Origin of the sequence: Rheinheimera baltica (assembly GCF_030731985.1) — a bacterium.
GTDB classification, from domain to species: Bacteria; Pseudomonadota; Gammaproteobacteria; order Enterobacterales; family Alteromonadaceae; genus Alishewanella; species Alishewanella baltica.
The window spans coordinates 115,058-172,728 of sequence record NZ_JAPJDY010000010.1; the positions used below are offsets into that span (position 1 = coordinate 115,058).

54 protein-coding genes (2 of these 54 running past the window's edge) are annotated in these 57,671 nt (G+C 45.7%); 30 read left to right on the forward strand and 24 right to left on the reverse strand.

All coding sequences use genetic code 11. The annotated features are described in order from the left end of the window. A protein-coding gene (gene rraA / locus ORJ00_RS16510; protein WP_027670290.1) for a ribonuclease E activity regulator RraA crosses the window boundary here: on the reverse strand, positions 1-8 show its 5' end (the start). It extends 478 nt beyond the left edge of the window; the window shows 8 of its 486 coding nt (coding positions 1-8); its start codon is at positions 6-8; its stop codon lies off the left edge, out of view. Positions 9-180: 172 nt separating this feature from the next. Between rraA and ORJ00_RS16515 the strand changes: the two genes are divergently transcribed. The 3 genes from ORJ00_RS16515 (at position 181) to ORJ00_RS16525 (ending at position 4,702) form a co-directional block, all read left to right on the forward strand. Then, positions 181-2,181 (forward strand): putative bifunctional diguanylate cyclase/phosphodiesterase, encoded by a 2,001-nt coding sequence (locus tag ORJ00_RS16515; protein ID WP_306136602.1) that lies wholly within the window; start codon positions 181-183, stop codon positions 2,179-2,181. 55 nt (positions 2,182-2,236) lie between these two features. Then, entirely contained in the window at positions 2,237-2,761 is a 525-nt protein-coding gene (locus ORJ00_RS16520; RefSeq protein ID WP_305975156.1) for a phosphatase PAP2 family protein, read from the forward strand. 81 nt (positions 2,762-2,842) lie between these two features. Further along, positions 2,843-4,702: a methyl-accepting chemotaxis protein gene (locus tag ORJ00_RS16525; RefSeq protein ID WP_306140375.1), complete on the forward strand. Its 1,860-nt coding sequence runs from the start codon at positions 2,843-2,845 to the stop codon at positions 4,700-4,702. A gap of 18 nt (positions 4,703-4,720) precedes the next feature. Here the strand turns inward: ORJ00_RS16525 and ORJ00_RS16530 are convergent, their stop codons facing one another. The 5 genes from ORJ00_RS16530 to priA form a co-directional block, all read right to left on the reverse strand. After that, a complete protein-coding gene (locus ORJ00_RS16530; protein ID WP_051219743.1) occupies positions 4,721-5,122 on the reverse strand; it encodes a gamma-butyrobetaine hydroxylase family protein in 402 nt (133 codons plus the stop codon). 2 nt (positions 5,123-5,124) lie between these two features. Then, entirely contained in the window at positions 5,125-6,459 is a 1,335-nt protein-coding gene (hslU, locus tag ORJ00_RS16535; protein ID WP_027670295.1) for an ATP-dependent protease ATPase subunit HslU, read from the reverse strand. Between the two features lie 11 nt (positions 6,460-6,470). Continuing rightward, positions 6,471-6,989: an ATP-dependent protease subunit HslV gene (gene hslV / locus ORJ00_RS16540; RefSeq protein ID WP_027670296.1), complete on the reverse strand. Its 519-nt coding sequence runs from the start codon at positions 6,987-6,989 to the stop codon at positions 6,471-6,473. 60 nt (positions 6,990-7,049) lie between these two features. Then, a complete protein-coding gene (locus ORJ00_RS16545; RefSeq protein ID WP_027670297.1) occupies positions 7,050-7,616 on the reverse strand; it encodes an SPOR domain-containing protein in 567 nt (188 codons plus the stop codon). An 88-nt stretch (positions 7,617-7,704) separates the two neighbouring features. Further along, positions 7,705-9,879: a primosomal protein N' gene (gene priA / locus ORJ00_RS16550; RefSeq protein WP_027670298.1), complete on the reverse strand. Its 2,175-nt coding sequence runs from the start codon at positions 9,877-9,879 to the stop codon at positions 7,705-7,707. Positions 9,880-10,084: 205 nt separating this feature from the next. On the opposite strand from priA, the gene rpmE reads away from it, so the two are divergent. Together rpmE and ORJ00_RS16560 are read left to right on the forward strand one after the other, a co-directional pair. Beyond that, entirely contained in the window at positions 10,085-10,297 is a 213-nt protein-coding gene (gene rpmE, locus ORJ00_RS16555; protein WP_027670299.1) for a 50S ribosomal protein L31, read from the forward strand. A 533-nt stretch (positions 10,298-10,830) separates the two neighbouring features. Further along, positions 10,831-12,069 (forward strand): malic enzyme-like NAD(P)-binding protein, encoded by a 1,239-nt coding sequence (locus ORJ00_RS16560; protein WP_027670300.1) that lies wholly within the window; start codon positions 10,831-10,833, stop codon positions 12,067-12,069. Between the two features lie 61 nt (positions 12,070-12,130). Here ORJ00_RS16560 and ORJ00_RS16565 read toward each other — a convergent pair whose 3' ends face one another. The 3 genes from ORJ00_RS16565 to ORJ00_RS16575 all read right to left on the reverse strand — a co-directional run bounded on the left by ORJ00_RS16565 (position 12,131) and on the right by ORJ00_RS16575 (position 15,487). After that, the gene (locus tag ORJ00_RS16565) at positions 12,131-13,750 is read right to left on the reverse strand and encodes a methyl-accepting chemotaxis protein (protein ID WP_027670301.1); all 1,620 of its coding nucleotides are present in this window, start codon (positions 13,748-13,750) and stop codon (positions 12,131-12,133) included. Positions 13,751-13,903: 153 nt separating this feature from the next. Then, positions 13,904-14,431 carry an inorganic diphosphatase gene (ppa, locus tag ORJ00_RS16570; protein ID WP_027670302.1) on the reverse strand — a complete coding sequence of 176 codons (528 nt, stop codon included), beginning with the start codon at positions 14,429-14,431 and terminating at the stop codon, positions 13,904-13,906. Positions 14,432-14,518: 87 nt separating this feature from the next. Beyond that, positions 14,519-15,487, reverse strand: coding sequence for a class 1 fructose-bisphosphatase (locus ORJ00_RS16575; RefSeq protein WP_305975163.1), 969 nt, complete (start codon positions 15,485-15,487; stop codon positions 14,519-14,521). 142 nt (positions 15,488-15,629) lie between these two features. Here ORJ00_RS16575 and mpl point away from each other — a divergent pair, with 142 nt between their 5' ends. The 9 genes from mpl (at position 15,630) to ORJ00_RS16620 (ending at position 24,834) form a co-directional block, all read left to right on the forward strand. Then, the gene (gene mpl, locus ORJ00_RS16580) at positions 15,630-16,988 is read left to right on the forward strand and encodes a UDP-N-acetylmuramate:L-alanyl-gamma-D-glutamyl-meso-diaminopimelate ligase (protein WP_306140377.1); all 1,359 of its coding nucleotides are present in this window, start codon (positions 15,630-15,632) and stop codon (positions 16,986-16,988) included. Further along, complete coding sequence (locus tag ORJ00_RS16585) at positions 16,988-17,629, forward strand: flavin prenyltransferase UbiX (protein WP_027670305.1); 642 nt, start codon at positions 16,988-16,990, stop codon at positions 17,627-17,629. The genes mpl and ORJ00_RS16585 overlap by 1 nt, the downstream gene beginning before the upstream one ends. Beyond that, positions 17,626-18,552: an ABC transporter ATP-binding protein gene (locus ORJ00_RS16590; protein ID WP_306127016.1), complete on the forward strand. Its 927-nt coding sequence runs from the start codon at positions 17,626-17,628 to the stop codon at positions 18,550-18,552. The genes ORJ00_RS16585 and ORJ00_RS16590 overlap by 4 nt, the downstream gene beginning before the upstream one ends. Then, a complete protein-coding gene (locus ORJ00_RS16595; protein ID WP_306127015.1) occupies positions 18,549-19,322 on the forward strand; it encodes an ABC transporter permease in 774 nt (257 codons plus the stop codon). Before ORJ00_RS16590 ends, ORJ00_RS16595 begins: the two co-directional genes overlap by 4 nt. A gap of 139 nt (positions 19,323-19,461) precedes the next feature. Continuing rightward, positions 19,462-21,108 carry a pyridoxal-dependent aspartate 1-decarboxylase PanP gene (gene panP, locus ORJ00_RS16600; RefSeq protein WP_305975170.1) on the forward strand — a complete coding sequence of 549 codons (1,647 nt, stop codon included), beginning with the start codon at positions 19,462-19,464 and terminating at the stop codon, positions 21,106-21,108. Between the two features lie 72 nt (positions 21,109-21,180). Beyond that, complete coding sequence (locus tag ORJ00_RS16605) at positions 21,181-21,819, forward strand: DUF2959 domain-containing protein (protein WP_306127014.1); 639 nt, start codon at positions 21,181-21,183, stop codon at positions 21,817-21,819. A 52-nt stretch (positions 21,820-21,871) separates the two neighbouring features. After that, a complete protein-coding gene (locus ORJ00_RS16610) occupies positions 21,872-22,090 on the forward strand; it encodes a hypothetical protein (protein WP_027670310.1) in 219 nt (72 codons plus the stop codon). A 428-nt stretch (positions 22,091-22,518) separates the two neighbouring features. Continuing rightward, positions 22,519-24,399 (forward strand): SLC13 family permease, encoded by a 1,881-nt coding sequence (locus ORJ00_RS16615; protein ID WP_306127013.1) that lies wholly within the window; start codon positions 22,519-22,521, stop codon positions 24,397-24,399. Positions 24,400-24,471: 72 nt separating this feature from the next. Next, complete coding sequence (locus ORJ00_RS16620) at positions 24,472-24,834, forward strand: hypothetical protein (protein WP_306140378.1); 363 nt, start codon at positions 24,472-24,474, stop codon at positions 24,832-24,834. Positions 24,835-24,861: 27 nt separating this feature from the next. Here the strand turns inward: ORJ00_RS16620 and panC are convergent, their stop codons facing one another. The 6 genes from panC to dksA all read right to left on the reverse strand — a co-directional run bounded on the left by panC (position 24,862) and on the right by dksA (position 29,984). After that, complete coding sequence (gene panC / locus ORJ00_RS16625) at positions 24,862-25,704, reverse strand: pantoate--beta-alanine ligase (protein ID WP_306127011.1); 843 nt, start codon at positions 25,702-25,704, stop codon at positions 24,862-24,864. A gap of 5 nt (positions 25,705-25,709) precedes the next feature. After that, positions 25,710-26,501, reverse strand: a complete 792-nt coding sequence (gene panB, locus ORJ00_RS16630) for a 3-methyl-2-oxobutanoate hydroxymethyltransferase (RefSeq protein WP_027670314.1) — start codon at positions 26,499-26,501, stop codon at positions 25,710-25,712. A gap of 53 nt (positions 26,502-26,554) precedes the next feature. After that, positions 26,555-27,055 carry a 2-amino-4-hydroxy-6-hydroxymethyldihydropteridine diphosphokinase gene (gene folK, locus ORJ00_RS16635; protein ID WP_306140379.1) on the reverse strand — a complete coding sequence of 167 codons (501 nt, stop codon included), beginning with the start codon at positions 27,053-27,055 and terminating at the stop codon, positions 26,555-26,557. Further along, positions 27,055-28,530 (reverse strand): polynucleotide adenylyltransferase PcnB, encoded by a 1,476-nt coding sequence (gene pcnB, locus ORJ00_RS16640; RefSeq protein ID WP_306140380.1) that lies wholly within the window; start codon positions 28,528-28,530, stop codon positions 27,055-27,057. The genes folK and pcnB overlap by 1 nt, the downstream gene beginning before the upstream one ends. A 109-nt stretch (positions 28,531-28,639) precedes the next feature. After that, positions 28,640-29,533, reverse strand: coding sequence for a tRNA glutamyl-Q(34) synthetase GluQRS (gene gluQRS / locus ORJ00_RS16645; RefSeq protein ID WP_306140381.1), 894 nt, complete (start codon positions 29,531-29,533; stop codon positions 28,640-28,642). A 1-nt stretch (position 29,534) separates the two neighbouring features. Further along, positions 29,535-29,984, reverse strand: coding sequence for an RNA polymerase-binding protein DksA (gene dksA / locus ORJ00_RS16650; RefSeq protein WP_027670318.1), 450 nt, complete (start codon positions 29,982-29,984; stop codon positions 29,535-29,537). Positions 29,985-30,240: 256 nt separating this feature from the next. Here dksA and pepB point away from each other — a divergent pair, with 256 nt between their 5' ends. From pepB to ORJ00_RS16680, 6 genes are all read left to right on the forward strand, one after another. Next, on the forward strand, positions 30,241-31,533 hold the full coding sequence (gene pepB / locus ORJ00_RS16655; protein ID WP_306140382.1) for an aminopeptidase PepB: 1,293 nt from the start codon (positions 30,241-30,243) through the stop codon (positions 31,531-31,533). 106 nt (positions 31,534-31,639) lie between these two features. Beyond that, positions 31,640-34,084: an ATP-dependent helicase HrpB gene (hrpB, locus tag ORJ00_RS16660; protein ID WP_306140383.1), complete on the forward strand. Its 2,445-nt coding sequence runs from the start codon at positions 31,640-31,642 to the stop codon at positions 34,082-34,084. Continuing rightward, complete coding sequence (gene mrcB, locus ORJ00_RS16665; protein WP_306140384.1) at positions 34,081-36,360, forward strand: penicillin-binding protein 1B; 2,280 nt, start codon at positions 34,081-34,083, stop codon at positions 36,358-36,360. Before hrpB ends, mrcB begins: the two co-directional genes overlap by 4 nt. Before the next feature lie 18 nt (positions 36,361-36,378). After that, complete coding sequence (locus tag ORJ00_RS16670) at positions 36,379-38,535, forward strand: winged helix-turn-helix domain-containing protein (RefSeq protein WP_084153478.1); 2,157 nt, start codon at positions 36,379-36,381, stop codon at positions 38,533-38,535. 93 nt (positions 38,536-38,628) lie between these two features. After that, on the forward strand, positions 38,629-38,853 hold the full coding sequence (locus tag ORJ00_RS16675) for a hypothetical protein (RefSeq protein WP_027670323.1): 225 nt from the start codon (positions 38,629-38,631) through the stop codon (positions 38,851-38,853). 86 nt (positions 38,854-38,939) lie between these two features. Continuing rightward, positions 38,940-41,027, forward strand: coding sequence for a winged helix-turn-helix domain-containing protein (locus ORJ00_RS16680; RefSeq protein WP_306140385.1), 2,088 nt, complete (start codon positions 38,940-38,942; stop codon positions 41,025-41,027). On the opposite strand, the gene hemL is transcribed toward ORJ00_RS16680, so the two are convergent. From hemL to ORJ00_RS16700, 4 genes are all read right to left on the reverse strand, one after another. Beyond that, positions 41,024-42,304, reverse strand: a complete 1,281-nt coding sequence (gene hemL, locus ORJ00_RS16685; RefSeq protein ID WP_306140386.1) for a glutamate-1-semialdehyde 2,1-aminomutase — start codon at positions 42,302-42,304, stop codon at positions 41,024-41,026. The two genes, ORJ00_RS16680 and hemL, sit on opposite strands and share 4 nt — an antisense overlap. Before the next feature lie 47 nt (positions 42,305-42,351). Further along, positions 42,352-43,365 (reverse strand): aspartate carbamoyltransferase, encoded by a 1,014-nt coding sequence (locus ORJ00_RS16690; protein ID WP_306140387.1) that lies wholly within the window; start codon positions 43,363-43,365, stop codon positions 42,352-42,354. A 96-nt stretch (positions 43,366-43,461) separates the two neighbouring features. Next, on the reverse strand, positions 43,462-43,893 hold the full coding sequence (locus tag ORJ00_RS16695) for a CopD family protein (protein WP_027670327.1): 432 nt from the start codon (positions 43,891-43,893) through the stop codon (positions 43,462-43,464). Further along, positions 43,890-45,596 (reverse strand): chloride channel protein, encoded by a 1,707-nt coding sequence (locus ORJ00_RS16700; protein WP_084153480.1) that lies wholly within the window; start codon positions 45,594-45,596, stop codon positions 43,890-43,892. The genes ORJ00_RS16695 and ORJ00_RS16700 overlap by 4 nt, the downstream gene beginning before the upstream one ends. Positions 45,597-45,761: 165 nt before the next feature. On the opposite strand from ORJ00_RS16700, the gene erpA reads away from it, so the two are divergent. Then, positions 45,762-46,103, forward strand: a complete 342-nt coding sequence (gene erpA, locus ORJ00_RS16705) for an iron-sulfur cluster insertion protein ErpA (protein WP_027670329.1) — start codon at positions 45,762-45,764, stop codon at positions 46,101-46,103. Between the two features lie 52 nt (positions 46,104-46,155). Here the strand turns inward: erpA and ORJ00_RS16710 are convergent, their stop codons facing one another. Continuing rightward, on the reverse strand, positions 46,156-46,329 hold the full coding sequence (locus tag ORJ00_RS16710; protein ID WP_306140388.1) for a hypothetical protein: 174 nt from the start codon (positions 46,327-46,329) through the stop codon (positions 46,156-46,158). A gap of 235 nt (positions 46,330-46,564) precedes the next feature. Between ORJ00_RS16710 and ORJ00_RS16715 the strand changes: the two genes are divergently transcribed. Next, a complete protein-coding gene (locus tag ORJ00_RS16715; protein ID WP_027670331.1) occupies positions 46,565-46,807 on the forward strand; it encodes a helix-turn-helix domain-containing protein in 243 nt (80 codons plus the stop codon). A gap of 15 nt (positions 46,808-46,822) precedes the next feature. Here ORJ00_RS16715 and ORJ00_RS16720 read toward each other — a convergent pair whose 3' ends face one another. From ORJ00_RS16720 to ORJ00_RS16735, 4 genes are all read right to left on the reverse strand, one after another. After that, positions 46,823-48,157, reverse strand: coding sequence for an AmpG family muropeptide MFS transporter (locus ORJ00_RS16720; RefSeq protein ID WP_306140389.1), 1,335 nt, complete (start codon positions 48,155-48,157; stop codon positions 46,823-46,825). 439 nt (positions 48,158-48,596) lie between these two features. Further along, positions 48,597-49,187, reverse strand: a complete 591-nt coding sequence (locus ORJ00_RS16725) for a peptidylprolyl isomerase (RefSeq protein WP_027670334.1) — start codon at positions 49,185-49,187, stop codon at positions 48,597-48,599. A gap of 1 nt (position 49,188) precedes the next feature. After that, a complete protein-coding gene (locus ORJ00_RS16730; RefSeq protein WP_305975819.1) occupies positions 49,189-49,740 on the reverse strand; it encodes a YajG family lipoprotein in 552 nt (183 codons plus the stop codon). Between the two features lie 2 nt (positions 49,741-49,742). Then, the gene (locus tag ORJ00_RS16735) at positions 49,743-50,906 is read right to left on the reverse strand and encodes a methyltransferase (RefSeq protein WP_306140390.1); all 1,164 of its coding nucleotides are present in this window, start codon (positions 50,904-50,906) and stop codon (positions 49,743-49,745) included. A gap of 23 nt (positions 50,907-50,929) precedes the next feature. Here ORJ00_RS16735 and ORJ00_RS16740 point away from each other — a divergent pair, with 23 nt between their 5' ends. From ORJ00_RS16740 to nqrE, 8 genes are all read left to right on the forward strand, one after another. Then, positions 50,930-51,562: an alpha-ketoglutarate-dependent dioxygenase AlkB family protein gene (locus ORJ00_RS16740; RefSeq protein ID WP_205623172.1), complete on the forward strand. Its 633-nt coding sequence runs from the start codon at positions 50,930-50,932 to the stop codon at positions 51,560-51,562. Between the two features lie 127 nt (positions 51,563-51,689). After that, positions 51,690-52,031 carry a BolA family protein gene (locus ORJ00_RS16745; protein ID WP_027670338.1) on the forward strand — a complete coding sequence of 114 codons (342 nt, stop codon included), beginning with the start codon at positions 51,690-51,692 and terminating at the stop codon, positions 52,029-52,031. A 118-nt stretch (positions 52,032-52,149) separates the two neighbouring features. Further along, positions 52,150-53,343 (forward strand): enoyl-ACP reductase FabV, encoded by a 1,194-nt coding sequence (gene fabV, locus ORJ00_RS16750; RefSeq protein WP_027670339.1) that lies wholly within the window; start codon positions 52,150-52,152, stop codon positions 53,341-53,343. Between the two features lie 320 nt (positions 53,344-53,663). Further along, positions 53,664-55,001, forward strand: coding sequence for a Na(+)-translocating NADH-quinone reductase subunit A (locus ORJ00_RS16755; protein WP_306138233.1), 1,338 nt, complete (start codon positions 53,664-53,666; stop codon positions 54,999-55,001). A gap of 2 nt (positions 55,002-55,003) precedes the next feature. Next, positions 55,004-56,209 (forward strand): NADH:ubiquinone reductase (Na(+)-transporting) subunit B, encoded by a 1,206-nt coding sequence (locus ORJ00_RS16760; protein ID WP_027670341.1) that lies wholly within the window; start codon positions 55,004-55,006, stop codon positions 56,207-56,209. After that, complete coding sequence (locus ORJ00_RS16765) at positions 56,202-56,987, forward strand: Na(+)-translocating NADH-quinone reductase subunit C (RefSeq protein ID WP_306140391.1); 786 nt, start codon at positions 56,202-56,204, stop codon at positions 56,985-56,987. The genes ORJ00_RS16760 and ORJ00_RS16765 overlap by 8 nt, the downstream gene beginning before the upstream one ends. Next, a complete protein-coding gene (locus ORJ00_RS16770; RefSeq protein ID WP_305975827.1) occupies positions 56,980-57,609 on the forward strand; it encodes an NADH:ubiquinone reductase (Na(+)-transporting) subunit D in 630 nt (209 codons plus the stop codon). Before ORJ00_RS16765 ends, ORJ00_RS16770 begins: the two co-directional genes overlap by 8 nt. A gap of 10 nt (positions 57,610-57,619) precedes the next feature. Then, on the forward strand, positions 57,620-57,671 hold the start of the coding sequence (gene nqrE, locus ORJ00_RS16775; protein WP_027670344.1) for an NADH:ubiquinone reductase (Na(+)-transporting) subunit E. It continues 557 nt past the right edge of the window; only the first 52 of its 609 coding nucleotides appear in the window; it begins with the start codon at positions 57,620-57,622; its stop codon lies beyond the right edge, outside the window.

Sequence of the window (57,671 nt, forward strand, 5' to 3'; positions counted from 1 at the left end):
TATTCCATCATTTGCTCCGATAAAGACGTGCTGAATTGGCCTATAGTATAGCGCTGACTGAATTAAGCTCAAACTATTATTATTATTGGCTTTTAGACCAATTCAGGCTGTCGGCGTATTGTCTGTGTACTGATTTATTTGTTAAGGTGTGGAGATAACTATTACTAGCCGGTGATCTGCGTGGCAGCTGAAATCTTTGCCCGATTGACAATTTTTCTCACCGAATTGGGTGTTGCCATACTGGTTAGCTACCTGCTTTGGAATTTAAGTCGAATTTATCAACAAGATTTTATTCGCTCATGGTTTTTAGCATTTGTTGCTTTTGTTTTTTATCAAAGCATGATTTTGATGCAATTGGTGTTTAGTTTTCATCCCGCGCTTCGGGATATATTTCAATTCTTCATCATCGTGAGCAGTTACAGTTTTGCTAGTTTTTTAGTTCGCGGCATGTTGCAAACCCGTAGTGGTGAAGCGCATATACTGACCGATTGGACAGCACGCAAGTTGTTGTGTTTTATCTGCGGCGTGGCGGCCTTGAGCGTTTTACCCTTTAGCATCGTAGCGGCTTTGGAAAGCTGGCAGCAATACTTCCAATGGCAGTTCCGGCTCCTGTTAATGGGCATACTCTTACTAACCGCTGCTGTAAGTTTATTGCAGCGTTTGGATAAAAGTCTTGGACAACGACTTGCTGCAGTAGCTATATCGCTTTGGGGTTTATTATACGTTGGTTACGCGATTCTACAGTTGGTTAATGCTCAGCAGATGCAAGATATCCAAGTCGCCTTGGTTTATAAAAGTGTCGAGCTAGTATTGCTCTGCAGCGTAGGACTTGCACTGCTAATTTGGTTACATGAACATGAGCGGACTGCAAACTTACAGCTAACTGAAAAAACACGTTATTTAAATCGATATGATCAGTTAACCGGCGCGTTGAATCGTGATGCGTTTTTAGTGCAGCTGCAAGAACGTTTGCAAATTGCATCAGAAAAACCATTGCATGTACTTATGCTTGGTTTGGACAAGTTTAAAACTATCAATGAGTCTGTCGGGTTAAAGCAGGGGGATATCTTGCTACGGCAGCTCAACAAAAGATTTGAAGGCAGTATTTTAAAGCCCGCACTTATCGCTCGAACAGGGGGGGATATTTTTGCACTGGCATTGAACGACATAAACAGTGAAACACAGCTTCAGTTTGCCTTACGTCATTTACAACAACTGGTACAGAAAAGTTTTGAATTAGCAGGTGAGCAACTCCAGCTAAGCTGCACTATTGGCATATCCAGTGCGCCTGAGGACGCTGTCAGTGCGGAAAGCTTATTACAAAAAGCCAATATCGCCTTTCATCAGGCAAAACGTCTGCAAAGTCAAAACCTGGCATATCGTGCCGGTATGGAAGATGAAACTGCGCGTTTAATCAGTTGGGAAAGTGAACTGTTAGCCGCTATGCAAAAAAATGAGTTTGTGTTGTATTTTCAGCCACAGATTAATTTGCGATCAAATCAGCTGGATGCGTTTGAAGTATTGGTAAGGTGGCAGCATCCACAAAAAGGATTTCTGATGCCGGGGCAGTTCTTGTCTTTTGTTGAGCAACTGGGATTTAGTCGTCAACTTGACTTTTGGATCTTGCAGCGGGCAATACAAACTATCAGCGAATGGCGGCAGCTTGGATTGCACGTGCCCCTTGCGGTGAATATGTCGCCGCTACATTTTCAACAAGATGGCTTAAAGCAGAAAATACAAGAACTTTTGATGCAGTATAAAGTGTCGCCAGAGTTGTTAGAGCTGGAAATTACTGAAAATACCGCCATGCATGATATGGAAAAAGGCTCCAACCATGTAATGGAGCTCCAGCAGATGGGGATCCGGGTGTCGATAGATGATTTTGGTACCGGTTATTCTTCTCTAGCTTATTTACGCCGCATGCCGATAGACAAAATCAAAATTGATCGCAGTTTTGTTATGGACATGGCAGGAAATGATTCCGACATGATGATCGTAAAAACCATGATCAAACTAGCGCATGGTTTGGGCAAGCGCATACTTGCAGAGGGTGTCGAAACGAGTATTCAATTAGATCTTTTGAAATCAATGTCATGCGATGCTGTGCAAGGTTATCATTTCTCAAAACCACTAACTGAGTCAGATGCTATCATATATTGCAAGCGGCAGTTGTCATCATAGTTTCATAAAGCCAAGCTAGCCTCTATCTAGAGAATGCAGCTTGCGAGGCTGACTTGTGTTGCTAAAACGAATTGAACAATGGGATCATGCATATTTTTGCCGACTGTTTAATCGCAGTTCTTCCCAAGCGGTTTTGAGCGCTAGCTATTGGCTGTCAAAAACTGCCGACGGGCCACTGTATTTGCTACTTGCAGTGACCTTAGTCTATCTTGAAGTGACAGGCTGCCATCAGTTTGTTCAGTTGTTGCTCTGCGGTTTTGCTATAGAACTTCCACTTTATATTTTACTGAAAAACGGTATAAAACGGGCGCGGCCAGCTGATGTTTTAACCACAACCGTTGATGCCTACATTGTGCCATCAGATCAATTTAGCCTGCCCTCGGGGCACACCGCTGGTGCTTTTGTATTTGCAACAGCTGTCGTATTGTATTTTCCGGCACTACTGCCTTTAGTTCTTGGTTGGGCATTGTGTATTGGTTTGTCTCGTATTTTTCTCGGTGTGCATTTTCCGCTTGATATTGTTGCTGGAGCCATTTTGGGTGCAGTAAGTTGCATTACGGCCTATTTTTTACAAGGATGATCCTAAGTGCATAACTTTCGTATGCTTTATTATTCAGCTGGTCTATCATTTGAGTAGTTGTTCATAAAAGTGGTGGTATTGATGAGTGTATTGAGGCAATTCTCGATTAAGCAGCGTTTATTTGTTAATGGTGGTGCCCTTGTGGTTGCCATGGGTATCATGCTTTGGATCTTGTTCTATCAAAGCGCGCAGTTGACCAGTTTAGCCCGAACACAGCAACTTGTAGAGCAAATTAGTACCGATGTGTTGATGTTTCGACGACACGAGAAAGATTTTATGGCGCGCACCGAACTTAAGTATCAGCAGCGCCTTAATGATCATTTTGACACCATGCAACAGCATGTTTCTGAATTGAATGAATTGCTGCAACGCCATGCAATCGAGCAACAGCCCCTTAATACGTTTTCTGAACTTACCGCGACTTATAAACAACGGTTTAACCAACTGGTGACGCTACAGCAGACTATTGGACTTGACCCTCAGTCTGGTGTTCTTGGCACGCTTCGCAATACCGTACAACAATTGGAAGATAGATTGGACGTACTTCAGCAAGACAGTCTAACGATATCATTATTACAACTAAGACGAGCAGAGAAAGACTTTTTATTACGCAAAGATATGGTTTATGTTGAACGGTTTGACAATATTTATGCGCAGTTTTCTCAGCAAATAGGCACAGATAGTACGAGTAAAAACTTGGCTGAAAGCTACGAGCAGAGTTTCCGGACTTTAGTAAAGGCAATGCAACAAATTGGTTTGAGCGAATCTGAGGCGGCAACGGGTGAGATGCGTGTGGCAATTCAAAGTACGGAGAGCAGTCTTAAAGTGTTGCAGCAAAAAACCGGCGAGGCGATTAGCGCTTCTGTTAGTGCAACACAACGGCTTGCTTTAATTATTTTTTCCGTAGTGTTATTTAGTGTATTGCTATTGGTAGCGCTAACCAGCCGTAGTATTTTAGCCCCGTTGACGGATGTATGTCGCGCTATTGGTCTTATTCGCAATAATAATGATTTTCGCCTGCGCGTTGCAGTTGCAGGCAATGATGAAATGACAGCTTTAGCAACAGATTTCAATGCGATGCTAACAGATTTTCAGGATCTGATTAAAACGGTGAACCAGGCTCTTGAAATGTTGGATGTGGCAACGAATGAGTTAGCGCGTTCTACAGCCGACACCAGCAGAGGGATGCAAGAGCAACAGAATGAGACCGACATGGTTGCTACTGCCGTGACCGAGATGGGCGCGACAATTAATGAGATTGCCGGCAACACAGAGATGACGGCAGCAAAAGCAGATTCAACCAACCAAAATGCGCAATCTGGCCGAGGCGAGGTTCAACAAACGGTGCAACGCATTAATGCGTTATCAGAACGCTTGCAGGATGCGACCAATGTAGTAGCAGAATTGGAGCAAGACAGTAAAACTATTGGCTCAGTGCTTGATGTTATACGTGGCATTGCAGAGCAAACCAATTTACTGGCATTGAATGCGGCTATTGAAGCTGCGCGCGCTGGAGAGCAAGGGCGAGGTTTTGCCGTCGTTGCCGATGAAGTGCGAAACTTAGCGATGCGCACCCAGGAGTCAACACGGCAAATAGAAGCGATAGTTAACGGCTTACAAGGACGAACCAGTAATATTGTGCAGGTTATACAAGGATGTCGTCAGGATGGGAAAGACAGCGCAACGCAGGCGAATGTGGCAATGCAGTTGCTAACTGAAATTACTCAGGACGTCAGTAATATTATGGATATGACCACACAAATAGCCGCGGCAATTGAAGAGCAAAGTCATGTTGCGGCCGAGGTGAATAGAAACGTGGTGAAAATTCGTGATTTGTCAGATGAGTCCTACGGACATGCTAAGCACAATGCGTCGATTAGTGAAGAAGTGGCGCAGCAAGCCGCATTACTGCATCAGTCTGTTGATCGGTTTCAAGCCTAGATATTTTAACACCGTACTTTAAGGTTTTACCCGAACCGCGATAAGACTATCGCGGTTTGCATTTGCGGCGGCTAATTTATCCAGATATTGCTGCCAAAGTGCCTCTTTATGTTGGGACAGTTGATGCAGATAAAGCCAACTGTATATTCCACTATCGTGGCCATCATCGAACACCAATTTTATTGCATAGTGGCCAACAGGTAGTATTTTGCTGATCGCTACCTGTTTTTTATTGCTCACTAGTTTGGCACTACCATGGCTACGTACTTCAGCAGATGGCGAGAGCACACGCAATAACTCTGCACTAAAGCATGCCATAACGCCGTCACTAAAAATAACGTCAAGTTCACGGCGTTTTTGGTGATAGTGCAGCTTAGTAACGATCACTGAGTTATCTTGTTGCGTGCTGTTGTTTTTCATCGTTATAGAATAAACCGACTTAGGTCGTCATCTTTAACCAATGCGCCCAAATGCTCTTCAACATAGGCTGCATTGACTTCAATGTGCTCACCCGCGTGGTCGGCTGCATCATATGAAATTTCTTCCAGCAAGCGCTCCATCACGGTGTATAGGCGGCGTGCACCAATATTTTCTGTTGTCTCATTGACTTGCCAGGCTGCAGCGGCAAGGCTTTTGATGCCATCATCGCTAAAGCTTAGTTTCACACCTTCTGTCGCCAGCATAGCAATTGATTGCTCCGTTAATGAAGCTCTTGGCTCAGTTAAAATACGCTCAAAATCTGCCGCACTTAAGGCTTCTAGTTCAACCCTTATTGGTAGACGGCCTTGTAGCTCCGGCACCAAGTCAGATGGCTTACACATTTGGAAGGCGCCAGAGGCAATAAACAGAATATGATCTGTTTTAACCATACCATGTTTAGTGTTTACTGTGCAGCCTTCAATGAGTGGCAGTAAATCTCGCTGTACACCCTCACGAGATACATCGGGGCCACTGGTTTCGCCGCGCTTACAAATTTTGTCAATTTCATCCAGAAACACAATACCATTTTGCTCTACGGCCTCAAGTGCTTGAGTTTTAAGCTCTTCAGGGTTTACTAACTTGGCGGCCTCTTCTTCTATTAACTGTTTTAGCGCGTCTTTAATTTTTAGCTTACGCTTTTTCTTTTTTTCGCTACCCAAGCTTTGAAACATGCTTTGAAGCTGCGATGTCATTTCTTCCATGCCTGGGGGGGCCATAATTTCTACGCCGATGTTTGGTTGAGCTAAGTCGAGCTCAATTTCCTTTTCATCTAACTGGCCTTCTCGTAGTTTTTTGCGAAACACTTGGCGCGTGTTACTGTCTGTTGCTGGTTTATTATCCGTTTCGCCCCAGACTTCTTTGGCCGGAGGCAGCAATACATCTAAGATACGCTCTTCTGCGGCTTCTTCAGCGCGAAAGCGATTTTTCTCTATGGCCTGCTCGCGAAACATTTTTACTGCACTGTCTGCCAGATCCCGAATAATGCTTTCCACTTCTTTACCGACATAACCCACTTCTGTGAACTTAGTCGCTTCTACTTTAATAAATGGTGCATTGGCGAGTTTGGCGAGGCGGCGGGCAATTTCAGTTTTACCAACGCCGGTAGGCCCTATCATCAGAATGTTTTTCGGTGTGACTTCCTGGCGCAGCGCTGCATCCAGCTGCATCCTGCGCCAGCGATTACGCAGGGCAATGGCGACTGCACGTTTTGCTTTATTCTGGCCAATAATATGTCGGTCGAGTTCGTGCACAATTTCTCTTGGGGTCATGTCAGACATAGGATTCCTACTTATAGTTCTTCAATGGTCTGATGGTGATTGGTGTAAACACAGATATCACCGGCAATGGTCAGACTTTTTTCGACAATATCGCGTGCACTAAGCTCAGTGTTGTTTAGCAACGCAGTGGCGGCAGCTTGAGCATATGGGCCACCACTACCGATGGCGATTAAATCTTGCTCTGGTTGCACTACATCGCCATTCCCCGTAATGATTAATGAGGTGTGTGCATCGGCAACAGCGAGTAGGGCTTCCAGTTTGCGTAGCATGCGATCGGTGCGCCAGTCTTTCGCTAATTCAACTGCAGCGCGCATTAAATGGCCCTGATGCATTTCAAGTTTGGCTTCAAAACGTTCAAAGAGGGTAAAAGCATCGGCAGTGCCACCGGCAAAACCTGCGATAACCTTGTTGTTATAGAGGCGACGTACTTTACGTGCGTTGCCCTTCATTACCGTGTTACCGAGTGAAACCTGGCCATCACCACCGATAGCGACATGGCCATCGCGGCGAACAGAAACAATAGTAGTCATGAAAATAAGCCCCATGGCGTGATCAACTTAGGGCATAAGTGTGGCTGCTTTATTGATATTTCAAGACCAGTTCCAGATTTGGCACGTATTAATGCTTTGCTGGCGCAGCCGGTTACGATCTGCAGTGGCTTGACGTTTTGATTCATAAGGTCCCAGTACCACGCGAAACCAAACACCATTGCTGCCGTCTGTGCGACGGATTTGTGATGCAAAGCCGGCAAAAGCGATCTGTGCTTTCATTCTTTCAGCCTGCTGTTGCTCTCTGAAAGAGCCACATTGCATCTGGTAAGGTCCGCCTGATACTTGCTCGGTAACTTCAACCTTTATCTCTTTGTTCTCGAGTTCTTTAATATATTGATAAGGCTCTTCCGTTGGTTTGGCTGGTAATTCATCCTGAGGTTTAGTAATTTTCGGCGCGGGTTTTTCTACTATCGTTGTTGATGCAGGCTGTTGATTTAAAAACCATAAAAAATAAATGAAGCCACAAATTAGCACCATGGTGATAGCTAAAATAAACCAAGGTAAGCGTGGCTTTTGTGCAGTGGCTTTAGTATTTCTGCGAGCGGGGCGCTTGTTAGCCGGTTTGGCCTTAGGCCGGCTGGCTTTTACATAGTCTTTTTGCGACATAAAACGGCTGGTACTCTTACTTCAACATTGCGCGTTATTCTACAAGGTTAAATGAAAAAAGAAACAAAACGCGCTCGCACAGCTTGGATCAAGTTAGGTCTGTGGGATCTACGTCGAGCTGCCACTTTACTTTTCGGCTAAGCGGCCAGCGTGCAAGGTTACTCAACAAATTGTCCAGTGCCAGATGCATGCGCCCGCGGGCTGCACTGTACAGTTGAAGCTGCCAACGGTATTTACCCGCCCGACGCTCTAATGGTGCTGGTATAGGTCCAAGTAATTGCAATTCAGGAAATTGTTTTGCGCATTCGGCTAACTGTTGCAGCCACTGTTGACAATGATCGGCCTGATGTGCTTCGACACTGAATAATGCCAAATGCTGAAACGGCGGGAGTCGGGTTTGCTCACGCTCAACAAGGGCACTACGAGCGAAAGAAGCATAGCCATTTTGAATGATATCTTGCAGTAGTGCATGCTCTGGGTAGTGTGTTTGTAGTAGCACTGTGCCACCAGTATTACCTCGGCCCGCCCTTCCGGCAACCTGCGTAAGTAACTGTGCCAGCTGCTCAGGTGCGCGAAAGTCACTGCTATAGAGAGCGCCATCTACATCGACAATCACCACCAAGGTTACATTCGGAAAATGATGCCCTTTTGCTAACATTTGGGTGCCGACAATCAATCTGGCTCCAGGCTGATGAATATCTTCCAAGGCTTGATTTAGCGCGCCTTTACGTCTTGTGCTGTCTCGGTCAAGTCGGGTAATAGCTGTATCTGGAAATAACTGTTGCAGGTTTTCTTCTAATTGCTCTGTGCCCTGGCCTAACGGCTTAAGTTGTGTGCTACCACAGCCTCCACACTGGCGCGGAATGGCTTTACTGGCTCCACAATGGTGACAAACCAATTGCCGGCTCTGCTTATGATAGGTTGTAAAAGCGCTACAGCGATGGCATTCCGTTAACCAGCCGCATTCCTGACAGCTAAGCGCTGGCGCGAAGCCTCGTCGATTAAGAAACAACATCACCTGTAGGCCAAGATTAAGTTGTTGTTTTATTTGATTCAGAGTCTGGCTAGCCAAGCCAAATTGCAGTACTTGCTGTTTTAAGTCTACGAGTTCAAATTTTGGCAGGGCCTGGCCTGCTGCACGGTCTGGCAAGGGTAGGTGAATGAAGCGTTTGCTCAACGCATTGTGTAAACTTTCTAAGCTTGGTGTCGCAGTGCCAAGTAATATAGGGCAGTGCTGCAGCGCGGCACGTTTTATCGCTAAATCTCGGGCATGGTAGCGAAAACCGTCTTGCTGTTTTAGTGATTGATCATGTTCTTCATCGATGATAATTAAACCCAGTTGCCAAAAGGGTAAAAATAACGCTGAACGGGTGCCTATAATTATCGCTGCAGCGCCTGTTTTGGCTTGCAACCAGCAATGTAATCGCTCGCTATCAGTAAGGGCAGAGTGCCAGCAGAGCACAGGTACATCAAAGCGGGCCTGAAACCTTGCCAGGGTTTGTGGGGTTAGCCCAATCTCCGGAACTATAACCAGTACTTGTTGTTGTTTAAGCAATAAGCTGGCAATACATTGTAAATACACTTCAGTTTTACCTGACCCGGTAACCCCTTCGAGTAAGAGGCGTTCAAACCGACCGTATGCCTGATGCACCGCTGTCACTGCCAATGCTTGAGCTGCAGTTAATTTAAGTCCACTAGGTGCTTTTAAAGGTGCAATGAAGGGTATTGGCGGTACGATGATTTCTTCTGCTATTTGTTTATCTAGCAATTGTTTTAATGTGCTGCGGCTGTGTTGCTGTAACACTACCGATTCGGTAAGCTGATGTTGCTGTAAAGCTTGCCAAAGCGCTTGCTGTTTGACCGAACGTTTTAACGCACTGGCATCAAGCTGTTTACCGCTGCGGGTGAGTTGATAAGCTTTAGGTTGATAGTCGCTTAGATCCCGGCCTTCACGTAATAACGCAGGCAGGGCACTTATCAGTACCTCTCCAAGCGGATGGTGGTAGTAATCTGCAGCGAAGCTTAATAGCTGACACAACAATGGCGGCAATGCGGCGTCAATATCCAGAAGTTTAATTACGGTTTTAAGTTTTGTTTCGTCAAAGCCATCTTCCGGTGCTATTTGCCAGATAATACCAACTAGTTTGCGATTACCAAAAGGGACCAGTACGCGACAGCCCACATGAGGCGACAGCTCTGTACTGATAATGTAATCAAAATGTTTTCTTAGCGGCACCGGCAGGGCCACGCGTACTACCGTCACAGCAGGTTCCCATTAAAAAGCAGCTATCAAGTGTAAGGACAGCCCGGTTAAATGCCAAGTAAAACAAAATTTATCCTGCAACGGCTTCAAGTATTGCAACTTAAGCGGCTATCAATTAAGCTACGCGCCCTAATTTAACTGTAATTACGTATGGTGTCTGGCAACTAATTTGACCAGATAGCGATACGGCCTAACGAGGTAAGCCATGAAACCAGGTATTCACCCAGAATATAAAGAAATTACTGCAACCTGTACTTGCGGTAATGCATTCAAAACTAAATCTGCACTGTGCAAAGACATCCACTTGGATGTGTGCTCTGCATGTCACCCGTTTTATACTGGTAAGCAGAAAGTGTTAGACGTAGGCGGCCGTGTAGACCGTTTCAAAAAACGTTTCTCTGTACTGGGCAATCGTTAAGCGGTTCCAGCATAGCCAAACGAAAAAAAGCACCGCAAGGTGCTTTTTTTATACCTGTCTATCAAGTTGGGTGTTTTTTGAGCAAATAATCAATATTACGCAAAAAAATATATTAAAAATCGTGTATTTAGCTGTTATGCAACTAACTTTATCACTAAATAGACGGCTATACGCCTATTTTTCAAGTAGTTAGTTCAAAGCGGGTACCGGTAAAAATTTATAATTACGCAATTATATCGCGTTTCTATCTGCATGATTTGGCACCGTTTTACCATGAATATGCAAAGCGAATAGTTATGTTTCTAAAATTTGTACAAACGGCCATTTCAAGGGGTTGGCGATCACCACGTAACTTGCTATAAACACCTTGATTACGACTAAGGTGGTATTGCAGAGTAGCGTTTTTTACGCTGGTACGATCAGACCGATTCCGGTTCTCTTCAAGCAAACGGATCTTTAGAATAGGCCACCCTCAAGCGTAATATCATAACTATAACGTTGCGCGACCTACAACAAACGGCAGGATAGAACAGATGTCAGATTTCAAAGAACAAGCATTGCATTACCACGCTTACCCTAAGCCAGGTAAAATCAGTATTGAAATTAGCAAGCCTGCTGAAACTGTAACTGATTTAGCATTGGCATATAGCCCTGGTGTTGCTGAGCCAGTACGGGAAATTGCGGCTGATGTTGATAATGTTTATAAGTACACCGCTAAAGGAAATTTAGTTGCAGTAATTACTAATGGTACGGCAATACTGGGTTTGGGGAATTTAGGGCCTATGGCATCTAAACCCGTTATGGAAGGTAAGGCGTTATTATTTAAGCGATTTGCAAATCTAGACTCTATTGATATTGAAGTTTCTCACCGCACGACAGAGGAGTTTATCAATACGGTTGCTAATATTGCCGACACTTTTGGCGGTATTAATCTGGAAGATATCAAAGCACCTGAGTGCTTTGAGATAGAAAAAGAACTGATTAAGCGTTGTAAAATCCCAGTGTTTCATGATGATCAACATGGTACTGCTATTGTTACTGCAGCAGGCATGCTAAACGCACTTGAAATCCAGGGTAAAGACATTAAAAGTGCCATTATTGTTTGTATGGGAGCAGGAGCAGCGGCGATAGCCTGTATGGAGCTCTTAATTAAATGTGGCGCCCAGCGTGAGCACATTTATATGCTAGATACTAAGGGCGTTATCCATACCCGCCGCAACGATTTAAATCAGTACAAGTTGTTGTTTGCCAATAATACCGATAAACGCACACTAGAGGACGCGTTGTCAGGCGCGGATGTTTTTGTCGGTGTATCTGGGCCAGATGTATTACCTCCGCAAGCGCTAAAACTGATGGCTGAAAAGCCGGTTATATTTGCCTGCTCGAATCCAGATCCTGAAATTAAGCCAGAGCTGGCCCATGCCGTACGCAATGATATTATTATGGCGACCGGCCGTTCAGATTACCCGAACCAGGTTAATAATGTTTTGTGTTTCCCGTTTATTTTCCGTGGTGCGCTGGATGTACGTGCCAGTGTGATTAACGATGAAATGAAGTTAGCGGCGGTAAACGCCATTCGTAGTATTGCTAAAGAGCCGGTACCACAGGAAGTGCTAACTGCAGCTAAAGTCAGTGAGCTGAGTTTTGGTAAAACCTATATTATCCCCAAACCTATGGATCCCAGGCTATTACCGCGGGTTGCTAAAGCGGTAGCCGAGGCCGCTGTTGCCTCGGGTGTTGCACGCATAGCGTTGCCGGATAATTATTACTAATTTTTTGCTCATTATGGATAAAAAAGCCGGTTTAAAACCGGCTTTTTTCACTGCACTATTATTAAACGCGGAATAGGCGGGTAATATTTTCTAAATTTTGTGCCAGTGACGCGAGCTCGCTACTGGCTTTAGCAATATTGTTAGCACTTTCGGAGCTGTGCTCGGTGTTGGTATATATTTCGTCTACGTGATGGACAATATTACTCGCCATTTTTTGCTGATCATCTGTAGCATCTGCAATCTGCTGATTCATTAAGCGAATTTGAGTAATGCTTTTGGTGATCATTTGCAACGCATCACCAGCCTGATTTGCTGACTGCACACTATTATCGGCTTGAGCGGTACTTTGCTGCATTTTCTGCACCGCGAGACGCGCGGCAGTTTGCAGTTGTTCAATTGTACGCTGAATTTCCTCAGTTGATTTTTGTGTGCGAGATGCCAAAGTACGAACTTCGTCAGCTACAACAGCAAATCCTCGTCCTTGTTCACCGGCTCTGGCTGCTTCAATCGCGGCATTCAGTGCCAGCAGATTTGTTTGTTCAGCAATACCTTTAATTACGCTAAGTACTGTGCCAACCTGATTCGCATCTTTTTCAAGCTGCATAATAACGTCGGATGCGTCTTGCACATTACCGGCTAACTGCTGAATATTTTGTACTGTAGAGATTACAGTTTGCTGGCCTTGGCCTGCCGCTTCGCTTGATTGAGTGGCTGCAGCGGCAGCTTCGTTTGCACTGTTAACTTCTGCCACCACGCTGGCACTCATGTCGTCAACGGCATGTTTAGCCTGATTTGCCGCATTACGTTGCTGGGCTATGGTTTTATTGGTGTCGTCAGTGAGCTCGCGTAAATCCTTTGCTAAAGCAGACAGCGGCACTGCCGTATTAATGATGTCTTTAACAACGTGCTGAAGCTTTTGCATAAAGGTGTTGAACCAGTGAGCTAAGTCACCTAACTCGTCCTTATTGTCGCTGTGAATTCGCGCGGTTAAATCACCGTCTTCTTTGGCTAAACTCTGCAGTGAGCTAATCATACTACCTAAGCTACTCTGAATGCCCCTAGCTACTGGAAAAGCGGTACCAAACAGTGCGATAAAGGTGATGGCACCCATAATAACGCCTACCCAGATTAATCTACCCGCTTGCTCACTAGCGTCATCAATGCTGGTCGTAAACTGTTGCAGCCTTTGGTCACGGAATTGTGTCAACAGTTTCTCGGTTGTGTCGTAGTCAGCATTCATTTTCTCTGAGCGCTGCGGCAGCGTACTGTAATCTGCCGTATTGTTGATCATCTCTTGTGAGACTTTATACGCTACCTGGTAGTAAGCGTCGTAGCTTTGGCTAATTTTACTAACGGGAGTTCCGTAATCGTTATTAAGCTTGGCTATGGTGTTAAGACCTTCCGCGAACTGCTTGCCGAAGTTTGCTGCACCAGTCAGTGCTTCCTCATCACCAGTGGTGACAGCACTTGCCAATGAATCTTTTATTCGTTCAAGCAACACTAGCGAGCTTTGCGATGCCTGCAAAACCGGAAACTGCACATCTCGGGTTTGTTCCAGCGTTTTTACGTTATTTAGGGCGGTATTGCTTGCCAAAATAAGGTAGATAACAAAACTTAGTGTACCAATTAATGGTATTAAGTAGATTTTCTTCGCGATAGACAGACGTCGTAACACATCCATACTGCAGGCCTCTGTGATATTGATGGAACATTATTAGAATTTGTTTAAAGTTAGTATAGTGCTTTAATTTCGCAAATGCTTGTTGTTGTTAGAATTGATAGGTAGAAAAAACAAAGCCCGTAATATTCCGGGCTTTGGTCAAATTAGAGTCGATTATTTTTTTGCCCGTTCAAAGGACGTCATGATTTCAGCTTTAGCGGCTGCAGCATCGCCCCAGCCATTTACTTTCACCCATTTACCGGCTTCAAGTTCTTTGTATCGCTCAAAAAAGTGCTGGATTTGCTTTTTCAGCAGCTCATCTACATCACCGATGTCTTGAATATGGTCGTAAAGTTTGGTGAGTTTGCTTACTGGTACGGCGATAACTTTTGCATCTTCGCCTGATTCGTCTGACATAAACAACACACCAACAGGGCGGCATGTTATCACTGCACCAGGAACCAGTGGGTATGGTGTTGGCACCAATACATCAACCGGGTCACCATCAAGCGATAAAGTATGATTAACAAACCCATAATTACATGGATAAAACATAGGTGTGGCCATAAAGCGATCTACCCACACGGTGCCAGTATCTTTATCAACTTCGTATTTAATTGGGTCGGCGTTGGCCGGAATTTCAATAATTACGTTAATTTCTTCTGGCAGGTTTTTACCTGCTGCAACATCGCTTAAGCTCATGGCCTGATCCTTAGGTTTTAATACAAGATTATAAAAATGTTTCGTTAAAATTGGCGCTTATTATAGCGCCAGCGATAAAAATGGCTATTACTTGTGATAGGCAACGCAGCTTTCTACTTCGTGTTTGGAGCCTAATATGACCGCAACGCGCTGGTGTATGTCGGTTGGTACAATATCCATAATGCGTTCGTAACCGGTAGAGCTGACACCTCCAGCCTGTTCTACCAGAAAGCTCATTGGATTGGCTTCATACATTAGTCGCAGTTTGTCAGGCTTGTTGGCATCTTTAGTATCACGTGGGTAAGCAAAAATACCCCCTCGGCATAATACACGGTGCACATCACCCACCATCGCCGCTATCCAGCGCATATTGTAGTTTTTACCGCGCGGGCCTTCTTTGCCTTTAAGCAGATCATCAATATAGGCCTGCATGGCAGGTTGCCAGTAACGCTGGTTAGACATATTAATGGCAAACTCAGCGGTGTATTTGGGAATAGCCGCTTGCTCTTCGGTGAGTAAGAAACCGCCATAGGTTTTATCCAAGGTATATAACCGTGTGCCTTTGCCAGTGGTTAAGGCCAACATGGTCGAGGGGCCGTAAAGAACATAGCCTGCGGCAAGCTGTGCGCTGCCTGGCTGTAAAAACTGACTGGCGTCTTCGGCAGCTTTATCTGCTTGCGCAGGTAGAATTGAGAAAATAGTGCCAATTAAGCTGTTAATGTCGGTATTTGACGAGCCATCTAATGGATCAAAGGTCACCAAATATTTTCCATCAGGGTTACCCGCGACCGTGTCGTCTTCTTCTTCTGAACTAATAGCTTTAACAACGCCGGTATCTAAAATAACTTCTTTTAGCAATTCGTTGGCAATAATATCGAGCTTTTTCTGCGTTTCCCCTTGAATATTTTGTCCAAGGGTAGAACCTAATACCCCAGCGAGTTCACCCTGACTAACCCTAAATGATATCTCACGACAGGCGGCCAATATGGTTTTAATCAGTGAAATCAGGTCACTATCGACTCCGTCCTGTTGCAGTACTGGCGATATGCGGCGCATGTAGTAGGTTCCTTATGGGTAATTATATTATTTGGACAGTAAAGGCTTGGCTATTTTAAAGAATTTATCAGCAAATTGCAGTTGTTACTGCCAACAAGTTCATATTTGCTACAATGGCGACAGCTAATTTTCAGGAATTAATATGCATATTCATATTCTCGGCATTTGCGGCACTTTTATGGGCGGTATTGCGGCTATTGCAAAAGCACTGGGGCATAAGGTTACCGGCTCTGACGCTAATGTATATCCACCAATGAGTACTCAGTTAGCGCAGCTTGGGATTGAGTTAACCCAAGGCTGGGACCCCGCGCAGTTTGAGCCTACACCGGATCTGGTTATTATTGGTAATGCCTTGTCGCGCGGCAATGTTGCGGTTGAGTATGTATTAAATACCAATTTACCTTACACTTCAGGCCCACAATGGCTGGCAGAACAGGTGTTGCACGACCGTTGGGTGCTGGCTGTGTCGGGCACCCACGGCAAGACCACTACCAGCACCATGCTGGCATGGATTTTAGATTATGCCGGTTTAAAGCCCGGGTTTTTAATCGGCGGCATACCGCAAAACTTCGATTGTTCAGCACGACTGGGCGAGTCACCGTTTTTTGTCATTGAAGCAGATGAATATGACACCGCATTTTTTGATAAGCGCTCTAAGTTTGTGCATTACCGGCCACGAACATTGGTCATTAATAATCTCGAATATGATCATGCGGATATTTTCCCAGATTTAGCGGCTATTCAGCGTCAGTTTCATCATTTATTGCGCATGGTTCCGGCTAACGGCTTGGTTTTGGCACCGGAAGATACTGTGGCGGTTAAGCAAACGCTGGATATGGGCTGTTGGAGTGAACGACAGAGCTATGGTAAAGATTGGCATGCCAAGTTAATACAACGTGATGGAAGCCACTTCTCATTGCATTATTGCGACAACATGCTGGGCGAACTTAACTGGCAACTTAGCGGCCAGCATAATGTTGATAACGCCGTCATGGCTATTGCTGCAGCGCGCCACGCCGGCGTGCCGGTTGCTATTGCACTGGAAGCGTTAGGTCGTTTTGTGGCGCCAAAGCGGCGTATGGAGCTAAAAGCTGATGTAGCAGATATCAAGGTTTATGATGATTTTGCTCACCATCCAACAGCGATTAGCACCACCTTGCAGGGTATTAGAAATAAAGTAGGCCAAAACCGGGTACTTGCCGTATTAGAACCGCGCTCAAATACGATGCGTATGGGCGTGCATCAGGCCGCGTTGCCATTGTCTTTGGCATTAGCAGATTTGGTGTTTCTGTATGAGCCTGCCAATGCCAATTGGTCGTTAGACGCGCTTTGCCGCGCCTTGGCACCAAAAGCCACTCTGTCACAGGATATCGATGCGTTAGTCGGTGTGTTGTGTGAACAAGCACAGCATGGTGACAGCATTGTTGTAATGAGTAATGGTGGTTTTGGCGGCATTCACGATAAGCTAATTGCGGCATTAAAACGCAAATGGGAGCATTAATGACAACGTCACACGAGATTACGCTGGCTTTTAGCGGGGCTTCCGGTGCACCTTACGGTTGGCGCTTACTTGAGCTATTGCTGGCGCAAGGCATTAAAGTACATTTGTTAGTTTCTAGTGCCGCCAGAGTTGTTTTTGCTACCGAACACGACATTAAACTTCCTGCTGCACCGGAGAAATGCACCCAAATGCTGCTGGCGCATTTTGGTTGTGATGTCGGGTTGTTAAAAGTGTACGGCAAAGATGATTGGTTCTCGCCGGTAGCATCTGGTTCTGCGGCGCCCAAACAGATGGTTATTTGCCCATGTTCTACCGGCACTGTTTCCAGTATTGCCGTTGGCGCTAGCGATAACTTAATTGAACGTGCGGCGGATGTGGTGATTAAAGAAGGCGGCCAGCTTATTTTAGTACCGCGTGAAAGCCCGCTTAGTGCTATCCATCTTGAAAACTTACTGAAACTGGCCAAACTGGGGGTCACCATCATGCCTGCAGCGCCTGGTTTCTATCATCAACCTAAGCAAATCAGTGATTTAGTCGATTTTATGGTGGCGCGTATTTTAGACCATTTAAAGGTGCCACATCAGTTATTAAGTCGTTGGGGATATAGCGGTAATACAACGCAGACAGGAGAACAACATTGAGTTTAGCTTTAGACATAACAAACCTGCATAAGGTGTATAAAAGCGGCACTGTGGCGCTAAGGGGTATCAATTTACAGGTACAGCAGGGCGATTTTTTTGCGATGTTAGGCCCTAATGGCGCGGGTAAAAGTACAGCTATTGGTGTAATTAGCGCGCTGGTAAACAAAACCCAGGGCAGCGTGAAAGTATTTGGTTATGACATTGATACCGAACTGGAAGCTGCGAAAAGTCAATTGGGGTTAGTGCCTCAGGAGTTTAACTTTAATCAGTTTGAAACTGTGCTGCAGATTGTTGTCAATCAGGCTGGTTATTACGGTGTGTCAAAGCCGCTGGCGTTAGAGCGGGCGGAAAAATACCTGGGGCAGTTAGGGCTTTGGGAAAAACGTCTGGCCAGTGCTCGGGAGCTATCTGGCGGCATGAAGCGACGTTTAATGATTGCCCGTGCATTAATGCATGAGCCTAAACTGCTCATTTTAGACGAGCCCACTGCAGGTGTTGATATTGAACTGCGGCGTTCTATGTGGGAGTTTTTACGCAAAATTAATCAGCAGGGGGTCACAATCATTTTAACCACGCATTATCTGGAAGAAGCGGAAATGTTGTGCCGGAATATTGCCATTATCGACAAAGGCCAAATTGTTGAAAATACCACAATGAAGTCTTTGCTTGCAAAGTTAACGAAAGAAACCTTTGTACTGGATCTTGCCGCTGAGCCTTCTGACATCAAGCTTGATGGCTTTAGCTGGCGCGCGTTGGAAGGGCAAAGCATTGAAGTTGATGTGGACAAAGCCCAAGGGCTCAATGCTATTTTCGCTCAGCTGACAGCACAGGACATGAAGGTGTTATCAATGCGCAACAAAGCAAACCGGCTGGAGGAGTTATTTGTCTCCCTGGTAGAACATGGCCGTGGAGGTGCACAATGAGCCAGGCCAATTATATCGTTGCGCTAAAAAGCATTTTAAATAAAGAAACGAATCGTTTTTTACGCATTTGGATCCAAACCTTGGTGCCACCGGCCATTACGATGACGTTGTATTTTGTCATTTTTGGCAGCCTGATAGGGTCGCGTATTGGTGATATGGGCGGTTTCAGTTACATGGAATTTATCGTGCCCGGCCTGATAATGATGTCGGTGATTACCAATTCCTATTCTAATGTTGCGTCATCTTTTTTTAGTGCCAAGTTTCAGCGCAATGTGGAAGAGCTATTGGTTGCGCCTGTACCCAATTATATTATTGTGCTTGGCTTTATTGGCGGTGGTATGGCCAGGGGTATGTTGGTGGGGTTAATTGTAACCATTTTATCGTTATTTTTTGTCACCATCCAAATTCATAATTTAGCCGTGATCATTATTACCGTAACGTTAACCTCTATGTTGTTTTCACTTGGTGGCCTAATAAATGCGATATATGCCAAGACCTTCGATGATATCAGTATCATACCAACGTTTGTGCTTACGCCATTAACCTACCTTGGCGGTGTGTTTTACTCGTTAACCTTGTTACCTGGCTTTTGGCAACATGTGGCCGCACTGAACCCGGTTGTCTACATGGTTAATGCTTTTCGCTATGGTTTTCTGGGTGTAACTGATGTCAGTTTATGGTTAGCGCTAGTAGTGGTAGTGGGCTTTATTGTGGTGCTGTTTAGCTATGCCATGTACTTGATTAATCGCGGCATTGGCTTACGTAGTTAGCCTACGGCTGAATCGCGCCTTAACCGGTCTGGCCAGTGTGACATTTTTTTGCAGACATTTTTCAACGCTTGCAGTAAAGTGACCGCCTTTTCCAGGCCGTTTTAGTAACTGCTAAACCAGTATGTAGAGTAGCAATAGCATGACCGAACCGAGCAAACGACAGGCAACTGCGTCAGAAGAGGCGCTGTGGCGCATCTTCACGGTGCCGGAAGCGCCTGACTCTACACTGAGCATCATAGAGCAGAATCTTTCACAGAACCTGGCCGGTTTTTTACGTGAAAGTATCGTCGCGGTAGAAAAACCTTTATGGCAGATTGAGCGTGACTTTCAGGCTCATCATATTCCACAAATGCCTAATTTCGTTTCTGACTACGCCGAAAGCTTGATGCAAAAACTGGTTGCGCATTCGGTGCACACCGCCGCGCCTAGTTTTATTGGTCATATGACGTCTGCACTGCCTTATTTTGTGTTGTCGCTGTCAAAAATGATGGTGGGGTTAAACCAAAATCTGGTAAAAATTGAAACCTCCAAAGCCTTTACACCAATGGAGCGTCAAGTGTTGGGCATGATGCATCATTTGGTGTATGGCGAAGGTGACGGCTTTTACAAAAAGTGGATGCACAGCGCGAATCATTCTCTGGGCGCATTCTGTTCTGGCGGTACCATTGCTAATATCACCGCGTTGTGGATAGCACGAAACCGGTTGCTTAAAGCAGACGGTAACTTTAAAGGTATAGCGCGAGAAGGTTTGTTTAAAGCCATGAAACACTATGGCTATGAAGGCCTGGCGATTTTGGTGTCCGAACGCGGGCATTATTCTTTGGGCAAAGCGGCAGATGTGTTAGGCATAGGCCGAGAGTCGCTGATTGCGGTTAAAGCTGACGCCAATAATAAAATTGATACTGTGGCATTGGCCGATAAAATGGCTGAGTTGAAGGCAGCCAATATCAGGGTATTGGCTATTGTAGGTGTAGCGGGTACTACTGAAACCGGAAATGTCGATCCACTACATCAACTGGCTGATATTGCTGAGCAGTATCAATGTCACTTTCATGTTGATGCGGCATGGGGCGGTGCAACCTTACTGTCCGACAAATACCGTCATTTGCTTGCAGGTATCGAGCGTGCAGATTCGGTGACTATTGATGCGCACAAGCAAATGTATGTACCAATGGGAGCCGGCATGGTGGTGTTTAAACATCCTTCTGCGGCGCATGCCATTGAGCATCATGCTGAGTATATTCTGCGTAAAGGTTCAAAAGATCTCGGTAGCCAGACACTGGAAGGGTCACGCCCGGGTATGGCGATGTTGGTGCACGCCTGTTTGCAGGTGATTGGCCGTGACGGCTATGAAATCTTAATAAACCGCAGTCTGGAAAAAGCCCGCTATTTTGCCACGCTTATTGAACACAATATTGATTTTGAACTTATTACCGAGCCAGAACTTTGCTTGCTAACCTACCGCTACGTGCCTGCCCTGGTACAACAAGCGATGGCTAAAGCCAGTGCTGAGCAGTTACAACGCTTTAATGAATTGCTAAATGGCCTGACCAAATTTATTCAAAAACGCCAACGTGAAGAAGGTAAGTCGTTTGTCTCTCGTACCCGCCTGACGCCAGCCCGCTATAACCGCCAGGAGACCATCGTGTTTCGTGTGGTGCTGGCTAATCCGTTAACCACAGAACAAATACTGCATGATGTACTGGTAGAGCAAGATCAGTTGGCGCAACTGGATAAAGACTATTACCCTAAGCTGCTGCAGTTAGCAAAAGAACTGGCGGCGTAATGTACGCCGTTTGTCCTTAGCCGCGTTACAGGCTATTATCTGTCGAAAATGATATAGCAACGGACTGATTTTATGCGTTATCTTCTGGTTTTACTGCCTTTATTACTAAGCCTTAGTGCGTGTCAAACTGCGTATTATTCCGCTATGGAAAAAGTGGGCGTGCATAAACGCGATATTCTGGCCGATAGGGTAGAAGAGGCACAGGAGTCACAGCAAGAAGCACAACAGCAGTTTAAATCAGCACTGGAGCAATTTAGTAGCCTGATTAAATTTGATGGTGGCGACTTACAGCGGGTTTATGAGGCAACCGACAGCGAGTTTCAGGCTTGTAGTTCAGCAGCTGAAGACGTATCGGCGCGAATTAATAGTATTGAATCTGTAGCGGATGCGCTGTTTGACGAGTGGCAGGATGAACTGGAGCAGTACACCAATACCTCGCTAAAACAAGACAGTGCAAGAAAACTGGCTAATACCAAACGGCAATATAACAGCTTGTTGAAAACCATGCGGCGTGCAGAAAAGAGTATGCAACCGGTATTGGCATCGCTTAAAGATAATACCCTGTATTTAAAGCATAACTTAAATGCAAAGGCGATAGGCGCCTTGCAGGGCGAATTTAATTCGGTGCAAAAAGACATTAACCGGTTAATAGATGATATGAATAAAGCCATTGCCCAATCAGAGCAATTTGTGGCAACGTTAAAACAGTAAAGCTTGTCTGCCGGTATGTAGGCAGCTTAACGTTATTAAAAAGGAGTGAGTTATGGCAGGTCAGGGGTCTGGCGGCAATGTGATTGCAGCCTTATGTAATGTGTTTATTCCGGGGTTAGGTCAGCTGGTGCAAGGCCGTATTCTAGCGGCGATTATTTTCTTTTTAGTCTGTGTGGCCGGTTATGCCACCTGGTTTTTGGTGATACCCGGTATTATTGCTGTAATAGTGCATATCTGGGCCATTATTGACGCCGCTAAGTTCAAGCCATAGTTTTAGCCGGTAACGGCTACCCCTTAGGTTTATGTTATTTTCACACCCAGACATAGCGGCTTTGCAGTAGCGACAGCCGCTTAATGTATTGCGGCAAGCCGCATTGTTGTTCTGCACCGGCCTAAATAACCCCAGTGCCTGTATTAATTTGGTGCCACTATTAATCCAGGTGAAAATACTGCAAATCAAACGCCCTGGATACTGAACCGCGCCAAGCAGTGCAGTTCATCTGGATACTTTGGGCTAGCGTAAAGTTTTTTCATAAAACAGGTTTCCTCTAAACATCCTGGCTACAGAGCCATAGCCATCAGCATGGTTATAATTTGAACTGTGACATTTTTTCTGCCTTGATGTAGTACATTACTAATGAGTCATTGTGGCCGGTAAAACGCAGCTGCACAGAGTTTAATCAACCTAGGGAATGCATTATGACGGCGGCACAAAGCATGACTATTCTGATTTTACTGCTCACTATCGGTATGTTTTTATGGGGCCGCTGGCGCCATGATATGGTAGCGCTGGCTGCGTTACTTGCTTGTGTGCTTTGCGGTGTTATCGACCCGGCCATTGCGTTTAATGGGTTTGGTCATCCTGCCGTTATTACTGTGGCATGTGTTTTGGTGTTAAGTGCAGGCCTGCAAAGCTCTGGCGCGGTGGATGTGCTTGCCAGGCATGCGATGCCGAAACATGCCGGACTTATGCTGAGTATGGGGGTGCTGGTTGGTATGGGCGCACTCCTGTCCGGTTTCATGAATAACGTCGGTGCGCTGGCATTGCTGATGCCGGTAGCGCTGCAGCTTGCCAACCGCCTGGAAGTGCCTCCCGGGCGGATCCTGATGCCGCTGGCGTTTGGTACTATTTTGGGCGGAATGACAACTATGATTGGTACACCGCCGAATTTAATAGTGTCCGGCTTTCGTGCACAGCAAAGCAGTAGTGGTTTTGCGATGTTTGATTTTACCCCGGTAGGACTTGCAGTTGCATTGACAGGCTGCGTGTTTGTGGTATTGGCCTGGCGTTTGGTGCCGGCGCGAAAGCAAGCCGGCACGGAGGGGTTTGAAACCGGCGCTTATTTGACCGAAGCGCGAGTAACAGAAAACAGTAAAATTGCTGATAAGCGCTTAGTCGACATAGAACATGAATTCGATGATAGTGGTGCGCAAATTGTCGGCCTTATCCGCAATGATGTGAAAATAAATGCACCCAGCGGCGGGCGGGTGATTCGAGCCGGTGATATTTTAGTGCTGGAAGCTGAAGTTGACTCATTAGGCGCGGTATTATCTGCTTTGGGCCTGGAGTTGGAAGAATCAGTAACGGTAGATAAGCCGGTCAAAAGCGAGCAGCAAGACGTTGAGCAATTGTCGGCGGGACAAGCAAAAAATAACGAGGCTGAACCCGCAGGTAAAAATTCAACAGCTCAAAAAGCACAGGACAATAAGTCGTCTAGTAGTGAAGATATCGTGTTAATTGAACTGGTCGTGCGGCCCGAGTCAAGCTTACAAGGCCGTTCAGCTACCAGTATTATGTTGCGCTCGCGCTACAGTTTGAATTTGCTGGCAGTGTCCCGTGATGGCGGTCGTTCAAAGTCACGTTTACGAAACTTCAGAATGCAAGCGGGTGATTTGCTATTGATGCAGGGAACCAGAGAAAGCGTGCTTGAATTCGCCAATGACTATGGCTGCGTGCCCCTGGCAAAAAGAGAGTTAAACATTCCGGATAAACGTCAGGCTGTGCTTGCTGGAATAATTATGTTTTTTGCAGTGGCCGGCGCTGCTTTTGGCTTGCTACCGGCAGCCATTTCATTTGCTTTGGGCGTGCTGGCGTCAATGGTGTTTAAAACGGTGCCTGCGCGCTCAGTGTATGCCGCGATAGACTGGCCGGTAATAGTGCTGCTGGCAGCACTTATTCCTGTAGCAGGTGCCATGGAAGCCACCGGTGCCGCAGCGCTAATTGCCAGTTTGTTGATGGAATATGTCGCCCGGGGCAATGCTGTAGTGGCACTGGCCATGGTATTAATTATTACTATGTTTCTATCTGATTTAATGAATAACGCGGCTACAGCAGCTGTAATGTGCCCTATTGCTATTAGTGCTGCTTTGGCGCTGAACGTTAATGCTGACTCGTTCCTGATGGCGGTGGCAATAGGGGCATCTTGCGCATTTTTAACGCCGATAGGCCATCAGAACAATACGCTAATACTGGGCCCAGGCGGCTTTAAATTTGGTGATTACTGGCGTTTGGGCTTGCCTTTGGAGTTGTTGGTTGTTTTTGTAGCTACGCCGTTACTTTTGCTGTTCTGGCCATTATGACAGCTGACATTGCCCTAGTATTACTGCTGCTTGCCTTATTGTTGCAGGCCACGTTAGACGTGGCGAGGCGCTGTGGTATTTTGCCGGTCAAAGTCTTCATGCCAATGGCGTTTGCCTACACCGTCATTGTTAGCCGGTCATACACTTGAAGAGTCCGGCTTAATTAATACTGCAGGGCTCATAGTCATCGCCCTAACGCGTTGCAATGAAATATTTAGCCTGCGCTCGCGGTTGGCAAGGCTAACAGATAGCGAACATCTGATAGTGATGAACCCAGTACAGTTGAAGCCAGTCGATGCAGCCAATACGCTGGTGATGGGGCCGGGCGGTTATCGCTTTATTGATTACTTAAAGGTGGGTGGTCCGCTAAGTTTACTGTTATTTATTATTACAATGCTGTTGTTGCCACTGTTTTGGCCGCTAACCCCGGCGTGACTGAGCGCCGGGTGTAGCAACTAGCTCTCAGATTTCGATATTATCAATTAGCCGCGTGGTACCCAGCCAGGCCGCAGCCAAAATCACTTTAGCTTGCTCTGCCGAAGTAGCCAGGGTTAGATCGGTTTGGTCAGCGATATTAATATAATCTGCAGTAAAACCAGCGGTATTCAATTGCTGTTTAGTGTGCTGCTCTAAGCTGCGGTAATCATGGTTACCATTGAGAATGCGACTACGCAACTGTTGTAACAACGTATGCAGCGACGGCGCGATAGCGCGTTGTTCTGCACTAAGGTAACCATTGCGCGAACTTAATGCCAGGCCATCTTCGGCACGCTCTGTTGCTACGCCAATAATCTCAACTGGCAGGGATAAATCGATTACCATCTGGCGGATAATTGCCAGTTGCTGATAATCCTTTTGGCCAAAACAGGCAATATCGGGCTGTACCAAATTAAACAGCTTACACACTATGGTAGATACCCCACGGAAATGGCCTGCGCGGCTGGCACCGCAGTGCAAGTCGCCCAGCAGTGGCACGTCAACATAAGTTTGTACATCCAACCCCCGCGGATACATCAGTTGCGGCGTTGGCGTAAATACCGCATCCGCGCCGTGGGCGCTTAACCCGGCGCAGTCTGCATCCAGTGTACGCGGATAATTATCAAGATCTTCATTTTTGCCAAACTGCATTGGGTTAACAAAGATACTGACAATCACCCGATCAGCGCGGCTTTTTGCCACATCAACCAGCGTTAAGTGGCCATTATGCAAGTTGCCCATGGTGGGTACGAAGGCAATGCGCTCGCCGTTTTGACGCCAGGCACTGATTTGCGCCCGCAGGGCTTGAACAGAGTTAATGATCTTCATCGGGCTTAGAAACTGTGGTCGTTAGTAGGAAAGGTTTGGCTTTTTACTTCACTGACATAAGCGGCAATTGCGCTTCTAATCTCACCAGTTTGTGCCAGATAGTTTTTAGAGAATTTTGGAATATAACCACTGCTGATACCGAGTAAGTCATGCATTACCAGTACCTGACCATCGGTAACATTACCGGCACCAATACCGATAACTGGTATGCTTAAAGCATCAGTAATGCGTTTAGCTAATGCAGTAGGAATGCATTCCAGCACCAGCAATTGGGCACCGGCATCTTGCAAAGCTTTTGCCTGCGCCAGCATAGCATCGGCGGCTGCTTCGGTTTTACCCTGCACTTTATAACCACCAAAAATATGCACCGACTGCGGTGTTAAGCCTAAATGGCCGCACACTGGCACGCCACGTTCGGTTAGCGCTTTTACGGTAGGGAGTAAAAAATCACCCCCTTCCAGTTTTACCATATTAGCTCCGGCATGCATTAGCGGCACCACACTTTGTAATGTCTGCTCTAACGTGCCATAGCTCATAAACGGCATATCAGCTATTACGAATGCATCGGGTGCACCGGCGCGCACAGCGCGGGTATGATAAGCAATGTCACTAATGGTTACTGGTAGCGTATCGCTGCGCCCCTGCAGTACCATGCCAAGTGAGTCGCCAATTAACAGCACGTCGACGCCTTGTTCGGCAAATAATTTAGCAAAGCTGGCATCATAGGCCGTCAGCATGGTGATCTTGTCACTTTGCTGTTTCATTTTCTGTAATACGGCAGTGGTAATTTTAGCCATAATCTTCTCATCCGACCATTAATGCAGGTGGCGCAAGATCGCACAAAGTGCGATCAGCTGCAACTGCTATGAAGTTTCTGCAGGCCATTTATCGGCACTTGCTTTAGTAAAGAGGATAATACAGTACCATCCGACAGGCGAAGTTCTGGGGCAATTTCATGCAGAGGATAAAGTACAAATTCACGTACTTTCATACCGTAATGCGGCACGGTGAGGCGTGCTGTTGAAATAGTCTCATTACCATACAACAGTATGTCCAAATCTAACGTGCGTGGACCCCAGCGCTCAGCTTTGCGCTTTCGCCCATGTTGCTGTTCTATCTGTTGCAACGCGTCTAATAACTGCTCTGGTGAGAGCGAAGTATCTATAGCGACGACAGCGTTAACATAGTCTGGTTGATCTTGCGGCCCCATAGGTTTCGACGCATAAAAACTTGATACCTGCTGCAATATACTTTGCGGTAGCCGTTGTAATTCGTCTACCGCGTGTTGTAGTTGCAAACCAGGTTGGTCTAAGTTGGCACCTAAACCGATGAAACACCGAATTAAAGCCATTATTCTGCTGTGCGTTTACGTTTATAGTTGCGCCGACGACGTGGGCCCTTGTCAACGCCTTCCTTGCCTAACTGATTAATAAGCTGCAAACGGTCGGTGTCGTCAGCAAACTGAAAACGCTCCCACCACAAGGCAAGTTCTGTCAGGTTACCGTCTTCTGCCTGCGCCCGTAATTGCAAAAAGTCAAAGGCACCGCGAAATTTTGGTTGCTCGAGTAATTTAAATGCGCGACGACCGGCACGTTTTGTCAGGCGGCTTTGTAACGCCCAAATATCGCGCATAGCCAGGGTAAAACGCTTCGGAATGGCAATAGTACGCTGCACATCATCCAGCACCTCTGTCATGGCGATATTCATCGCGTCAAGTTCGCTCAGTCCGTCAGTCATTAGTGTTTGACTTCGCAGCTCTACCGGATACCACAACAAGGCGGCGAAAATAAACGCCGGTGTTACGGGTTTTTCCACGGCTACGCGCGCATCGGTGTCTTGCAGTGCTTTGGTCGCTAATTGAAACGCTTTGCCTTCAGGTTCTTGTTTTAATAGCTTGTCTAACTGGGGTAACAGCTGCTTGAGTACGCGGGTGTCACGCATCAGCATAAAGTTATCAAAGGCTTTTCCAGCCAGCAGTAATTTAACCAGCTCATCAAATAACCGCGGTGGCGGAATATTTTTTAACATTACAGCCAGCTGTGGGATTGGTTCTGCAGCGGCTGGCGCTATTTGCATATTCAGCTTGGTAGCAAATCGAATGGCACGTAAAATGCGTACCGGATCTTCGCGATAGCGCGTTTCCGGGTCGCCAATGAGCTCAATTTTACGCTCAGCGATAGCTTGCATACCGTTAGCAAAGTCGTACACCGAGAAGTCATTTACGGAGTAGTACAGCGCATTAATAGTAAAGTCACGCCGTTCGGCGTCTTCTTCAATTGAGCCGTACACATTGTCACGCAGTATTTGGCCATGGTCGCTTAAGCTGGATGTTTTTAACTTAGGTGCGGTTTCGGCGTCATCTTCAGTACCACTGTGATGGCCACGGAACGTTGCTACTTCGATGATCTCTCTACCAAATACGACATGGGCTAAACGAAAACGGCGGCCGATTAGACGGCAGTTACGAAACACCTGTTTTACCTGCTCCGGTTTAGCATTGGTAACCACATCGAAATCTTTTGGCTTAATACCGAGCAATAAATCGCGAATACAGCCACCAACCAGATAGGCATCAAAACCGGCATCTTTTAACCGGTACAGCACTTTAAGTGCATTAGGGCTGATATCCTTGCGCGAAATAGCATGTTGGTCACGGCTTAAACGCTGAACTTGGGGCAATAAACTGGCACCCGCAGCAATACGCGGGGCATGGGAAGGCTTAGCTATCGCTTTTTCTTTACGAGCTTCCGTGGCGTTGTCTGCCTTGGCCTTGCCACTGTCTGCCTTTGGCTTGCCACTAAGGGTACGGCGGCAAAAATCTAACACGCGTGAAATAATGATTATTCTCCTGAGCAATGCAGCCTGTCGCTGCACGTTAAAAAAAACGGCTAATAATACCGCAGCTACGCAAAAAAAAGAACGAAACAGGCGCTGCTTAACGATATTCTGTGGTGTTTATTTCCATTTTTGCCGGTACCTTGGCCAATTGCCAGTTATTACACGCCCAGTTCAACTGCTCAGCCACTGGTGCTTGCTGCAATTCCCGGGGCGGTAAATGACCAAGAAAATCAAGTACTGCAGTTAAAACCTGAGGTTGTGACCATTGGCTTACTGCCGGGGCATGATTTTGTTTGCTAAGTTTAAGTCCTGGTTGCATTACCGCTAACGGCAGGTGACCGTAGCGTGGTGCTTTCGCGCCAAGCAATTGGCAGAGGGCTTGTTGGCGTGGTGTCATTTGTAATAAATCTGCACCGCGAATAACTTCGGTAATGCCTTGATCAATATCATCAATAACAACCACAAGTTGATAAGCAAACAGGCCATCACGGCGTTTAACGATGTAATCTTCTGCCGCCAGTTCTGCCGGGATTTGTTGCTGGCCAAATAACAAATCAGCATAACAACTTGGTACATTGCTACTACGTAAGCGCCAGGCAAGTGGCTCGTGACATAAGTTTAGTGCAGCACAATGGTTAGTATAAAAGCCACCCATGGCACTAATGTGTTTGCGGGTACATTGACAACCATATAGCAATTGCTGTTGTTGTAGTTGGGCAAAAACATGCTGATAACGGTCTAACCGCTGGCTTTGATAAAGTACAACGCCATCCCAGTGCAAACCATATTGTTCTAAGGTACGCAGGATATCGCTGTCCATACCTGACACCATGCGAGGAGTGTCAATGTCTTCCATCCGCACTAGCCATTGCCCAAACTGACTTTTTGCTTGCAGATAGCTACCAACAGCAGCAATTAGAGAACCAAAATGAAGCGGGCCGGAAGGCGATGGCGCAAACCGGCCTATATAAGCAGAGGAAGCAATGGGCATCTTAGCCGCCCATTTGCTTTTCCTTGATTTCTGCTAAGGTTTTGCAATCGATACACATATCAGCCGTAGGACGGGCTTCTAAGCGACGTATACCAATTTCAATACCGCAGGTATCACAAAAACCAAAGTCTTCATCTTCAATTTTTTGCAGGGTTTTCTCAATTTTTTTCAGTAGCTTACGTTCACGGTCACGTGCTCTAAGCTCTAAACTAAACTCTTCTTCCTGCGCAGCACGGTCCACAGGGTCCGGAAAGTTTGCTGCTTCGTCGGCCATATGATTCTTAGTACGGTCAACTTCTTCGCGCAACTGCTGACGCCAGGCGTCAAGTATGCGACGGAAATGTTCCAGTTGCTTCGGGTTCATATACTCTTCCCCGACAGCTTCCTGATATGGCGCTACGCCTGCAAGAGCTAGTAAGCCCAGCGTTTTGGTAGTATTGCCCTCTGGCATGATCATCTCCTGTATAATGCCAAGCAAAAAATATGGCGGCTATAGATAGCAGAATATTGCTAGCATCGCAATCAGATTTAAAAGACGCGGAAGTATACAGACTGCCAGCATGGCCGTCATCTTTTTTCAGCGGTTATCCATTCGAAGGGGATTTTGCCCATTGTAACAGCCGAATAGCGTCGTGGTGTTTTGCGGTTAGAGCCTTGTGATACACTCTGACAAATAACTAAGATGCGTTACGCGTAAAGGGGGACAAATGACTGACGTAGTGCAAATTACGCTGCAACAACATTCTGCGGACACTAAATGGGGCAAGGCATTATTTTCGCCAATAGCAGATGGATTTCAGCTGCATTTTAATATCCATGACGCCACGCGCAGTGTGCAAAAAGCGGCACGTAGTTTAGAGAGTCTTGGCTTGCTGCAGGTGCAGCTTGCTGGTGACGGTTGGACAATAGCATTGCAGTGGGCGTTTTATCAGGGGTTTTGCACGGCGAAAAAACACAATGGTGTTCTGTTTTGTGGTGACACTGACACTCAGCGGCAGTTGCAACACATGATGCAATGTTTTAGTTGGGCAAAGCAGCTAACGAACCAGACCCCAGACGAGTTGTATCCAGAGCAGCTGGCAATATTAGCGGCGCGTTTTATTGAGCAAGTGGCTGCCAAAGGCACAGTGCAAAGCCAGATTTTATTGGATGAGCAGTTACTTGCCGCTGGCTGGCATGGTTTACATGCGGTTGGACGCGGCAGCGCACGCAAACCTGCAATGCTAATTTTGGATTACAACCCAACGGCAAACGCTGATACGCCTGTAAGTGCGGCGTTGGTAGGTAAAGGTATAACCTTTGATAGTGGCGGTTACTCTATCAAAGCGACCGAAAGCATGCTCACAATGAAATGCGATATGGGTGGAGCTGCAACGGTGACGGCTGCTTTGGCATTAGCCATTTTGCAAGGCCTTAATAAACGGGTTCAATTAATATTATGCTGTGCGGAAAATCTCATTAGCAGCACAGCGTACAAGCTTGGCGATATCATCACCTATAAAAACGGCACTACGGTTGAAGTTGTTAATACAGATGCAGAAGGGCGTTTGGTATTGGCCGATGGCCTGATGTGTGCAGCAGAAAGTGGCGCAAACCTTATCATCGATGCTGCAACCTTAACAGGAGCGGCAGTTACTGCAGTTGGCGCTGAGTTTAATGCCTTGTTTGCTCTGGATAAACAATTAGCGCTAAAAGCCTTAGCGTATGCCGAGCAATCTGACGAACCTACCTGGCAGCTGCCTCTAGAGCATTGGCATAAGCAACAATGCCCTTCGGCCTATGCCGATACGGCCAATAGTCGACCCGTAAAAGGTGGCGGCGCAGGTGGCGCAAGTAATGCTGCAGGTTTTCTCAGTCGCTTTGTGCCGCATGACGGGAAGGGCTGGTTGCACTTTGATTTAGCTGCCGCATTTAATAATAGTAATAATGGTTATTGGGCGGCAGGCGCCACAGGCCAAGGCATAAGAACAATAAGCACAACACTATTGGCGGAAGTGTAATATCACCTCCCTTTTAGCTTAGCAAGCTTGGTTGAGCATACTGAGTTGAGCATACTTAGTTGCTCAGAATAGACGCGCTAATTTTAGTATTGAGTCGGAGTAAATAGTGCTGCCTGTTGCTGATATTTTACCGCAACTGCTGTTATTGCTGCAGCAACACAATAAGGTGCTTTTGTCAGCCCCTCCGGGGGCTGGCAAGTCTACCTATCTGCCATTATACCTGCTTCAACATCAACAGTTTGCTGGTAAAACGATACTGATGTTGGAGCCTCGTCGTTTAGCGGCAAAAAATATCGCTGCCTATATTGCATCGCAACTTGGTGAAGCCGTTGGTAATGCGGTGGGATATCAAATTCGGCAAGAAAAAAAATGCTGTAGCAGTACGCGGCTGTTAGTCGTTACTGAAGGCGTACTTACCCGCAAACTGCAACAAGACCCTGAACTGGCCGATGTCGATCTGGTGCTGTTTGATGAGTTTCATGAGCGGTCAGTGCATGCTGATTTAGCCTTAGCGTTGTGCTTGGAAGTACAGCAGCTTAGGCCACAACTGCAGTTGCTTATTATGTCTGCTACGCTGGATACGGCAAATTTAGCCGAGCTTTTACAGGCGCCGGTTTTGCAAAGTGAAGGCCGAAGCTACCCGGTAAGTGTCGATTATGTGCTACCTGACAATCAGCCGTTAGCCCAACAAATTTGCCGTATTGTGCAGCAGGCATTAGTAAAGCACACCGGAAATATTCTGGTGTTTTTACCAGGGCAAAGCGAAATAAATCAATGCGCACAACGTCTTGAACAACAAGGGTTGCCAGAAAATACACAGCTTCACCGTTTGCTGGGTAGTTTGACCTTGGTACAGCAACAAGCGGCTATTGCTGCCCCGCCAAGTGGTAAGCGCAAAGTGGTATTGTCGACAAACCTGGCTGAAACCAGTCTAACTATTGATGGCATTACCGTGGTGATTGATAGCGGTGTCTGTCGTCAAAGCCAATTTAATCCGCGTCAGGGGCTTAGTGTGTTGGACACTGTGGCTATTAGTCAGGCTGCCGCTGTGCAAAGAGCAGGCCGGGCAGGCCGGTTGTCAGAGGGGCACTGCTACAGATTAGATACGGCGGAAAAATGGCAACGTCGCGTCCGGTTTGAATCCGCAGAAATTGAGCGCAGTGACTTAACCGCGTTGCGTTTAGATGTGGCAGCCTGGGGCTGTCAGATCAATGATTTACTCTGGATAACGCTACCGCCACAAGCTCATATAAAAGTAGCGGAAGGCTTGTTACAGCAGCTGGGCTTTATCGATGACAGAGGTATTATTACCCCAGAAGGGCGGCGAGCGCATAAATTAGGTACTGAACCCAGGCTAGCTGCTATGCTATTGCATGCGAATGTACTGGAGCAGCAAGGTAACCTGGGGGCAAAAGCGCTAGCCTGTGTATTGGCAGCCTTGTTGGAAGATAGCCGGGTGCTGCAAGATGATATCTATAGTTTGCTGGGGCGAGTCAAACAAGCCTTGCCGCAACAATGGCAGCAAGCGCAGAGTTTTGCTCGCCTAATAGGTTGTCAGTTACATTCAACAATGCCGATAGAATTGGCACCTTTGCTGTTGCTACGTGCCTATCCAGATAGGCTGGCCAAGCGCCGTGGCCAGGGGTACCAGCTATCAAATGGTATTGGCGCTGTGTTACAAGACAATCATAGCTTAACGGGGCAACCGTGGCTTGTGGCATTACATGTGCAACAATTTGGTCGGGAAAACCGCATTTACCATGGGGTAAGTATTACCCCAGAGGCAATATTGGCTGACTGGCACGGTCAATTGCAGTGGGAAACGCATACATTTTGGGATGAAAAAGCCGGCAGCTTTTTTACCGAACAGCAGCTTAATTTTGGTCAGTGTTTACTCAGCGCTAAACCCGCAGCATTACAGTTAACAGCAGAACAAAAGCAGCATGCCTGGCAGGAATATGTCCTTGCCAAAGGTATTGCTTGTTTGTCATGGAACGGAACATCGCTGCAACTGAAAGCACGTGTTAGGTTACTGCAGCAGATGCAGCCAGATGCGGGCTGGCCTGATTTTTCAGATACTGCCTTGCTGGATGAACTGCCTAATTGGCTAGGCCCTTATCTGACAACAATCAGTAAAAGTGCAGCGTTGGAACAATTGCCATTGTATGACGCCTTGTTACAGCGTTTAACCTATCCGCAGCAGCAACAATTAAGCCAATTGTTGCCAACGCAATGGCAGGCACCAACGGGCTCTAACGTGAGTATTAATTATCTGGCCGAGGGCGGACCACGACTTTCAGTGCGGGTTCAGGAGATGTATGGCCAGATGCAATCGCCAACCGTGTTGCAAGGTGCAGTTAATATTACAGTGGAGTTATTATCACCGTCACGACAGCCGCTGCAGGTTACGCAAAATTTAGCCAGTTTCTGGCAAAATGCGTGGCAGGAAGTGAGAAAAGAGATGCGAGGGCGCTATCCAAAACATTTTTGGCCGGAAGATCCAGCACAGGCAATGCCAACAACAAAAACTAAAAAAGCGATGCTTCGATGAGTAAAGTTAATGTAAGCCGCAAACCAAAATCGGCCAACAAATCAGCGATAAAACCCTCAGCCTTGAGGAGCGGGTTAAAACGTACTGCCATAGCACTATTAAAGCTTATGTTGGTGTTGCTACTGGTACTGTTGTTTTATCTGGTGTACCTCGATAGTAAAATAAGCAAAAAGTTTAGTGGTCAAAAATGGCAAGTGCCGGCGCAAATTTATGCCCAAAGTACAGAGCTGTTACCTGGTAAACTAATGACACAAGAACAGCTTACTGCTCAACTAGACAACTTAAAATATCAGCGCAATTCCAGCTTAACCGCTCCCGGGCAATATAGTGTTTCTCGCAATCATGTCACGGTGTATCGCCGGGCATTTACTTACGTCGACGGCTATGAAGCTGAGCAGCTATTTAGTGTTGAATTTAACCGCAGTGGCATCAATCGTATTACGCAACGCCAACAACAAGACCCTTTAAATTTTGCCAGGCTTGAACCGGAACTCATTGACCATTTAGTGGCTGCGCAGCAAGAAGACCGGGAGCTAGTGCGATTAGAGCAGGTGCCTGAACGCTTTAAAGATACCTTATTGTTGGTAGAAGACCGCGACTTTTATCATCACCATGGTGTTTCACCACTGTCGGTTATGCGGGCATTGTGGGTAAACGCGGTAGCTGGACGCACGGTTCAGGGCGGTTCTACGTTGACTCAGCAGCTAGCGAAAAATATGTATTTGAGCAGTGACCGCACACTATGGCGCAAAGCGAATGAGGCGCTGATTGCTATTGTATTGGATTATCGCTTTAACAAAGATCAAATCCTTGAAGCTTACTTAAATGAAGTATTTGTTGGACAAAACTACGCAAATGCGGTGCACGGAGTTGGCTTAGGCAGCCGGTTCTATTTTGGCAAACCACTTGGTGAACTTCAGCCGGCACAATATGCATTGCTCATCGGGTTGTTGAAGGGGCCTTCCTATTTTGATCCGCGCCGATACCCCGAGCGAGCCCAGCAGCGGCGTGATCTCATACTGCGTTTAATGTTTGAACAACACTTGTTAGACCGGACAGAGTATGAGCATGCCGTGCAGCAAGCTGTCGTGGTGATCCCTCGAAATCAGTATCTTAATACCGGTTTTGCGGCATATTTAGATGCCGTGAAAAAAGAGCTGCGCCAACTTAGTATTAATGCGGTAGATAAAGATCAGGGTATTAAAGTATTCACCTACCTTGATACTCAAGCTCAATTTTCGGCGGAGCGAGCCACAAAGACGCAACTGGCTGAGCTGCCATCAGAGCTACAAGCTGCTGTTGTGGTTGCGAATTATCAATACGCTAAGATCATTGCTATGGTTGGCAGTAAAGATGCCGTGCAAGGTGGTTTTAACCGGGCTATTGATGCTAAAAGGCAAATTGGCAGTATCATTAAACCGGTGATTTATCTTGAGGCGTTGGCGCAGCGTGGCCGATACTCTTTGGCGTCGATATTACAAGACGAGCCGATACGACTGCGCAGTAATGACCAGGACTGGCAGCCACAGAACTTTGATAAACAGTACCGTGGGCCGGTCATGTTAGTCGATGCGCTGGCGAACTCATTAAATGTACCAACGGTAAGGCTTGGCTTGCAATTGGGCTTGCCTGCACTTAGTGATGGTTTACGCAAACTGGGCTTAAGACGCAAGGTAAAGCTACATCCTGCTGCCCTGCTCGGAGCTATAGAGCTTAGCCCGCTTGAAGTTACCCAGTTATACCAGACGATAGCCAATAATGGTTTGCATCAGCAGCTAACGACATTACAGGCGGTGACAGACAGTAATGGACATCCATTATATGTCCGTGAACATCCACTTACGCGCCGATATGAACAACAAGAAGTGTATCTATTGCAATATGCACTAATGCAAGCCGCCAGCAGAGGTACAGCGAAATCGCTAAAAGCGGCGTTTCCAAGCACCGTCTTTGCGGGTAAAACTGGTACTTCAAGTGATTATCGGGACAGTTGGTTCGCGGGGTTCGATCAAGATACCTTAACAACAGTGTGGTTAGGGCGTGATGATAACAATGCGATTGCCTTAACCGGGTCGACTGGCGCGTTAAATGTGTTTAAACACTATTATCGCCTGCATGGCGCCAATTCATTGGTACGAGTGATGCCTGAACAGGTATCTTTACAGTCTTTTTCAATTAAAACGGGGTACTTACAGGGGCAAAATTGTTTTAACATATTGTTATTACCTGCGATTTCAGTTGAAATGCCTGCTATGACTGAATGTTTAGAAGAATAGCTGCACTTGAATGAGATTATGGCGATGAAACCTGATAACCCATTACAAGTAGGGCAATGGCAATATCTACCCGAGCAAGACAAACTGGTTCAGTTTGATGCGAACGGCAAAATTGCTGTTACCGCTGATTTGGATAATTTGTCACAAAAGGTAGCGAATTATTTTATCGCTAACGCGGGACGTTTAATTACCAAAGATGAGCTACTTGCTGATGTTTGGGGGATTCGTGATGTATCAGATGGCAGAGTTACACGGGTTATCCGTGTACTTCGCGTAGCGTTAGGGGACGATACCCGAGAACCGCGTTACATCGAAACCATTCCAAAGAGAGGCTATCGCTTTATTGCGCCGGTATCAGCGGTTGTAGTCCAAGAAATTCCTCCGGAAGAAACCGATACCGATAGCGATCAGCCGCAGCAAAACGTACCTAGTTCTACTTCAAAACGGCTACTATGGCTTGCTATGGCATTCCTCGTAACTTTGGCGGGTGTAAGTTGGTTGTTCTGGCCAGATACCATGCCAGACTCAGCCGAACAGGCAATACCATTGCTGCGCTACACACCTATAACCTCTTTAGATGGGCTTGAGTTTTATCATAACGTGTCCGAAGACGAGCGCTATTTAGTTTATAGTTATGCCAGTCCAGAAAATGAAAATGTTACGGTGTTAATGCTGGAAGATTTACAAGAACACCGGCGAATACAAATTACAGAAGACTCTTACAGTAGTTTTGGTGCAGCTTTTAGTCCAGATGGAAAGCAGATTGCTTACCATAGAGGTTACCCGGATGGCCGTTGTAGTATCCGAATAGTTAACTATAACCAAGCTTCTTTAGAAATTATCAGTGATACAGAACTATCTACTTGTGGTGAAAACTCATTATCCTCCCGACTAACTTGGTCTCCGGATGCAAAGTATGTAATTTACCCTTCAATGAGTGACAACAGACAAATGGCTTTAATGATGAAGCCTGTACTTGGCGGAGAGGCAGAGCAATTAACAAAACCACCACCAAGTAGCTTCGGTGATTATGCTGCAAGATTTTCATTTAAGGGTGACAAACTGGCTTTCCTCAGGGGCTCTGGCAGCTCGGCTCAACTATGGTTACTTAACCTAGTAAACAGGGAAATAAAGCTTTTAGTCGACGTTAGTGGCACTATGCCAGGCAATGTTGGCTGGTCTAGTGATGATGAAAATATTATTTACTCTTCCACGTTGACAGCTTTAAGTAGCTTTAACCTTAATACTGGGACGTCATCTATTGTCGCATACATGGATAATAGTACCCGGGAAGTTCAGACGTTAAAAAACGGAAAGCTTTATGCAACCGTGGGGGATTACTCTCATATCAACATCAAAGAAGTTGCGAATGATCTTTCAGAGAAATCATCTCTAAATAAGGTGGTGTTTAGTTCTAATAGAAATGAAAGCCATGCAGAAGCGCACCCTACAAGAGATGATCAGGTAGCCGTCGTTTCAAGGCGGTCAGGGTTACCACAAGTCTGGCTATTTGATTCAAATGGTGATCAACGACAACTTACCTTCTTTGAGAAAAACGAAAGAATTCGAAGTTTAGTATACTCTCCAGATGGCAATAGTTTAATTGCTCAACTAGATAATGACATCTGGTTGTTGTCAGAAACTGGAGCGTTATCTAAATTGCCACTCGAGAATAATGTCATAACCTCTTTGCCCTCTTGGGGCAGCTCAGGTGAATATATCTATTATGCCGAGTCAATAAATGGTCGATGGCAAATTGCTCGCTATGATATTTTAGAGCAGAGAATTGATGACAAGCCTTTTATACTTGATGCAGAGCTTTATTTGGAAAGTTATGACGGAAAATACAGTTTTTGGCGTGATGCTATCAATAAGAAATTTTATCTCAAACATTTAGACAGCGGTATTGTTGAGGAAACGCCTATTACTTTGCCGGAAAATCAGCTCTGGTATAAATTCCAGCAGAGAACTGAAGGAATTTATTTCGTAAAGTTAATAGAAGATATCTATTTTAAGCTGCAATACTATGACTTTGAAACCAGAGAGATTCTGGATGTGCTAGGTGAAACAACACTTTATCACCCACGTTTTAGTGTTTCTGCTGACGGTAAGCGGATTTATATATTGGAGTCTATGCGAGGAGACCTTGATATAGCTAGACTACAGTTACCATAGGTTTTTTATTAGAATTTTATACTTTTTTCATTAAGCATCGTGGTGAGATGTTGTCTAACGTTTGATTAGGCCAACAATCAAAGGATGCTCTATATGAAAATTAAATTTTTAATAGCAACAATTTCTGCCATCGCTTGCATGACTTTACTAACGTCGAATAATAGTAGTCAGGTTAATATCAATGATTCAGTTGATGAGTCTTTAATTGCTTGTATGTGGCATCCTTATTGTGGTGAACCAGATATCTACAGTCCTGTAGCACAGCCAGAAGACAAGAAAACAGACACCAAAGATACTAAAGACATCAAACTTGCCTGATACATTGTCTTACAATTAGAAACGCTAAACATTTCTTATGCTTAAGGTATAATCCGCCCTAACATTTACATGTTGGGCGGACCTTAATGTCAAATTTGGACCCACTGGTACAGATTGGCGACTGGTATTATCAGGTCGTTTATGGTGAGTTGTGGCCCATTACAATTGCTAAACCAGAGTCGCCACTGCGACTTGAGCCTCGTTTGCATAGCCTGCTAAATTTCTTTTTACGTCATCCCAATACGTTACTGGCCAAAGACACGCTAATTGATAAAGTATGGCCTACTGAAGAAGGCACCGACGCTGCTGTAATGCGTGCAGTAGGTGCGCTACGCAAAGTACTCGGTGATGATGTTCGTTCCCCAATCTATATTGCAACCGTGTCTAAGAAAGGCTATTGCTGGCTTGCAGAAATTAAACCGGTTGAACAGCTAGCGCCTTGCTTAGAGGCAGATGATACTGCCAGTGTCTCAACGACCAGTTCCCCGGTATTGTTGGGCGATAAAAAATTGGCATGGTCATGGCGAGCTATCAATCTTACAGCCGGTGCTGTTTTGCTATGCTGTGCCAGTTTGGCCTATGTGTTAGCAAAATATACTGCAGAGCCGCTGGTGCGGTTACCGGATATTATTACGCCTATAAGCGCCCTTAGTGGCGAGGAATACTGGCCTTTAGTCAATAGCTCAGCTAGCCATGTAGTCTATCAGTATAAAGGCCCACAGCAGCCGTGGTTGAATTGGAGCATACAGTCACTGGCAGATTTAAAAGTTGAGCATCTGCCACAGCAATACCTTGCCTTGTCGCAACCTGTTTGGTTTGATGAACAGGAATTGCTCTTCAGAGCACGCAGTCAATCAGATTCTTGTGCATTTTATCGCCAGCAATTATTGCCAACTGCAGGGCCTGCGCAGCTATTGCAACAATGGCCATGCTATCAAGTGCTAACACAAGCTCTGGTGCGTTGGCACGAGCAGTGGCTATGGGCAGACATTGAACCTGAAACAGCAGATATCTTGTTATTCGCTTCACCGTTGCAAGCGACTGCAAAACAAGTAAACCGTATCAGCCATAATTGGCGACAGTTAAATGGTTTGTTGTTATCTGATAATACCTTGTATTTATTGGTGCAGTTGGGTGGTAACAGCAGTGCCGTGTATCGTTTATCGCTGCCCGATGGCCAGCCTGAACGTATAATTTCTTTTCCCTATTTGGTTAAGGAATTTTCTTGGTGGAGCAAAGATCAGTTGTTGCTGTCGGCTGTGGGTTCAGAGCTGGAAATACTTGATCTTAACAGTATGGCAATGCAACGTTTAGGTCCGCTAACGGTTAGTTTGGCTCAAGCAAGCAGGGCACCTGGCAAGGTGCTGGCAACACAATATCTGGATTACACCACAGATATTTATCATTTTGCTGCTGAGGAACAACAGCAACAAGTCTCTTTGCACCTTACTCCCTGGCATGTGAGCAATCGAAGTGAACGTTTGTTAGCCGTTTCGGAATACGGCACTGCTTTTGTTTCTGATCGAACCGGCCATGCTCAGGTTTGGTTAGCACAGGGCAAAAATAGCACACAATTAACCTGGTTAACCGAGCAACAGCAAGTGCAGCAACTGCTTTGGCATAAGGGGGAGCTGCTATTGGTGATCAACAACCAGTTGTTTCAATTAAACCTGCAAAGTAGTGAGTTAACGCTGTATCCGGGAGATATTAGCAGCCAGGGGCGTTTTAGTAGTTGTGACAACCGCTTGTACTGGACTGCACTGACAAACGCGGGTTGGCAGTTGTTTACTGAAACGGATAAGGGACATCATTTAGTACAACAAGATGTTGTAGATGTGCGCTGTGCACCTGGCACAGGGGTCGTTATTCAGCTTCCCGGGCAAAATCAGTTAGCGCTGTTACAAGAAGATCGCCGCGTAGATTTGCCTGTTGAGCTTAATTGGCGCCAGCTGTCACCTGAGCAATGGTTTGTAGATACATCGGGTATCTATTGGCTTGAACCAAACCGTGCGGGCTTGGGGGCATACCTTTGGAATAAGCAGGAAGTTAATGTCAGCCCTTGGTTAAGCCAACAATGGCCTGAGGCTATTTATAGTAACGGACGTGGAATTGGCTATGTCGTACAGTCTAGACCATACGACACAGATATTGTTTGGTTACAAAACCGCCGTTAAAGTTGTTTAAAAGCCAAATCTGCTGCAGCAATAGTGGCTGACAGATCGTCATCTGAATGGGCCAAAGACAAGAAACCGGCTTCATATGCAGACGGGGCCAGGTAAATACCTTGTTGCAGCATTAAATGGAAAAAGCGCTTAAATGCATCAATGTTACACTCTGTGGCTTGCTTGAAATTGGTAACAGAGGTTTCTGCGCTAAAAAACAGTCCAAACATCCCACCGACCTGATTCGTGGTCATAGGAACGCCATTTCGAGCTGCAGCGGCAGAAATACCGTTAATCAGTTGGGTAGTTTTAGCCGTGAGCGCATCATAAACTCCAGGTTTACTGATTTCAGTTAACGCAGCCAGGCCAGCAGCCATGGCAATAGGATTGCCCGAGAGTGTACCTGCCTGATATACCGGACCAAGCGGGGCAATATGCTGCATTATATCTCGTCTGCCGCCAAAGGCGCCAACAGGCATACCGCCACCGATAATTTTACCCAGTGTCGTTAAGTCAGGTTTTACGTTATACACCGCCTGTGCACCACCCAGCGCTACACGAAAACCTGTCATTACTTCATCAAATATTAAGACCGCACCGTACTGATCGCATAACTGGCGTAAACCTTTTAAAAAGCCAGGCGCGGGAGGAATACAATTCATATTTCCGGCGACAGGTTCAACGATAATACATGCAATATCGTTACCCTGCTCAGCAAACAATTGTGCTAACTGCGGTAGGTTGTTAAATTCACTTGTTAAAGTGTACTTAGCAAAATCTGCCGGTACGCCAGGAGAATTAGGCACACCCAGTGTTAAGGCGCCGGAACCGGCTTTAACCAATAATGAATCGGCGTGACCGTGATAACAGCCTTCGAATTTTACAATGGTGTTGCGCCCGGTATAGCCGCGAGCTAAACGTATTGCACTCATGGTAGCTTCCGTACCGGAGCTTACCATGCGTACCATTTCCATACTGGGCACCAAGGTGCTGACTAGCTCCGCCATAGTGACTTCCGCCGGGCAGGGAGCGCCGAAACTTAACCCTTTGGCCGCGGCATCTATTACGGCCTGTCGAATTGCGGGATGGTTGTGGCCTAGTAACATGGGGCCCCATGAGCCGATATAGTCTATATAACGTTTACCATCAACATCATATAAATATGCACCATCGGCACGGTCAATAAATATTGGTGTGCCACCTACGCTTTTAAAGGCACGAACTGGCGAGTTTACGCCGCCGGGAATAGTATGCTGTGCACGTTGAAATAATTCTGCAGATAAAGACATAAAACAGGTTCCAGTAGTTAAGATAAATAAGGACAGGTATAGCGAGGCTAACCGCTGTGCTTATTGCTGTACCATGGTACAGCGCATTCATATTTGGTAAGAAGGTGTTCAACACCCAGCGTCAGAGCGAACAGTGCCATACGCACCAGAATGCCGTTGTCGGCTTGGCGGAAAATAGCTAAATTGGGGTTCAGGTTTAAATCGTTGTCCAGCTCGTTAGCTTCCATACGGGAGTCGCGCGGTAACGGATGCATTATCACAGTATTAGACTTGCAGTAGCGGGTATAAATTTCTTGATTTAAGCGAAATTTGCCGCGATATAAATTAGCTTCTTCTTTCGATGGGAAGCGCTCTTCCTGAATGCGTGTTTGGTACACAATATCTGCATTGAGATTACCTTCCAACGCATCAGTAACGGTTACCTGGTGCCCAGCACTTTGTATGGCATCAACAATGTCTGAAGGCATTGCAAGCTCTTGTGGCGATATCAGCGTAAAGCGTAAATTTTTGTATAATTTTAAAAGCTTAGACAGCGAATGTACGGTTCGGCCAAATTTTAAATCACCGACCATGGCGATGTGCATGCCATCAATAGTTTGGCCGCTAGATACCAGTTCGCGTTCAATCGTGAACAGATCCAACAGTGCTTGTGTTGGATGCTCATTGGCGCCGTCGCCACCATTGAGTACGGGTACTCTGCTGCCTAAGGCGAATTCTGCGACAGAGCCTGCTTGTGGATGACGCATGGCAATTACATCGCTGTAACTACTAATCACTCGTGCGGTGTCAAATAACGATTCACCCTTTGATAAAGCAGACGACTCCATGCCGGTAGTTTCACGGACTTCACCACCCAATAGGTTAAAGGCACAGCCAAAACTAACCCGAGTGCGCGTACTGGGTTCAAAAAACAGATTACCTAAAATGGCGCCTTCAAGCACTTTAGTGCGTTTTTGCCGGCTGGCATAAGGCTGCATTTGATGCGCAATATTAAAAACATGTTGAATGGTGTCGCGATCAAACTGGCTTACTGAGAGGATGTGTTCGCCTTTAAAGCTCATAGTCAGTGCTCTTTTCGCTGAGAATTAACGGAGGCCGGAACCGGCATTGGACCGCGTCATTATACGCGAAAAATTCAACCAAAAGCGAATATCCGCCTACATTGGCTTTAAATAAGCTAACAGGATAATCGCTAATAATATAAGCACAGGAACCTCATTAAAAATGCGGTAAAATTTTGCACTGCGCGTGTTGCGATTATGTTTGAAGTCTGCCAGAAGTTTAAAACAATAAATGTGGTAGCCATAAAGCAGAGTGACCAGTGCTAACTTGTAATGTAGCCAGTGACTTACTTTAAACCACGCTGCACCATAGCTGTAAATAAGCAGTAAGCCAAACACTAATGTTAACAATGCGAATGGCGTAACAAAATACAATAAACGCCGCGCCATAATTTTAAATTCGGCATCACAGTCAGGGCTTTGGGTTGCAGCGTGATACACGAAAATTCGGGGCAGATAGAAAATGCCAGCAAACCACGCTACCATAAAAAAAACATGCAGTGCTTTGAACACTAAAATAGTTGTCATAATAAATTGTTCTGTTTAACCAACAAACTACGCACCTGATCCCAACGAATAATGCCAATTACTTGCTGGGGTTGCTCTTCACGATAAATATACACAGCACCTTCACGCCGGTCTTCTAAAATAGCAAACACTTCTGCCATTGTAGCCTGATGGTTTAAGCCATGCAGCGGTATGTACTGTATTGCACTTGCACCTGTCATTGACAGGTGCACGTCGTAACTGGCAAGAAAATATTCAGTCTCGCTGTCCTGATGTCGCTGTACCAGTAATTGTTGCGGTGGCTCCAGTTTGTCCAGCGCATGCTGTACTTGCTGATCATCAGGGTTGTCGAGAACTTGATACTGATTATCCAACAATGCTAGTACGCCAACCTTTTGTAATACGTCATCTGCCGGTGAGAGTTTGTAAGGCATTTGCAGAAAATCCAGCTGTAACAAGAAAATAGATTTGTTATTAAAAAACTGCACGCCGGTAATATAAGCGGTAGTAATGACTAACATCGCTGGGATAATGATCCCCGGACTGTGCGCCAGCTCCATCACAGCAACCAGCGCCGCCAGAGGGGCATGCATTGTCGCCGCCATTAACCCTGCCATACCAAGCACGGCATAAGTTCCAGCGATACTATTGTCTCCAATAACGGCAGAGGGAATGATAGCCAGCAGTGTTCCTAATACAATGCCAATGCCAAAAATAGGGCCTATAACCCCTCCGGGCACGCCAAGGCCCAAGGCAAAAAGGGTGAGTAACATTTTACCAATAAAGATGGTGAGCAATAAAGTCACATCATTAGGTGCATTAACCGCGTAAAAAATAGCCCCTGTTTCAGCCCCCATGGCATGCGGAATTAAATATCCTATGGCAGCCGTTAGCGCGCCGGCCAATGCCAAACGTAATATCAATGGCCACTTTTTAAATAACTTAATTAACCGCATCATATTTTTGTTAAATACAAAAGCGATGGCTCCAAACACAATGCCGCAAAGCACCAGATAAGGCAGATGCCAACCACTGATTGCAACAATATTAAGCAGCGCCAGTTCATTACCACTACCAAACACACTTTGTGTCACCAAGGCGCCGACTACAGATGACAGCATAATAGGAATAAATACATGTACCCGATATTCCCGTAGTACCACTTCCATGACAAATATAACGGCTGCGAGAGGTGTGTTAAACGAGGCTGAAATACCAGCGGCAATACCGCATCCAGCTAAAATTCGTATACTGTTGTAAGGGAGTTTTAGGTATTTGCCCAAGGTACTTGCACTGTATGCTCCCAAGTGAACTGATGGGCCCTCACGGCCAACAGAAAAACCACTGGCAAGCGCTAGTATCCCGCCAAAAAATTGATTCAGGGTATTGCGGGTAGGCATCATGCCGTATTTTAACTTGATACGGTGGATAACAAATGGAATGCCCAGACGGTAATGCTTATAACCTGTTATCCCAGCTATTGCGCCGATTAACACTGCTCCTGCGAGAGGCAGTATCCAGCGAATATCCGCAGAGACGGTGGAAAAGTCGTCACTGCGGGCTAAGAAAAAACTCTGTATGCCGATTATAGCTAACCGGAACAGGATGATTAAAATAGCTGCAGCCAGGCCACCTAGCATACCCAAGATGGACAACTGTAGTGATGTTTGTGGTAGTGCCAAACGACGTTGTAAGGCCGGAAGCCAGATTTGCCAGCGCTGCATATGTCAAAACACCCGTATTAGATAACAAAGAGTTTAACATAAGCTGCTGACTAATCAGCTTAATTGTAACGATTTATACTGATTAACCGACAACTGTGGCTAATACTTGAATAAATTAGTCAGGTATTAGATAATTTACCTCCTAGCGAAACCTGTGGAGTTGTTATGTCTGAACCAGCTGTACCAATTGAGTTTACCGATGCTGCGGCGCGTAAAGTCGCGCTATTGGTAAGTGAAGAGGAAAATCCAGAGTTGAAGCTCCGGGTTTATATTACGGGCGGCGGTTGTTCGGGTTTTCAGTACGGTTTTACCTTCGATGAAAAAGTGAATGATGGTGATTTCGTCGTTGAGAAACAGGGCGTGTCTATGGTGGTGGACCCCATGAGTTTGCAATATCTGATGGGGGGAGTTGTTGACTATACTGATGGTTTACAAGGTAGTCGTTTTATAGTTCAGAATCCCAATGCAACAACTACTTGTGGTTGTGGTTCATCATTTTCAGTTTAATGGCACGAATAATATTGTAAATAAAAAGATACATTATTGCTGCTAATTGAGCTTAGCGCTGAGTTAGCAGCATAATCGTCCATAAACTAATGGCAATTGCAAAGTTAAAACCAAGAATATAGCCAAATCCTTTCCATCCCTGCTTTATGCCCCAACCATGCTGCTTTAGATACCAATACCAAATAGCACACATTATTACTGGCAATAAATACAATAGCTTAAGCATTTCTTATCTCTTCAGTTTTATTAACGCTGTTTACAGCATTATCCGCGAAACACCTTCGCATACCAAACTGTAAAGCATCTTTACAGTTTTTAACGCTTGTAGCTGTACGCTTATCGCATCCTGTGGTTTAATTAACCGATTTTTATTGCTTATTGCGCTAGCAATAAGGTTTGCATTTTTTGCAGGAAGTATTATTTATATAATAAAAGCGTAACACGCTGGGAGAAGAAAAAACATGAAAGGTACTAAAAGCGTTATTTCAGATGAAAATAAACGTCTGTGTGTCTGGCTTAAACGACAACGTCAAGAAAAAGGCCATACGATGCGCAGTTTGTCTGAAATATTAGGAACGCCGCATTCTTTTATTGGTAAAGTAGAAAATCAGGAGCGTCGGCTGGATGTGATTGAGTATGTCCGCTACTGCCAAGCGCTCGATGTTGATCCCACGGAAGGATTAAAACAGGTTTTAACCGCCTGATTTAAAAAAACGCCGCTAACCAGCGGCGTGTTGTTTTATGGTGTTATACCTTGCCAAGGCGATAATCAACAGCAATGCGGGGATCCCCATAACCCCGGTCATAACCAAAAACGGCCCAAACCCCCATTGCTCTACCCAATGCCCGGAAAAGCCACCGGCAAATTTGGGTAATAGCAGCATTAGTGAACTGAACATAGCATATTGTGTTGCTGTAAAGGCCAGATTAACCAACGACGATAAATAAGCAATAAAAGCACTTGTGGCGATACCCGCACTGAGGTTGTCAGCAGAGATAATGAGGGTTAACCATGCTAAGTCATAACCAATTTGGCTTAACGCGGCAAAAAGTAGATTTGTCACTGCGCTGAGCAAGGCACCGACAAACAGGATCCGTAATGTTCCAAAGCGATTGATTAAAACGCCGCCCAGTGCCGCGCCTACTAACGTCATGATAACACCATAGATTTTCGATACACTGGCCACTTCTTCTTTGCTGTAGCCCATGTCTACATAAAAAACGTTTGCCATCACGCCCATTACAACGTCGGAAAGACGATAGCAGGCAATCAGTGCCAGAATAAGCAGTGCATGCCACTTGTATCGGCTAAAGAAATCGGTAAAGGGTGCCACCACCGCTTGCTGTAACCAGGCCGCAAAGCGTTGCAGTACGTTACCTTGTATTGCGCTGTGCTGTTGTAAGTTGCTAAGGGGTTCTTTGCTAAGAAGGGTTGTCAGTATACCAGGCAGCATACACAGTGCCATTATCAGATAAGCGCGCTGCCAGCCCACCAAATCATAGCCCTGATTGTCTGAAAACAAGGCAGCTAACCAGAGTGTGCCGGCAGAAGCCAGTATCATTGCCAGCCTGTAACCGGTTAAATAAGCAGCAGCAAGAGCCGCTTGCATTTGCTCGGGAGCACTCTCAATACGAAAGGCATCAACATTAATATCCTGAGTAGCCGAGGCAAAAGCCAACAGTACAGCAAAAGCCGCCATTAACGCCAGTTCTTGCTTTGGATCCATGCCGGACATAAATAGTACAGCAATCATGACAGCCAGTTGTGATATGAGCAGCCAACTTCGACGTCTGCCTAACATGTTATGTAAATAAGGGATCTGTAAATGGTCTGCCAGTGGTGACCAAAGCCACTTAATAGCATATGCCAGGGCTACCCAGCTAAAGTAACCAATATCGGCGCGAGAAACACCGGCTTCGCGCAACCAAAAAGATAACACGCCAAATACCAGCATTAAGGGTAAGCCACTGGAGAATCCCAGAATAAAAATGGCAAGAACCCGGCGTTGGCAATAAATGCTGAGGCTTTTTAGCCAGGCAAGGTAATACGGCAAGACGACACCCGTTAAAAAAACTAAGTTGTTGTAGCTTACCTGTCAGTGTTCAGCGGTCAAGTGTTTATGGTCTGACACCAATACAGTCAATAGGAGCCATGCCTCGTCCTTTTAAATAGCATATGCAGTCCTGAATATTTCTGCGCAACTTTTTATTTTCTCGCAAAGTGGCATCAGGCCAGAACTCGAGCTGATGAATTAAATGCCAGAACACACGTTCGTGGTGTGTATAGGGTAGATGTGATGCTTTACTTAATTGCGCCCATTCTTCTAGGGTATCCCAAACAAACAAATGTAGCTCGCTGTGCGCTAAGCGCCCACGCAAGTATCGTGATATGTAAAAAATCAGCTGTTGCGATTTCTGTTCAATGAAATGGTTTGACATACTTAGCTTAACAGCACCCGATAGTTACTACTGTTAGACCAAGTATAGCCGGTTTTACTGCTCTGGCAGTACAACTGCTGTTTTTAGTATAACCTTTTCAACGGGTACATTGGGCCAACCGAGCTCTACAGAAGTATCTGTCTGAATTGCCCTGATTTTCTCAATAACGTCCATGCCTTCGGTAATATAACCAAACACGGCATATCCCCAGCTGCGGCCTGGATCTAAATGGGCATTATCGGCAAGGTTAAAGAAAAATTGGCTTGTTGCGCTATGCGGGTCGTTAAGTCTGGCCATGGCTATAGTGCCAAGCTGGTTTTTGCTACCGTTACCTGACTCATTAAAAATGGGCTTATATTCCTCTATAGCCTTGTATTGTGCATCGTAGCCGCCGCCTTGTAATACAAATTCAGGTTCTAGTCGGTGAAATATCGTATTGTTATAGCGGTTTTCTTTTACATAGCTTAGAAAATTATTCACCGTTAACGGTGCTTTACTGCGGTCTAACTCGACTACAATATCGCCATGAGTGGTCATCAGCTTAACTTTAGGATACAGGTTATTGGGCTGAACAAATTGGCCTTTCTCGGCAAGTGCATTTACTGATGTGAATGCAAACAGTATGACTAAATACCAATAACGCATGTTAACTCCTTACCGCCTGATGCCAACTGGTGTCCTGAAGTATTTGCCCTAACACCTGCTCAGTGAGCAAGCGTAGTTCGCGTTCAACTGCAGCAATATCCATCTGAAATGGTGCGGTAAAACTGCTGCTGCCCGAATAGTTTTTACTAAAGGTGCCAGTTGAGTTTTGCACAAATAAGGTAAAAGCAACCTGATTGTTTACGGCGTGCTCAAGTGTACGCTGATCTACCAAGGCCTGAAGTTGTACTAATTTTAACGTCATCTGTGTGCTGCTGTTCACATCTAAGTTGGCACCTTGTGCTGTGAACGCCTGTTGCAGGGTTTGTTCAAGTTGTAGTCTTACATCGTTACTTGTTTCTATTTTTTCTACATCGTTGCCTTTACGTAATTGCAAACTATAAGCAATTGCGCGTACATCGCTAACAGAAAAAGCAAAGCGGCTTTGTTGCAGCGAGTTGCTGGTTACAGCAAATACCTGAGGAGCCAGAATAAAATTTGGTACAGAACTGGCACAACCGACTAACAATAAGCTTACTAAGATTATAAAGGGCATGTTTAACTCCTTTTTGTCGCATCTAATATAACAAATTTGGCGTCAGCAGCCAGTTGTCGGCAGTTACCAAATAATCGTTTTAGTATGTCGGCATAGCCCAGATGGCGGTTGGCCACGATACGCAGATGCCCCCCTTGTTTTAAAACACGTTTCGCGTCATTAAACATTTGACTGGCAATATGGCTGGTTACCGCATGTTGTTGATGAAATGGTGGATTACATAATATGTAGTCCGCCGTTTTATCACCTTGTTTGCTTAAACAATCGTCTGTAATAAAATCGCATTGAGACAATTTATCCGGCAAGTTTTCGGCAATAGTCATTTTTGCAGACTCCACTGCCATATAAGACTCATCACAACAAATCAGTGCAATGTCGTCGCATTGCTGCAGCAATTTTAAGCCTAATACACCATTACCACAGCCAAGATCAATAACCGTTTGTCCTGCAGTTATCAGGGGTAAATGCTGCAAAAAAAAACGCGCGCCCTGGTCCAGTTTTTCACGTGAAAAAACATTGGCATGATTTACAACGATATTACTACTGTCATCTAAAGGCCAGCGCAAGGGAAAGTTTACTGCTGCCGAAGGCTTTAGCTTTGCATTAAATTGACACTGAATTAAACGACATTTTTTAACTGTAAGTGAAGCCGTGGTTGGGCCCAGTGTATTGTCAAACATGGCCAGTACATTGCGAGTGATATCTTTAGCTTTAGCACTGGCGAGTATTATGCCGTCGCTATGTGCCACTGTAGCAAGTTGCTGCAAAATAAATTGCAGGTAACTGTGATTATTGGGCAGCTTTAGCAGCACGATGTCAGGGTGGTTAGGGTAAGCTTGTAAACTACTTTGTTGATGCAATTGGCCCAGCGGAAGTTTGTTCTGTTCGCGGTTGTAGCGAGTACCTTGTTCAGCTAACAATGAGTCATTAACCTGAACTTGTTCGAGGTTTGCCAGTGCGCATGATAAGGCACCAAAACTGTCATTAATAATTAATATTTTCGGCTGACGGTTGTGACTCGTTGTAAACTGCGCTGCCGCTTCTAGCGTATGTTGGATGAGTAACTCGTCAGCTGCGTCCCAAGCCTGTAAACTTGAATTAGGTTGATTAAGAGGCCAGCGACATAATTGCAGGCTGCCGCCAGCATAAGTAAAGGTGTTATTCATAGTGGCACTAGTGGTGAAATAAGATGAGCATTTTGACACGGCAAGTGCATACCGACAACCGGCAATCTGTGGTGCAGCAATTTAACTTGCCAGACGCCAGTTTGCACCTTTGGCCTCAGTGGTTGGAACCGCAACGCGCTTTGGCTTTACAATTGCAACTTGAGCATGAACTCCAGTGGGCTCAAGACAGTATAATGATGTTTGGCAGGTCGGTGAAAATACCTCGCCAGCAAGTTTGGATGGGAGAGCCTCATTGTCAATATCGCTACTCCGGCGTTACCTTTTTGCCGCAGCCTTGGCATCCAATAGTTCAGCAGCTTGCCATAGACGTTAGCGACTTTTTGCAGCGGCCATTTAACTGTGTATTGCTGAACTTATATGCAAATGGACAGCAGCACATGGGTTGGCATGCTGACAATGAGCCTGAACTGGGGCATGATCCATTTATAGCATCCATAAGTGTTGGCGCAGCACGTCGCTTTGAATTCAAGCATAGGTCTGCACCATGGCAGCTAGCAATGGAACTAATGTCTGGCAGTTTGTTAACCATGTCGGCAGGGTGCCAACAGCATTGGCTTCATCGCTTACCTAAGCAAAGTAAAATAAACCAAGGTCGGCTTAATTTGACCTTTCGTTATATTGAAGCGAAGCCTTAGACAAATTTATTTTTAGTAACGCCACCAGCCCGTTACTCGTTATAAATTAGCTTGACAGCAAAAGTTGCTGGCAAGTTTACCGCAGGCATCTAGAGTTAGTGAAAAGGACTTAAAAAGGATTAGGGCTATGTTGATTCATACCGCAATTGAACAGAAACTATTTAGTGCATTTGATCCTGTGTTCCTTGAAGTGGTGAATGAAAGTCACCTACATAATGTACCAAGAGGATCAGAGTCTCATTTCAAAGTTGTTATTGTAACGCCCGCTTTCGATGGCATGCGTTTATTGCAGCGTCATCGTGCTGTCAATGCCGTTGTTGCTGAAGAGCTGGCAGAGAAAATTCATGCTTTGGCGCTGCATACTTACACCCCTTCCGAGTGGTATGAGTATTATGCAGAGAAACCGCCAGTATCACCGCGGTGCTATGGCGGCAGTCAAACCAACAAAAACGAAAAAGCGTCCGTGTGACGCTTTTTTTCTACTCGTTTTTTCACCTACTCGTTAATAAAATGGCTGATCAGACCTGTTTTCTGCGGTAAAGTTTTACACTAGCGTCAATTTTGTCGAGACAACAGCAGGAGCTGTCATGGTTATTCAACCGAAAATTCGTGGTTTTATCTGTACTAACGCCCATCCTGTCGGCTGTGCCGAACATGTTAAAGAACAAATTGAATATGTAAAAACACTCGGTCCAGTTGCCAATGGTCCTAAGAATGTGTTGGTTGTTGGCGCATCAACGGGTTACGGTCTTGCATCACGCATTACAGCAACCTTTGGTTCTAATGCGAAAACCCTAGGGGTATTTTTCGAGAAAGAACCAACAGAAAGTAAAACTGGATCGGCTGGCTGGTATAACACTGCTGCGTTTGAGCAGGCTGCAAATGCAGCAGGTGTGTGGAATAAACACATTAACGGTGATGCATTTACTGACGAGTTAAAAGCGCAAGCAATAGATATTATCCGCAGCGAAATGGGTAAAATTGATTTGGTTGTATACAGTCTGGCTGCACCACGGCGCAAAGATCCTGTAACGGGTGAGGTATTTAGTTCTGTACTTAAACCTATAGGCCAATCGTATACTGCCAGAACGTTAAATACGACTAAGCGTGAAATAGAAGACGTTTCCGTTGATCCCGCCAATGATGATGAAATTTATCAAACAGTAAAAGTAATGGGTGGTGAAGACTGGGAGCGCTGGCTTGATCAGTTAAATGCAGCCGGTGTCTTGGCCGATAATTGCCAAACTGTAGCCTATACCTACATAGGTAAAGAGCTTACCTGGCCCATTTACGGTAAAGCAACGATAGGTAAAGCAAAAGAAGATTTAGACCGTGCCGCTGCTGCTATTACTGCAAAGCTTACCGATAAGAAAGGAAAAGCCTACGTTGCTTCTTTAAAAGCATTGGTAACACAGGCAAGTTCAGCCATTCCCATTATGCCGCTGTATATTTCACTGCTGTACCGTGTAATGAAAGAAGAGGGAACGCATGAGGGGTGTATTGAGCAGATTAACGGCCTGTTCCGTCAAGGGTTATACCACAGCGACCCAGTTATGGATGAGGCAGGACGTCTGCGTCAGGATGGTAAAGAGCTGAGTGATCATATTCAGCAAGCCGTTAAAGATTTATGGGGCCAGGTCACGACCGATACTATTGACACCTTAACTGATTATAAAGGCTATCATAATGAATTTCTTAGGTTATTTGGCTTTGGGTATAGCCATGTTGACTATGATGCTGACGTGGCCTCCTTTGTGCCGTTGCAGAATATTATTAAGTAAATAACAAAAGCCGCCTATTGGCGGCTTTTGTTTGCTAAAAATTGGACTAAAGTTGACTAGAATTTGTTGTGATAAAACACTAATGTCGCGACGCCATGCCGCTAGCCTAATGGTGATAAAGTTCCGTGAGTTCGCTGGAAAATTTGCTTAATAGCATAGATAGGCAGTGTTAATAATGATAGAATTCGCGACTTTAATACGTGTATCTGGTGTAAAAATAAGCAGTGGGACACCCTGACTAATTAACTCCGGATGCGCTGCGCTCTGAGCAGCTGAAAAACTAGGCCCTGTTTCTTCCCAAAATAGTAGTGCAAGTACGTATGATAAAACTCAAAAAAGGCTTGGACATTCCCCTCGCGGGCAGTCCTAAACAAGAGATCAGTACGGGCAATTCCATTAAAACTGTCGCTGTATTAGGCGAAGAGTATATTGGTATGCGTCCAACCATGTCGGTTGAAGTTGGTGATACAGTAAAAAAAGGTCAGGTGCTTTTCGAAGATAAGAAAACACCTGGCGTGAAATTTACTGCACCGTTGGCGGGTAAGGTTACTGCTGTTAACCGTGGTGCGAAACGTGTTTTGCAATCTGTAGTTATTGAAGCTGCAGGCAATGACGCGATTAAATTCGCTACCTATTCAGCGGACCAGCTTGCTGGCTTAAGCCGCGAACAGGTGACACAGAATTTGGTTGACTCAGGGCTTTGGGTAGCACTGCGCACCCGGCCGTTTAGTCAAACACCTGCTATTGACAGCACGCCAAAGGCGATTTTTGTCAACGCTATGGATACCAATCCATTGGCAGCTGATCCGGCTGTCATTATTGCTACGGAAACTGAAGCTTTTACTTATGGCTTAACGGTATTGTCCGCGCTGACTGATGGCAAGCTGTACTTGACAAAAAAAGCTGGCGCCGTAATACCGTCAACCAGTAAAACTGAAGTGGCTGAGTTTGATGGTCCTCATCCAGCTGGTTTGGTCGGTACGCACATTCATCAGTTAGATCCGGTAAGTGCAAAAAAAGTGGTTTGGCACATTGGCTATCAGGATGTTATTGCCATTGGTAAACTATTTACTACTGGAGAGTTACATAGCGAGCGTGTTTATGCGCTGGCTGGGCCAGCGGTTAAGCAACCACGTTTAATTAAAGCAGTACTTGGCGCTTCTGTTGCTGAGTTAACTGAAGGTGAACTGGCTGAAGGTCAAAACCGTATCATTTCTGGCTCAGTGTTATCTGGCGCTACTGCACATGGTGTTCACGGCTATGTTGGTCGTTTCCACACTCAGGTATCAGTACTGGCTGAAGGTTTTGATAAAGAATTTTTAGGCTGGATTGCGCCGGGAGCAAGTAAGTTCTCAGTAACCCGTGCTTACCTGTCACACCTGAGTCCAAAGCGGTTATTTAACATGACCACCACGACAAACGGCTCTGCACGTGCCATGGTGCCAATTGGTAATTACGAGCGTGTTGTACCGTTGGATATTCTGCCTACTTTGTTACTGCGTGACATGATCTCCGGTGATACTGATGGCGCTCAGACGTTGGGTTGTCTGGAGTTAGATGAAGAAGATCTGGCACTGTGCACCTTTGTGTGTCCGGGTAAATACGACTACGGCACCATTTTGCGTAATTGCCTGACGACCATTCAGAAGGAAGGCTAATCATGAGTTTAAAGCATTTTTTAGAGCGCATTGAGCCATCATTTGAAAAAGGTGGCAAATACGAAAAGTGGTATGCGTTGTATGAAGCCGTTGCCACTGTATTATACACACCTGGTCTAGTAACTAAAAATGGTACTCACGTACGTGATAGCATTGATTTAAAACGGATCATGATTTTTGTTTGGTTGGCGTTGTTTCCAGCATTATTCTTCGGTATGTACAACATTGGCCACCAGGCAGTTATTGCGCTGCAAGCCGGTTTTGGTATGCCAGAGACCTGGCAGGTTGCAATATTCTCTGCTCTAGGGGGCGATCTCTCTGCTGCGTCAGGCTGGGGCAGTAAAATGCTCTATGGCGCCGTATGGTTTCTACCCATCTACGCAGTAACATTTATTGTTGGTGGTTTCTGGGAAGTGCTGTTTGCGTCGGTGCGTAAGCACGAAGTAAACGAAGGCTTCTTTGTAAGCTCGATATTATTCGCGCTAATTTTGCCTGCAACTATACCGTTGTGGCAGGTAGCATTGGGTATTACCTTCGGTGTGGTTATTGCGAAGGAAGTATTCGGTGGGACAGGCCGTAATTTCTTAAACCCGGCACTGGCTGGCCGCGCGTTTTTATTCTTTGCCTATCCTAGCAACATCTCAGGTGACTCAGTTTGGACTGTCGCTGATGGTTACTCCGGTGCGACCTGGTTAAGCAAAGCTGCTTCGGGTGATTTAGATTACGCGTCTAACACGCAACTTTGGTGGGATGCTTTCTACGGCTTTATTCCTGGTTCAGTCGGTGAAACGTCAGTATTAGCCCTATTAATAGGTGGTTTAGCGCTGATTTATTTCCGTATTGCGTCATGGCGTATTGTTGTTGGCGTTATGGTAGGCATGATTTTATCGGCGTACTTGTTTAACGCAGTTGGCTCTGAATCAAACGCTATGTTTGCCATGCCATGGCATTGGCATCTGGTGTTGGGTGGTTTTGCTATTGGTATGTTCTTTATGGCAACTGACCCAGTATCGGCTTCCTTTACCGACAAAGGTAAATGGGCTTACGGTATTTTGATTGGTTTTATGGTGGTGATGATTCGTGTGGTTAACCCGGCGTACCCTGAAGGTATGATGTTGGCAATACTGTTCGCAAACTTGTTCTCGCCATTGTTCGATTTCTTCGTGGCTCAGGCCAATATCAAGCGGAGGCTGGCACGTAATGTCTAGTAATAACGATAGCATTAGCAAAACGCTGATAGTAGTCATCTCTTTATGTCTGGTGTGTGCAGTCATTGTATCGACTGCGGCGGTACAATTGCGTCCGCAGCAAACAGCAAACAAATTGCTGGATTCTCAGAAAAACGTGTTGGCTGTTACCGGCTTATTATCGGGCTCAAATATCAACGAGTTGTACAGCAAGCACATTGCAGAACGCTTTGTTGATTTAGAGACGGGTGATTTAGTTGATAAACCAAAAGATTACGACTACCGCAAAGCGATGAAGGATCCTGAAACCAGCACGCGACTTGCTGGCGAAGAAGACATTGCTTCGATTAAAAGCCGTGCAAATATTGCTCCGGTGTACTTTGCTTATGAAAACGGTGTGGAGTCAGGTGAGCTGTCTGCCATCGTTCTACCCATTCATGGTTATGGCTTATGGTCTACTATGCATGCTTTCTTAGCTTTGGGTGCTGATGGTTCGACGATAAAAGGTCTGAATTATTATGAGCAGGGCGAGACAGCAGGATTAGGTGGCGAAGTGCAAAATCCGAAATGGGTGGCGCAGTTTGAAGGTAAAAAGTTACTGGATAAATCTGGTGAGCCAGCAATTAAAGTGGTTAAACCTGGTAATGCAAGCGCTGATTCTGCATTCGAAGTGGATGGTTTATCTGGCGCGACATTAACCAGTAACGGCGTACAGCACACTTTTGATTTCTGGGCAGGTGCTAAGGGTTTTGCCCCTTTCCTGACTAAAGTTCGTGAGGGAGCATTAAACAATGGCTAATGCAAAAGAAATTAAATCGGTCTTATTTGGGCCATTGCTGGCTAACAACCCTATAGCACTTCAAGTATTAGGTATTTGTTCTGCTTTAGCGGTAACCACAAAAATGGATAAAGCCTTGGTTATGTGTATTGCACTAACCTTAGTAACGGCTTTCTCTAACTTCTTTATCTCTTTAATACGTAACCATATCCCATCTAGTGTGCGGATTATTGTGCAAATGACTATTATCGCCTCTCTGGTAATTGTCGTTGATCAGCTGCTAAAAGCTTTTGCTTACGATGTTGCTAAAGAGCTGTCGGTATTCGTTGGTCTGATTATTACCAACTGTATTGTAATGGGACGTGCTGAAGCCTTTGCAATGAAAAGTGCGCCAGGTATTAGCTTCCTCGACGGTATTGGTAATGGCTTAGGTTATAGCTTTGTACTAATGACCGTAGCGTTTATTCGTGAGCTTGGTGGGTCTGGTACCGTATTTGGTGTCGAAATTATGCCGCTGGTTAAAGATGGCGGTTGGTACCAACCGATGGGTTTATTGTTGATGCCGCCTAGTGCGTTTATCATCATTGCCGGTTTTATCTGGGTACTGCGCACCTTCCGTACCGAGCAGGTTGAGAAGGCCTAAGGAGATAGAGATGGAACATTATATTAGTTTATTCGTAAGAGCCGTCTTTATTGAAAACCTGG

Coding starts and splice junctions, on each gene's coding strand:
- ORJ00_RS16525 (WP_306140375.1), top strand. CDS start 2,843: ATGAGTGTATTGAGGCAATTCTCGATTAAGCAGCGTTTATTTGTTAAT.
- ORJ00_RS16530 (WP_051219743.1), bottom strand. CDS start 5,122: ATGAAAAACAACAGCACGCAACAAGATAACTCAGTGATCGTTACTAAG.
- hslU (WP_027670295.1), bottom strand. CDS start 6,459: ATGTCTGACATGACCCCAAGAGAAATTGTGCACGAACTCGACCGACAT.
- hslV (WP_027670296.1), bottom strand. CDS start 6,989: ATGACTACTATTGTTTCTGTTCGCCGCGATGGCCATGTCGCTATCGGT.
- ORJ00_RS16545 (WP_027670297.1), bottom strand. CDS start 7,616: ATGTCGCAAAAAGACTATGTAAAAGCCAGCCGGCCTAAGGCCAAACCG.
- rpmE (WP_027670299.1), top strand. CDS start 10,085: ATGAAACCAGGTATTCACCCAGAATATAAAGAAATTACTGCAACCTGT.
- ORJ00_RS16560 (WP_027670300.1), top strand. CDS start 10,831: ATGTCAGATTTCAAAGAACAAGCATTGCATTACCACGCTTACCCTAAG.
- ORJ00_RS16565 (WP_027670301.1), bottom strand. CDS start 13,750: ATGGATGTGTTACGACGTCTGTCTATCGCGAAGAAAATCTACTTAATA.
- ppa (WP_027670302.1), bottom strand. CDS start 14,431: ATGAGCTTAAGCGATGTTGCAGCAGGTAAAAACCTGCCAGAAGAAATT.
- ORJ00_RS16575 (WP_305975163.1), bottom strand. CDS start 15,487: ATGCGCCGCATATCGCCAGTACTGCAACAGGACGGAGTCGATAGTGAC.
- mpl (WP_306140377.1), top strand. CDS start 15,630: ATGCATATTCATATTCTCGGCATTTGCGGCACTTTTATGGGCGGTATT.
- ORJ00_RS16585 (WP_027670305.1), top strand. CDS start 16,988: ATGACAACGTCACACGAGATTACGCTGGCTTTTAGCGGGGCTTCCGGT.
- ORJ00_RS16595 (WP_306127015.1), top strand. CDS start 18,549: ATGAGCCAGGCCAATTATATCGTTGCGCTAAAAAGCATTTTAAATAAA.
- panP (WP_305975170.1), top strand. CDS start 19,462: ATGACCGAACCGAGCAAACGACAGGCAACTGCGTCAGAAGAGGCGCTG.
- ORJ00_RS16605 (WP_306127014.1), top strand. CDS start 21,181: ATGCGTTATCTTCTGGTTTTACTGCCTTTATTACTAAGCCTTAGTGCG.
- ORJ00_RS16610 (WP_027670310.1), top strand. CDS start 21,872: ATGGCAGGTCAGGGGTCTGGCGGCAATGTGATTGCAGCCTTATGTAAT.
- ORJ00_RS16615 (WP_306127013.1), top strand. CDS start 22,519: ATGACGGCGGCACAAAGCATGACTATTCTGATTTTACTGCTCACTATC.
- panC (WP_306127011.1), bottom strand. CDS start 25,704: ATGAAGATCATTAACTCTGTTCAAGCCCTGCGGGCGCAAATCAGTGCC.
- panB (WP_027670314.1), bottom strand. CDS start 26,501: ATGGCTAAAATTACCACTGCCGTATTACAGAAAATGAAACAGCAAAGT.
- folK (WP_306140379.1), bottom strand. CDS start 27,055: ATGGCTTTAATTCGGTGTTTCATCGGTTTAGGTGCCAACTTAGACCAA.
- gluQRS (WP_306140381.1), bottom strand. CDS start 29,533: ATGCCCATTGCTTCCTCTGCTTATATAGGCCGGTTTGCGCCATCGCCT.
- dksA (WP_027670318.1), bottom strand. CDS start 29,984: ATGCCAGAGGGCAATACTACCAAAACGCTGGGCTTACTAGCTCTTGCA.
- pepB (WP_306140382.1), top strand. CDS start 30,241: ATGACTGACGTAGTGCAAATTACGCTGCAACAACATTCTGCGGACACT.
- mrcB (WP_306140384.1), top strand. CDS start 34,081: ATGAGTAAAGTTAATGTAAGCCGCAAACCAAAATCGGCCAACAAATCA.
- ORJ00_RS16670 (WP_084153478.1), top strand. CDS start 36,379: ATGGCGATGAAACCTGATAACCCATTACAAGTAGGGCAATGGCAATAT.
- ORJ00_RS16675 (WP_027670323.1), top strand. CDS start 38,629: ATGAAAATTAAATTTTTAATAGCAACAATTTCTGCCATCGCTTGCATG.
- ORJ00_RS16680 (WP_306140385.1), top strand. CDS start 38,940: ATGTCAAATTTGGACCCACTGGTACAGATTGGCGACTGGTATTATCAG.
- hemL (WP_306140386.1), bottom strand. CDS start 42,304: ATGTCTTTATCTGCAGAATTATTTCAACGTGCACAGCATACTATTCCC.
- ORJ00_RS16690 (WP_306140387.1), bottom strand. CDS start 43,365: ATGAGCTTTAAAGGCGAACACATCCTCTCAGTAAGCCAGTTTGATCGC.
- ORJ00_RS16695 (WP_027670327.1), bottom strand. CDS start 43,893: ATGACAACTATTTTAGTGTTCAAAGCACTGCATGTTTTTTTTATGGTA.
- ORJ00_RS16700 (WP_084153480.1), bottom strand. CDS start 45,596: ATGCAGCGCTGGCAAATCTGGCTTCCGGCCTTACAACGTCGTTTGGCA.
- erpA (WP_027670329.1), top strand. CDS start 45,762: ATGTCTGAACCAGCTGTACCAATTGAGTTTACCGATGCTGCGGCGCGT.
- ORJ00_RS16710 (WP_306140388.1), bottom strand. CDS start 46,329: ATGCTTAAGCTATTGTATTTATTGCCAGTAATAATGTGTGCTATTTGG.
- ORJ00_RS16715 (WP_027670331.1), top strand. CDS start 46,565: ATGAAAGGTACTAAAAGCGTTATTTCAGATGAAAATAAACGTCTGTGT.
- ORJ00_RS16725 (WP_027670334.1), bottom strand. CDS start 49,187: ATGCGTTATTGGTATTTAGTCATACTGTTTGCATTCACATCAGTAAAT.
- ORJ00_RS16730 (WP_305975819.1), bottom strand. CDS start 49,740: ATGCCCTTTATAATCTTAGTAAGCTTATTGTTAGTCGGTTGTGCCAGT.
- ORJ00_RS16735 (WP_306140390.1), bottom strand. CDS start 50,906: ATGAATAACACCTTTACTTATGCTGGCGGCAGCCTGCAATTATGTCGC.
- ORJ00_RS16740 (WP_205623172.1), top strand. CDS start 50,930: ATGAGCATTTTGACACGGCAAGTGCATACCGACAACCGGCAATCTGTG.
- ORJ00_RS16745 (WP_027670338.1), top strand. CDS start 51,690: ATGTTGATTCATACCGCAATTGAACAGAAACTATTTAGTGCATTTGAT.
- fabV (WP_027670339.1), top strand. CDS start 52,150: ATGGTTATTCAACCGAAAATTCGTGGTTTTATCTGTACTAACGCCCAT.
- ORJ00_RS16755 (WP_306138233.1), top strand. CDS start 53,664: ATGATAAAACTCAAAAAAGGCTTGGACATTCCCCTCGCGGGCAGTCCT.
- ORJ00_RS16760 (WP_027670341.1), top strand. CDS start 55,004: ATGAGTTTAAAGCATTTTTTAGAGCGCATTGAGCCATCATTTGAAAAA.
- ORJ00_RS16765 (WP_306140391.1), top strand. CDS start 56,202: ATGTCTAGTAATAACGATAGCATTAGCAAAACGCTGATAGTAGTCATC.
- ORJ00_RS16770 (WP_305975827.1), top strand. CDS start 56,980: ATGGCTAATGCAAAAGAAATTAAATCGGTCTTATTTGGGCCATTGCTG.